Annotated in this window: 51 protein-coding genes (2 of these 51 cut by a window edge); 20 read left to right on the top strand and 31 right to left on the bottom strand. The window is 71.6% G+C overall.

The window, feature by feature from the left end; genetic code table 11:
* On the top strand, positions 1-1,075 hold the 3' portion of the coding sequence (locus tag ABZ459_RS14350) for a crosslink repair DNA glycosylase YcaQ family protein (RefSeq protein WP_357970280.1). Its footprint begins 119 nt before the window's first position; only the last 1,075 of its 1,194 coding nucleotides appear in the window; its start codon lies off the left edge, out of view; it ends in the stop codon at positions 1,073-1,075.
* Between the two features lie 288 nt (positions 1,076-1,363).
* Here ABZ459_RS14350 and ABZ459_RS14345 read toward each other — a convergent pair whose 3' ends face one another.
* From ABZ459_RS14345 to mtrA, 6 genes are all read right to left on the bottom strand, one after another.
* Positions 1,364-2,062, bottom strand: coding sequence for a response regulator transcription factor (locus ABZ459_RS14345; RefSeq protein WP_352326269.1), 699 nt, complete (start codon positions 2,060-2,062; stop codon positions 1,364-1,366).
* Between the two features lie 264 nt (positions 2,063-2,326).
* On the bottom strand, positions 2,327-2,992 hold the full coding sequence (gene raiA, locus ABZ459_RS14340) for a ribosome-associated translation inhibitor RaiA (protein WP_357970277.1): 666 nt from the start codon (positions 2,990-2,992) through the stop codon (positions 2,327-2,329).
* A 626-nt stretch (positions 2,993-3,618) separates the two neighbouring features.
* Positions 3,619-4,359: a ComF family protein gene (locus tag ABZ459_RS14335; RefSeq protein WP_357970274.1), complete on the bottom strand. Its 741-nt coding sequence runs from the start codon at positions 4,357-4,359 to the stop codon at positions 3,619-3,621.
* A gap of 33 nt (positions 4,360-4,392) precedes the next feature.
* Positions 4,393-6,117 carry an LpqB family beta-propeller domain-containing protein gene (locus ABZ459_RS14330; RefSeq protein ID WP_357970272.1) on the bottom strand — a complete coding sequence of 575 codons (1,725 nt, stop codon included), beginning with the start codon at positions 6,115-6,117 and terminating at the stop codon, positions 4,393-4,395.
* Entirely contained in the window at positions 6,104-7,840 is a 1,737-nt protein-coding gene (mtrB, locus tag ABZ459_RS14325) for an MtrAB system histidine kinase MtrB (RefSeq protein ID WP_357970269.1), read from the bottom strand. Before mtrB ends, ABZ459_RS14330 begins: the two co-directional genes overlap by 14 nt.
* A gap of 18 nt (positions 7,841-7,858) precedes the next feature.
* Entirely contained in the window at positions 7,859-8,536 is a 678-nt protein-coding gene (gene mtrA, locus ABZ459_RS14320) for an MtrAB system response regulator MtrA (RefSeq protein WP_043620615.1), read from the bottom strand.
* 268 nt (positions 8,537-8,804) lie between these two features.
* On the opposite strand from mtrA, the gene ABZ459_RS14315 reads away from it, so the two are divergent.
* From ABZ459_RS14315 to ABZ459_RS14295, 5 genes are read left to right on the top strand one after another with little or no spacing between them, the layout of a single operon-like run.
* Positions 8,805-10,142 carry a glycerophosphoryl diester phosphodiesterase membrane domain-containing protein gene (locus ABZ459_RS14315; protein WP_357970266.1) on the top strand — a complete coding sequence of 446 codons (1,338 nt, stop codon included), beginning with the start codon at positions 8,805-8,807 and terminating at the stop codon, positions 10,140-10,142.
* A complete protein-coding gene (locus tag ABZ459_RS14310; protein WP_357970263.1) occupies positions 10,139-10,765 on the top strand; it encodes a DUF4129 domain-containing protein in 627 nt (208 codons plus the stop codon). The genes ABZ459_RS14315 and ABZ459_RS14310 overlap by 4 nt, the downstream gene beginning before the upstream one ends.
* Complete coding sequence (locus tag ABZ459_RS14305; RefSeq protein ID WP_357970261.1) at positions 10,762-12,003, top strand: DUF4350 domain-containing protein; 1,242 nt, start codon at positions 10,762-10,764, stop codon at positions 12,001-12,003. Before ABZ459_RS14310 ends, ABZ459_RS14305 begins: the two co-directional genes overlap by 4 nt.
* A 13-nt stretch (positions 12,004-12,016) precedes the next feature.
* Positions 12,017-12,973, top strand: a complete 957-nt coding sequence (locus ABZ459_RS14300; RefSeq protein WP_357970258.1) for a MoxR family ATPase — start codon at positions 12,017-12,019, stop codon at positions 12,971-12,973.
* Between the two features lie 40 nt (positions 12,974-13,013).
* A complete protein-coding gene (locus ABZ459_RS14295; protein ID WP_357970255.1) occupies positions 13,014-14,387 on the top strand; it encodes a DUF58 domain-containing protein in 1,374 nt (457 codons plus the stop codon).
* Here ABZ459_RS14295 and ABZ459_RS14290 read toward each other — a convergent pair.
* The gene (locus ABZ459_RS14290; RefSeq protein ID WP_357970252.1) at positions 14,384-15,376 is read right to left on the bottom strand and encodes a stage II sporulation protein M; all 993 of its coding nucleotides are present in this window, start codon (positions 15,374-15,376) and stop codon (positions 14,384-14,386) included. The genes ABZ459_RS14295 and ABZ459_RS14290 overlap by 4 nt on opposite strands.
* A gap of 51 nt (positions 15,377-15,427) precedes the next feature.
* Between ABZ459_RS14290 and ABZ459_RS14285 the strand changes: the two genes are divergently transcribed.
* Positions 15,428-16,396: an RDD family protein gene (locus ABZ459_RS14285; protein WP_357970250.1), complete on the top strand. Its 969-nt coding sequence runs from the start codon at positions 15,428-15,430 to the stop codon at positions 16,394-16,396.
* A gap of 25 nt (positions 16,397-16,421) precedes the next feature.
* On the opposite strand, the gene ABZ459_RS14280 is transcribed toward ABZ459_RS14285, so the two are convergent.
* Entirely contained in the window at positions 16,422-17,828 is a 1,407-nt protein-coding gene (locus tag ABZ459_RS14280) for a hypothetical protein (RefSeq protein WP_357970249.1), read from the bottom strand.
* 167 nt (positions 17,829-17,995) lie between these two features.
* On the opposite strand from ABZ459_RS14280, the gene ABZ459_RS14275 reads away from it, so the two are divergent.
* Positions 17,996-18,628 carry a DUF305 domain-containing protein gene (locus tag ABZ459_RS14275; RefSeq protein ID WP_357970246.1) on the top strand — a complete coding sequence of 211 codons (633 nt, stop codon included), beginning with the start codon at positions 17,996-17,998 and terminating at the stop codon, positions 18,626-18,628.
* 5 nt (positions 18,629-18,633) lie between these two features.
* Here the strand turns inward: ABZ459_RS14275 and ABZ459_RS14270 are convergent, their stop codons facing one another.
* On the bottom strand, positions 18,634-19,869 hold the full coding sequence (locus ABZ459_RS14270) for an adenosylhomocysteinase (protein ID WP_357970243.1): 1,236 nt from the start codon (positions 19,867-19,869) through the stop codon (positions 18,634-18,636).
* A 64-nt stretch (positions 19,870-19,933) separates the two neighbouring features.
* Positions 19,934-21,361: an adenosylhomocysteinase gene (gene ahcY / locus ABZ459_RS14265; RefSeq protein WP_357970240.1), complete on the bottom strand. Its 1,428-nt coding sequence runs from the start codon at positions 21,359-21,361 to the stop codon at positions 19,934-19,936.
* 102 nt (positions 21,362-21,463) lie between these two features.
* Here ahcY and ABZ459_RS14260 point away from each other — a divergent pair, with 102 nt between their 5' ends.
* A complete protein-coding gene (locus tag ABZ459_RS14260) occupies positions 21,464-21,799 on the top strand; it encodes a MerR family DNA-binding transcriptional regulator (RefSeq protein ID WP_357970237.1) in 336 nt (111 codons plus the stop codon).
* Positions 21,800-21,921: 122 nt separating this feature from the next.
* Here ABZ459_RS14260 and ABZ459_RS14255 read toward each other — a convergent pair whose 3' ends face one another.
* The 5 genes from ABZ459_RS14255 to ABZ459_RS14235 are packed head-to-tail and all read right to left on the bottom strand — an operon-like array spanning position 21,922 to position 25,925.
* The gene (locus ABZ459_RS14255) at positions 21,922-22,848 is read right to left on the bottom strand and encodes a cation diffusion facilitator family transporter (protein WP_357970234.1); all 927 of its coding nucleotides are present in this window, start codon (positions 22,846-22,848) and stop codon (positions 21,922-21,924) included.
* A 49-nt stretch (positions 22,849-22,897) separates the two neighbouring features.
* A complete protein-coding gene (locus ABZ459_RS14250) occupies positions 22,898-24,004 on the bottom strand; it encodes an SIS domain-containing protein (RefSeq protein WP_357970232.1) in 1,107 nt (368 codons plus the stop codon).
* Positions 24,001-24,168 carry a Trm112 family protein gene (locus ABZ459_RS14245; protein WP_352323388.1) on the bottom strand — a complete coding sequence of 56 codons (168 nt, stop codon included), beginning with the start codon at positions 24,166-24,168 and terminating at the stop codon, positions 24,001-24,003. The genes ABZ459_RS14250 and ABZ459_RS14245 overlap by 4 nt, the downstream gene beginning before the upstream one ends.
* The gene (locus ABZ459_RS14240) at positions 24,165-25,514 is read right to left on the bottom strand and encodes a phosphomannomutase/phosphoglucomutase (protein WP_357970229.1); all 1,350 of its coding nucleotides are present in this window, start codon (positions 25,512-25,514) and stop codon (positions 24,165-24,167) included. The genes ABZ459_RS14245 and ABZ459_RS14240 overlap by 4 nt, the downstream gene beginning before the upstream one ends.
* Before the next feature lie 42 nt (positions 25,515-25,556).
* Positions 25,557-25,925 (bottom strand): DUF3499 domain-containing protein, encoded by a 369-nt coding sequence (locus tag ABZ459_RS14235; protein ID WP_352323386.1) that lies wholly within the window; start codon positions 25,923-25,925, stop codon positions 25,557-25,559.
* A 390-nt stretch (positions 25,926-26,315) separates the two neighbouring features.
* On the opposite strand from ABZ459_RS14235, the gene ABZ459_RS14230 reads away from it, so the two are divergent.
* On the top strand, positions 26,316-26,675 hold the full coding sequence (locus ABZ459_RS14230) for a metallopeptidase family protein (protein ID WP_357970226.1): 360 nt from the start codon (positions 26,316-26,318) through the stop codon (positions 26,673-26,675).
* A gap of 19 nt (positions 26,676-26,694) precedes the next feature.
* On the opposite strand, the gene ABZ459_RS14225 is transcribed toward ABZ459_RS14230, so the two are convergent.
* From ABZ459_RS14225 to ABZ459_RS14215, 3 genes are all read right to left on the bottom strand, one after another.
* On the bottom strand, positions 26,695-27,141 hold the full coding sequence (locus tag ABZ459_RS14225) for a hypothetical protein (protein ID WP_357970223.1): 447 nt from the start codon (positions 27,139-27,141) through the stop codon (positions 26,695-26,697).
* A 102-nt stretch (positions 27,142-27,243) separates the two neighbouring features.
* On the bottom strand, positions 27,244-27,504 hold the full coding sequence (locus tag ABZ459_RS14220; protein WP_020546325.1) for a WhiB family transcriptional regulator: 261 nt from the start codon (positions 27,502-27,504) through the stop codon (positions 27,244-27,246).
* Between the two features lie 321 nt (positions 27,505-27,825).
* The gene (locus tag ABZ459_RS14215) at positions 27,826-30,441 is read right to left on the bottom strand and encodes a hypothetical protein (RefSeq protein WP_357970220.1); all 2,616 of its coding nucleotides are present in this window, start codon (positions 30,439-30,441) and stop codon (positions 27,826-27,828) included.
* Between the two features lie 182 nt (positions 30,442-30,623).
* Here ABZ459_RS14215 and cofD point away from each other — a divergent pair, with 182 nt between their 5' ends.
* The 4 genes from cofD (at position 30,624) to ABZ459_RS14195 (ending at position 34,104) form a co-directional block, all read left to right on the top strand.
* Entirely contained in the window at positions 30,624-31,562 is a 939-nt protein-coding gene (gene cofD, locus ABZ459_RS14210; protein WP_357970217.1) for a 2-phospho-L-lactate transferase, read from the top strand.
* On the top strand, positions 31,559-32,830 hold the full coding sequence (locus tag ABZ459_RS14205) for a coenzyme F420-0:L-glutamate ligase (RefSeq protein WP_357970214.1): 1,272 nt from the start codon (positions 31,559-31,561) through the stop codon (positions 32,828-32,830). Before cofD ends, ABZ459_RS14205 begins: the two co-directional genes overlap by 4 nt.
* Before the next feature lie 100 nt (positions 32,831-32,930).
* Positions 32,931-33,662, top strand: a complete 732-nt coding sequence (locus ABZ459_RS14200) for a lytic polysaccharide monooxygenase (RefSeq protein WP_357970212.1) — start codon at positions 32,931-32,933, stop codon at positions 33,660-33,662.
* Positions 33,663-33,678: 16 nt separating this feature from the next.
* The gene (locus tag ABZ459_RS14195; protein ID WP_357970209.1) at positions 33,679-34,104 is read left to right on the top strand and encodes a DoxX family protein; all 426 of its coding nucleotides are present in this window, start codon (positions 33,679-33,681) and stop codon (positions 34,102-34,104) included.
* Positions 34,105-34,136: 32 nt separating this feature from the next.
* Here the strand turns inward: ABZ459_RS14195 and ABZ459_RS14190 are convergent, their stop codons facing one another.
* The 7 genes from ABZ459_RS14190 to ABZ459_RS14160 form a co-directional block, all read right to left on the bottom strand.
* Positions 34,137-35,849 (bottom strand): substrate-binding and VWA domain-containing protein, encoded by a 1,713-nt coding sequence (locus tag ABZ459_RS14190; RefSeq protein WP_357970207.1) that lies wholly within the window; start codon positions 35,847-35,849, stop codon positions 34,137-34,139.
* A 116-nt stretch (positions 35,850-35,965) separates the two neighbouring features.
* Positions 35,966-38,518, bottom strand: coding sequence for a bifunctional FO biosynthesis protein CofGH (locus tag ABZ459_RS14185; RefSeq protein WP_357970204.1), 2,553 nt, complete (start codon positions 38,516-38,518; stop codon positions 35,966-35,968).
* Between the two features lie 51 nt (positions 38,519-38,569).
* Positions 38,570-39,463 carry a DNA-3-methyladenine glycosylase 2 family protein gene (locus ABZ459_RS14180; protein WP_357970669.1) on the bottom strand — a complete coding sequence of 298 codons (894 nt, stop codon included), beginning with the start codon at positions 39,461-39,463 and terminating at the stop codon, positions 38,570-38,572.
* 63 nt (positions 39,464-39,526) lie between these two features.
* Positions 39,527-40,618 carry an NDP-sugar synthase gene (locus ABZ459_RS14175; RefSeq protein ID WP_357970202.1) on the bottom strand — a complete coding sequence of 364 codons (1,092 nt, stop codon included), beginning with the start codon at positions 40,616-40,618 and terminating at the stop codon, positions 39,527-39,529.
* Between the two features lie 20 nt (positions 40,619-40,638).
* Positions 40,639-41,757 (bottom strand): glycosyltransferase family 1 protein, encoded by a 1,119-nt coding sequence (locus ABZ459_RS14170; protein WP_357970199.1) that lies wholly within the window; start codon positions 41,755-41,757, stop codon positions 40,639-40,641.
* A 97-nt stretch (positions 41,758-41,854) separates the two neighbouring features.
* Positions 41,855-42,763: a lysylphosphatidylglycerol synthase domain-containing protein gene (locus tag ABZ459_RS14165; protein ID WP_357970196.1), complete on the bottom strand. Its 909-nt coding sequence runs from the start codon at positions 42,761-42,763 to the stop codon at positions 41,855-41,857.
* Complete coding sequence (locus tag ABZ459_RS14160; protein ID WP_357970194.1) at positions 42,760-43,587, bottom strand: class I SAM-dependent methyltransferase; 828 nt, start codon at positions 43,585-43,587, stop codon at positions 42,760-42,762. The genes ABZ459_RS14165 and ABZ459_RS14160 overlap by 4 nt, the downstream gene beginning before the upstream one ends.
* Positions 43,588-43,677: 90 nt before the next feature.
* Here ABZ459_RS14160 and ABZ459_RS14155 point away from each other — a divergent pair, with 90 nt between their 5' ends.
* Complete coding sequence (locus ABZ459_RS14155) at positions 43,678-44,637, top strand: lysylphosphatidylglycerol synthase transmembrane domain-containing protein (RefSeq protein ID WP_357970191.1); 960 nt, start codon at positions 43,678-43,680, stop codon at positions 44,635-44,637.
* Here ABZ459_RS14155 and ABZ459_RS14150 read toward each other — a convergent pair.
* Genes ABZ459_RS14150 through ABZ459_RS14135 form a run of 4 tightly spaced genes read right to left on the bottom strand, consistent with a single transcriptional unit; the run spans position 44,538 to position 49,479 of the window.
* Positions 44,538-45,602, bottom strand: coding sequence for a glycosyltransferase family 4 protein (locus tag ABZ459_RS14150; protein ID WP_357970188.1), 1,065 nt, complete (start codon positions 45,600-45,602; stop codon positions 44,538-44,540). The genes ABZ459_RS14155 and ABZ459_RS14150 overlap by 100 nt on opposite strands.
* Before the next feature lie 3 nt (positions 45,603-45,605).
* Positions 45,606-46,535, bottom strand: a complete 930-nt coding sequence (locus ABZ459_RS14145; RefSeq protein WP_357970185.1) for a glycosyltransferase family 2 protein — start codon at positions 46,533-46,535, stop codon at positions 45,606-45,608.
* Positions 46,536-46,587: 52 nt separating this feature from the next.
* The gene (locus tag ABZ459_RS14140; protein WP_357970183.1) at positions 46,588-47,421 is read right to left on the bottom strand and encodes a hypothetical protein; all 834 of its coding nucleotides are present in this window, start codon (positions 47,419-47,421) and stop codon (positions 46,588-46,590) included.
* A gap of 33 nt (positions 47,422-47,454) precedes the next feature.
* A complete protein-coding gene (locus tag ABZ459_RS14135) occupies positions 47,455-49,479 on the bottom strand; it encodes a glycosyltransferase family 39 protein (RefSeq protein ID WP_357970180.1) in 2,025 nt (674 codons plus the stop codon).
* A gap of 65 nt (positions 49,480-49,544) precedes the next feature.
* On the opposite strand from ABZ459_RS14135, the gene ABZ459_RS14130 reads away from it, so the two are divergent.
* From ABZ459_RS14130 to ABZ459_RS14110, 5 genes are all read left to right on the top strand, one after another.
* A complete protein-coding gene (locus ABZ459_RS14130; RefSeq protein WP_357970177.1) occupies positions 49,545-51,050 on the top strand; it encodes a hypothetical protein in 1,506 nt (501 codons plus the stop codon).
* Between the two features lie 143 nt (positions 51,051-51,193).
* A complete protein-coding gene (locus tag ABZ459_RS14125) occupies positions 51,194-52,822 on the top strand; it encodes an LCP family protein (RefSeq protein ID WP_357970174.1) in 1,629 nt (542 codons plus the stop codon).
* 172 nt (positions 52,823-52,994) lie between these two features.
* On the top strand, positions 52,995-54,194 hold the full coding sequence (locus ABZ459_RS14120) for an acyltransferase family protein (RefSeq protein ID WP_357970171.1): 1,200 nt from the start codon (positions 52,995-52,997) through the stop codon (positions 54,192-54,194).
* A gap of 56 nt (positions 54,195-54,250) precedes the next feature.
* Positions 54,251-55,213: a glycosyltransferase gene (locus ABZ459_RS14115; protein WP_357970168.1), complete on the top strand. Its 963-nt coding sequence runs from the start codon at positions 54,251-54,253 to the stop codon at positions 55,211-55,213.
* A gap of 38 nt (positions 55,214-55,251) precedes the next feature.
* Positions 55,252-55,959 carry an acetoacetate decarboxylase family protein gene (locus ABZ459_RS14110; protein WP_357970166.1) on the top strand — a complete coding sequence of 236 codons (708 nt, stop codon included), beginning with the start codon at positions 55,252-55,254 and terminating at the stop codon, positions 55,957-55,959.
* Here the strand turns inward: ABZ459_RS14110 and ABZ459_RS14105 are convergent.
* On the bottom strand, positions 55,956-56,840 hold the full coding sequence (locus ABZ459_RS14105) for a glycosyltransferase (protein WP_357970163.1): 885 nt from the start codon (positions 56,838-56,840) through the stop codon (positions 55,956-55,958). The genes ABZ459_RS14110 and ABZ459_RS14105 overlap by 4 nt on opposite strands.
* Before the next feature lie 186 nt (positions 56,841-57,026).
* On the bottom strand, positions 57,027-57,436 hold the 3' portion of the coding sequence (locus ABZ459_RS14100; RefSeq protein ID WP_357970161.1) for a CDP-alcohol phosphatidyltransferase family protein. It continues 358 nt past the right edge of the window; only the last 410 of its 768 coding nucleotides appear in the window; the start codon falls outside the window, past its right edge; the stop codon is at positions 57,027-57,029.

Here is a 57,436-nt window from a genome sequence, read left to right as displayed (position 1 = left end):
CGCCGTACAGCTCGACACGATCTCCGTCCTGGCCCGCTCCCACGAGCTGGTCGCCTACGCGCGCCTCGGCGCGGTGGGCAGGCCCACGGTCGAGCGCGCCTACTGGCATGATCCCGCCCAGAGCTTCGAATACTGGTGTCACGCCGCCTGCATCCTGCCCATCGAGCACTGGCCGCTCTACGCCTTCCGGCGCCGCGCCTACCGCGACCGGCGCTACCGCTGGCACGAGGTGCCCGACAGCGTCGACAAGCTGCTGCAGCAGGTGCGCGACTCGGGCCCGCTCACGACGTCCGACGTCGGCGGCGCCAAGAACGGCGGCCCGTGGTGGGACTGGTCCGACTCCAAGATCGGGCTGGAGTGGCTGCTCGACATCGGTGAGATCACCTGCGTGCGCCGCGTCGGCTGGCGCCGCGTCTACGACCTGACCGAGCGCGTCGTGCCCGCCGACCTGCTGGCCGACGACCTGTCCGACGAGGAGTGCGTCGTCCTGCTGGCCGCCATCGCGGGCCGGTCGCTCGGGGTGGCCAACCGTACCGACCTGCTCGACTTCCTGCGGCTCAAGGGCAAGTACGCGGCGATGCTCGACCAGGCCCTGCTCAGCGGCGCCGCCGGGCTGGTGCCGGTCAAGGTGGCGGGCTGGCCGGCCAAGAGGGGTTACGCCGACGCGTGGGCCGACCCGCAGGCGCTGGAGTCCGAGCCGCGCGGCCGCCACCGCACGACGCTGCTGTCGCCGTTCGATTCCCTGATCTGGCACCGCGGCCGCACCGAGCGCGTCTTCGGCTTCAAGTACCAGCTTGAGCTCTACGTGCCCAAGGAGAAGCGCGTCCACGGCTACTTCACGATGCCGGTGCTGGCCGGGGGACGTCTGATCGGCCGGGTCGACCCGGCTCGCGAGGGCACCACCCTGGTCGCCCGTCAGGTCCACCTGGAGCCCGGCCTGTCCCCCGCCAAGTGGGCCGACGCCCTGCGCGACGCCCTGTGGTCGGCCGCCGAGTGGGTGGGCTGCGACGCCGTGCGCGTCGAACGCACCGACCCTCCGGAGCTCGCCCATCTCCTGACCGCGCCCCGGCCGTAGACGATCAGCGGGGGTGGGCGGCGGGCCGGCGCCTACGGCCGCGCCCGCCACGGCCGGAGAAGGGGAACAGGTGACGCGGGGTGGCGATCGCGCCGGGTCACCGTCCCCGAAGGGCGGGCTCGGCGGCGCGCCCGGCATGCTCTGCGCGGGCCCGCGCCACAGTCACGTGATCGCGGGGCCTCCGCACGAGCCCGCAATACAGTCACGTGATCGCGCGGCCTCCACGGGCCCGCACCACGTGATCGGGGGCGCGGCCGGCAGCGGCCTCCGCTGGGGCTCGTGCCGGGGTCAGGTGATCTCCAGCATGCGTTCGCGTACCGCGTAGACCACCGCTTCCATCCGCGAGTGCAGCTGGAGCTTGTCGAGGATGTTGCGGACGTGGTTCTTCACCGTGTTCTCGGAGATGAACAGCTGCTTGGCGATCTCACGGTTGTTCATGCCCTTGGCGACCAGGCGCAGGACCTCCATCTCGCGGTCGGTCAGCCGGGGCACGGGCAGCTGCGGCGGGCGTTCGGCCTCCTTGCGGCTCATGTTCGCGAACTCGCTGATGAGCTTGGCAGCCATCGCCGGGTTGATTAAGGACTGGCCCTCGTGCACGCCGCGCACCGCGGCGGGCACGTCGTTGATCTGCACGTCCTTCAGCAGGTAACCGGTGGCGCCGGCCTTGATGGCCTCGAAGAGGTCCTCCTCCTCGTCGCTCACCGTCAGCATGATGATGCGGGTGCTCGGGACGGACGCCCTGATGCTCTTGGTCGCCTCGATCCCGTCCTGCCGGGGCATGCGCACGTCCATCAGCGCGACGTCGGGCATGAGGCGATCGGCCAGTTCGACCGCCTCCTGCCCGTCGCTCGCCTCACCGACCACCTCGATGTCGGGCTCCGCGGCCAGCGTCAACGCCAGGCTTCGCCGGATCAGCTCGTGATCGTCAACGATCAGCACGCGGATCGGCTCGCTGTCTGCCGTGCGGACCTCGCCGGACTCGGTCACGAGCCCTCCTCGGTCCGTCTTGCGCCTGCCTTGCTCACGGGGAACCTGCTCATCGGACGGCCGCTCCACTGTCACGCCCGGTCGGGGCCGTAGCGGCGGTCCGCGTGGCGGTTGTCCCGTCAGTACCCTCGCTTCGCTCGCTCATCTGAACCTGACTGAGCTCGCTCACGTCTCCTCCTCGTCGGGGGGCCAGAGCCGTCGGACCGCCATGATGGCACGTATGGCACGGTCCTCGGGTGGTCGAGAAGATCTTCCGGTGTGCGATCAGGGCTCTATGAGCCGCAACACGCCGTAGTTGTACCCGCGCCGGTTGTAGACCACGCTCGGCAGGCCGCTCTCCTTGTCACGGAACAGGTAGAAGTCGTGCCCGACCAGTTCCATCTCGAGCATGGCCTGGTCGATGGTCATGGGTTCCGCTCTGTGGAACTTCTCCCGCACGACGAGCGGACCGTCGCCGTCCATCTCGATCGGGACGATGTCGTCGTCGAGCTTCTCCTCCTGCACCGGCAGGTCCTCGTAGGACTCGGCCGGCTCGGGGACGGACTTGGTTCCCCGGAGCGGCGGGCCGGCGACGTCAGGGAGCGTCGCGGTGAGCTCCGCCACCGAGGGCGGGCAGTGGTTACCGTGATGGACCTTGCGCCGGTCGGCCAGCCTGCGCAGACGGCCTTCCAGCTTGTCGAGGGCTATGTCGAGGGCTACGAACCGGTCGTCGGCCGAGGCTTCGGCGCGGATGGCCGGGCCTTTCGAATGGATGGTGAGTTCGACGCGCTCGCGCTGGTCGGCGAGGCGAGGGTTGCGTTCTTTGGACACCTCCACATCGACTCGGATGAGTTTGTTGTCCAGACGTTCGATCCTGGCCAGCTTGGTCGTCACCTGGTCTCGGAACCGGTCACTCACTCCTGTGTGCCGACCCTTGACGATGATGTCCATGCAACAGCCCCCCTTCGTCTAACGACTGAGCAAGAGCGCCCGACGATGTGCGTACCGGACGGGGTTTCCTGTCCGCCTCTCTGTCACCGCTACCCTCTTCCGCCACGACGTCACCGGGTTCTCGGGTGGCACCCGTCCGGCCGACCTGGTCTTCGACCCCACATTCGCCTGCTGAGGATTTCGCAGCTCTGTTGCCACTACTGCCCTTCTCTTCTGGCGAGGGACATCTGGACCCTCGGGAAGGCAGGACTTACCCCTAAGCCGCACCGTGATCGGTCGACAAAGAGTCGCCTTACGTGGACCGTTTTGCCTGCGGCTGGCCTCGGCTAGCAGAGCCGGGGACACCGACTCTGCGCAACCACGGACCCGGACGGGTGCCATGTCAGAACGCTATCCGCATCCTGGGCGAATGTCAGCCTGAGCCTCTACCAAAGGATCACTTTCCGTGATTTTCCCGAGGTTCCGGACGCCCGAATGACCCCGGTGCCACCGCACGCCAACCCCTGCGGCCACGCGCCTTCCGGCCGCCTGAGCAGTGCTGCCTCTTCTTCCCGGGAAGAGACATCCCCCCTTCAAGACGTCCCCAAGAATTGGATCTTTCTTTACCGACAGTGATGCCGAGCATTTCAAGATCTTCGGCGTGTCGCGGCGACGGTGGCCGCCATCGGCACCCGGAGGCCGGCGGCGCGCAGTGCTCGCGCGGCTTCGGTGAGCGAGGCGCCGGTGGTCAGGACGTCGTCCAGCAGCAGCGCAGACGGCGCTGGAGGGCCTTTCACGCGCCCGGCCACACGGAGGGACCCGGCGAGGTTCGCGGCGCGCTGCGTGGAGCTCAGGCCCGCCTGGTCGGACACCCGCCGAACCTGCCGCAGCGCCGCCCACGGCTCGGCCCGCACGCCGCACGCGACCAGGTGACGGGCGACGAGCACCGCAACCCGGCCCATGGGATCGTGCCCCCGGGCCCGCAGCGCCCTCTTCGCACTCGGCACCGGCACGACGGCGAACGGCCCCCGCGCCCACCCGGCCCCGGCCCCGGCCGCCGCGCCCAGCGCCGTGAGCACGGTGAACGCCAGCACCTGCGCCAGCACGCCGGCCAGCCCCACCGCACCCCGCTCCTTGTACGCCAGGATCGCCGCGCGGGCCGCGCCCTCGTACGGAGCGGCCGACCAGCACTCGGGCAGGCCGGGTGGGCTCGGTTGCGGCCCGCGCCTGGCGGGGGCGGCCGCCATCCCGGCCGCGCACCCGGCGCAGCACCGCGCCCCGACACCGCCGCAGCCCACACAGGACTGCGGCAGGAACACATCAAGCACCCCCGCCAACACGCCGCCCAGCATGCCCGGCACCACCGACAGTTCCGCGGGTCCCGGCACGCGCCCCAGCTCAGCGGAAGGGAGGAGGTGTTCTCAGCCCAGGGGGAAGAACGGGTTCTTGGCGTTGGGTTCGATCTTGCTGGTCCAGCCCTGCCGGTCCTGGTTGAGCTCGATGATCTTGGGGCCCTTGTCGGTGTTCGCCTCCGCGAGCACCCGCCCGCTCAGCGCCGTCACCCGCGCCAGCCGGTCCTTCAGCGGGATCCCGATGGTCTCGCCGTCGCCGATGTCGATCTCGTTCAGGATCTGCCCGGCCTTGCTCTGGATGAGGACCAGCAGGTGCTCGTCGTCCTCCCAGGCGATGTCCTCGATCTTGTACTCGACCTCCGTCGAGGTCAGCGTCTGGAGGTTGCCGAGCATGGGCCCGTTGAGCCCCTCGCTCAGGGCCCCGAGCTGAACGGTGTTCTTGCCGGTGCGCAGGGCCACCCGCACGCCGTCCCTGGCGATCCGGAACGCGGTGACGTCGAGGCCGTCGAGCCCGGGGGCCGAGACGCGCTCGGGGCCGCGCCCGCCGTTGGGGTCGTACCGCAGGACCACCTTGTTGTGCTGGTCGAAGGTCCACAGGGAGCCGTCGCGGCGCCAGGTGGGGTCGGTGAGGTCGGTGCCCTCGATGACCTGCTGCCAGCGGCCCTCGGGGGTGAGCCCGGCGATGGAGATGCCGGTGGAGGTGCGCGCCGCGACGATCGCGCCGGTCTGCTGCGTGGACAGCGCGAACGCCTTGAAGTCGGTGTTCCCCTGCCCCGCCGGCCCGGACACGGCGACGCCCGGCCCCTCGTTGCTCATGACGTGCACGGAGCCCTTGCTGGTGTAGTACGGCGTGCCGCCGCCGTTGTCCAGCCAGTGGGCCTCCAGGTTGGGCGGCTCGGTCCAGTACTGCTCACCGTCCACCTGCACCTCGATGGTGCGGCTGTTGGCGACCTTGTTGTTGGTCAGGCTGTACTTGAGCTGCGCCACCAGGGCGGCCTTCTCGCCCAGGTCGAGCGGCAGGAGCGGGCCGGAGAAGTTGACCAGGACGCGGTCTTCGCCGGTGCCGACCGACTCGACCCGCGTGCCCTCGGGGAACACGGTGCCCACGGCGCCGCGCAGCGCGCTGCTCGGCCCCTTGAGCAGCCGCTTGACGATGGTCTGGGCGAAGGTCTCGGTCGGCTTGAGCCGCAGGCACACCCGGTCGACGACCAGGCGCTCGCGGGCGCTGTTGAGGTAGTACAGGTTGGTCAGCCGGTACGCCCGCGCCACGTCGGACTTGGTGAGCAGCAGCCCGTCCGGCAGGTCGTCGACCCGATAGACGCCCCGGGCGTCCTTCTTCAGCACGAACAGCCGCTCGGGCGCGTTCCCCGACAGCGGCACGTACGCGTCGTCGGGGTCGATGCGGGCGACCTGCTTGCCCTTGAGCCCGTACGTCTCCGCCTCGTCGCCCTCCCCCGGGTACTCCACCTGGTACGCGTCCTCGATCACCGTCACCGGCCCGGACGCCTTCCACTTGGCCTGGGCCTTGGGCGTCAGGTACCTGGCCAGCACGGTGGGGTCGTCGGGGTAGGCCGCCATGGCCGCCTGGAGCCCCTTGATGAGCAGCTCGGGGTCCCAGTCGTCGCGCGGCGGGATGGCGATCATGCGCTGGAACGGCTTGTTCAGCGGATCGCCGCCCCCGGTGTCGCTCACCGTGTACGGCCCGCTCACCGGGATCACCGTGCACCCCGAGCCCGCGCAGGCCACGGCCGCGGCCAGGGCGACCGCGGCCCCGACCCGTCTAGTCCTCCTCATGGCCGCCTCCGTCCCCCGAGGCCGGGAGCAGCACCGGCGTCATATGGCTGCGCCACGTGCGCCGCATCTCGATCTCGGGCGGCACCAGCGACAGCGGCGAGCCCTTCAGGTCGGCCCCGGCCAGCCTGGGCAGCGTGAGGCGGAACTGCGAGCCCTCGCCCGGCTGCCCCCACGCCTGCAGCCAGCCCCCGTGGAGCGTGGCGTCCTCGCGGGAGATGGCCAGACCGAGCCCGGTGCCGCCGATGGTCCTGGCCCTGGACGGGTCGGCCCGCCAGAACCGGTCGAACACCATCGTCTCCTCGCCCGGCTTGAGCCCGATCCCGTGGTCGCGCACGGCGACGGCGACGGCGTCCCGGTCGGCTCCCACGGTCACCACGATCTCCCTGCCCTCGCCGTGCTCGATGGCGTTGAACAGCAGGTTGCGCAGGATGCGCTCGACGCGGCGGTTGTCGACCTCGACCATGCACGGCTCGTGCGGCAGGCGGATGTCGAAGCGGGTGGAGTGGCGCTCGGCCAGCGCCTCGGAGTCGGCGATGGCCCGGTGGACGACGTCGCGCATGTCCACGGAGTCGACGTCGAGCGTGGCGGCGCCGGCGTCGTAGCGGCTGATCTCCAGCAGGTCGGCCAGCATCGACTCGAACCGTTCGAGCTGGGCCTGCATCAGCTCGGCCGAGCGGGCGGCCATGGGGTCGAAGTCCTCGCGGGCGTCGTACAGCAGGTCGGCCGCCATGCGGACGGTGGTCAGCGGCGTGCGCAGCTCGTGGGAGACGTCGGAGACGAACTGGCGCTGGACCTGCGACAGCTCCTCAAGCTGGTGGATCTTGAGCGCCAGGTTGGCGGCCATCTCGTTGAACGAGTTCGCCAGGCGGGCGAGGTCGTCCTCGCCGCGCACCTTGAGGCGTTCGTCCAGCTTGCCGGCGGCCAGGCGCTCGGCGGCCTGGCGGGCCAGCCGCACGGGCGTGACGACCTGCCGGGCGACCAGGTACGCGATGGCGGCCAGCAGCAGGACGAGCCCGAGCCCCACCACGACGATGGCCAGCCGGACGTTGGACAGCAGCTCCTCTTCCTCGCTGAACGGGAAGAAGTGGTAGACCTGGTAGTCCTCGCCGGTCAGGGGCTCGTGCACGACGCCGCCGACCACGTACGTCAGCGTGGCCTGGCTCTGCCCGGCGAACCTGATCGACTGGATCTGGGCCTCGGTCTTGCCGTACTCGGCCCGGTTCATGTACTTCTGCAGGTGCTGCCGGAGCGAGGCGGGCACGTCGGCCTGCACGACCCGGCCCGAGGCCCGCGACATGCCGGGCGTGGCCTCGTTGAGTATGAGCACGTCGTAGCGCTTCTTGGAGCCGTCCTCGCCCGACCCGGTGACGGTGTCCATGACCTCGTCGAGCGGGTTGACCTTCTGGTCGGTGTCGGGGGCCTTGGCGCCGTCGTCGGAGGGCGGGATCAGCGCGTCGGCGATCTGCAGCCGGTCGGCGTACGCCTCGTTGAGCGACGACTGCTGGCTGCTCTCGACCACGGACCTGTTGATCTCGTCGGACAGGAACGTGCCGAGGACGACCACGACGGTCACGGAGATCACCAGCGTGCTGGTGACCACCTGGAGCTGCAGCGAGCGCCGCCACACGCTGCGCACCCGGCCCGCCGCACGGCGCACCCTCCGGCGGACGCCGCCGAGAATCTGGCGGATCGTCCGGCGGCGGGGCTTCTTGGTCGGGGGCATGGCGGGGCGGGGCGAAGGCTAGGCGGGGCCGGCTTTGTAGCCCACACCGCGGACCGTCACGACGATCTCGGGGTGCTCGGGGTCCTTCTCGATCTTGGCGCGGAGTCGCTGCACGTGCACGTTCACCAGGCGGGTGTCGGCGGCGTGCCGGTAGCCCCAGACCTGCTCCAGCAGGACCTCGCGGGTGAAGACCTGGCGCGGCTTGCGGGCCAGGGCGACGAGCAGGTCGAACTCCAGCGGCGTGAGGTTGATCGTCTCCTCGCCGCGCTTGACCGAGTGGCCGGCCACGTCGATGGTGATGTCGCCGATCTGCAGGATCTCAGGCGTCGGCTCGTCGGTGCGGCGCAGCCGCGCCCGCACCCGCGCCACGAGCTCCTTGGGCTTGAACGGCTTGACGATGTAGTCGTCGGCGCCGGACTCCAGCCCGAGCACCACGTCGATCGTGTCGCTCTTGGCGGTGAGCATCACGATCGGCACCCCCGACTCCGCCCTGATCCTGCGCGCCACGTCGATGCCGTCGGCGCCCGGCAGCATCAGGTCGAGCAGGACAAGGTCCGGGCGTGTATCCCGGAACGCGTCGAGGGCCTTGTCGCCGTCGGAGACGAAGGACGGCTCGAAGCCTTCTCCGCGCAACACGATGCCGAGCATCTCGGCGAGAGCGGCGTCGTCGTCGACGACCAGCACGCGACCTTTCATGGCCCCTCATTCGTTCTACGCATTGTGGGACATACCCGCACGATCGCTGAAGGTTACCCTTGGTCGGCCCATGTGTGGGACATGAGGCCTACGAAAGGCGAATTTTAGGTTCCCCCCGCAACCACAAACCCAGTCTGCGGTAACGGAGCGACTTTCGGCCATCCCCGGCTGCCTTCCTTGCCCCGTTTCGCCGATAAATGAGGGCAAGATGAGCCGGCGAATCACCTCGGTGACACCAGCCACCCGCCCAGCGTGCCAGGATTGGGATATGTCAGACGGTCACGGACGCACGCCCGAGACGCCCCCAGGCTGGTCTGCTGAACAGCCCCCGCCCTACAGCGCCCCGCAGGCTTCACCGTGGACCGCGCCGGGATCGCCCACGCAGACGCCGTACGGCCAACCGTACGAGCCGCAGGGCGAAGCCCCCCAGCCGCCGCCCTACGGCCCGCCGGGGCCTCAGCCACCCTACCCCCAGCCGGGCCACCCGCAGTCCGGTCATCCGCAGTCCGGTCATCCCCAGCCCGGATACCAGCAGGCCGGATACCAGCAGCCCGGCTACCAGCAGCCCGGCTACGGCTACATGCCGCCGCCCGCGCTGCGGCCCGGCATCATCCCGCTGCGGCCGCTGGGGCTCGGCGACATCCTCGACGGCACGATCAAGCTGATCAGGTCCAACCCCAAGGCCGTGCTCGGCCTGTCCGCCGTCGCCGCCCTGCTCGGCGCGGTGCCGCTGGCCGTGGGGCAGGCGGTCATGTTCGGCTCGATGGGCGACATCCTCGACGACCCGCAGGCCGCCTCCGCCGGTCTCGACAGCTTCTACGGCATCGTCGCCCAGTACGGCGGCATGCTGGTCTCGTACGCGATCCAGTTCGTCGTGGTCACGGTGCTGACCGGCGTGCTGACGCGCATCCTCGGCCGGGCCGTCTTCGGCGGCAACATCACCGCCGCCGAGGCCTGGCACCTCAGCAAGGGCCGGCTCCCGGCGCTGTTCGGGGTCGTCGGGCTGATGGCCGTCATGATGGTCGTGCCCCTGATCGTCGTCACGCTGGTCGTGGTGGCGCTGGCGATGAACGTCTCCTCCTCCGAGGGCGTCGGGCTGACCCTCGGCGTGATGGGGCTGTTCGTCCTGCTGTTCATCCCGTACTACCTGTTCATCACCACGCGCTTCGCGTTCGCCGCGCCCGCCGTGGTGCTGGAGGGCAGGGGGCCGATCGACGCGATGCGGCGCTCGTGGCACCTGGTGACCGGTGACTTCTGGCGGGTGCTCGGCATCCTGCTGCTGACGTCGCTGCTGGTCGGCCTGGTGTCGGGGGTGCTGTCGGTGCCGTTCTCGTTCGGCGGGACGCTGATCGGCATGCTCGGCGCCGGCTCGCCGGGCTCGGCCGTGGTCGCGGCGGTGTTCATCGCCGCCGGCGCGACGCTGAGCGCGATGTTCTCCTACCCCTTCCAGGCCGGCGTCTCCGGCCTGCTCTACGCCGACCGGCGCATGCGCGGCGAGGCGTTCGACCTCGTGCTGCAGACGGCGGCGATCGAGCAGCAGCGCCAGGGTTGGGTGCACGCCTCGGCCGACGACCTCTGGCACCCGTCCAACTCAGCCAGGTCGTGAGCCCGGTCGGCCGGGAGGAGGCGGCGCGCAGAGCGGCCGAGGAGCTCCTCAAGCCCGGATACGAGAAGGAATCCCTGTTCGACCGGCTCTACCGGCTTTTCGTCCAGTTCATCGGCGACCTGACCGACGCCGTGACGGGCGGCGGTCCGGCCGGCGGGATCATCGCCGCGGTCGTGATCACGCTGATCCTCCTGGGCGTGATCCTGCTGGTCGCCTGGCGGCTGCGCAGGACCGCCCGCAGGAACGCCATGGCCGCCGGCGGCCTCTACGGCGAGCGCGTGCTCAACGCCGCCGAGCACCGCAGGGCCGCCGAACGCCTGGCCGCCGAGGGCGACTGGACGCAGGCCATCCGCGAACGCCTCCGCGCCATCGCCCGTGACCTGGAGGAACGCGCGCTGGTGGACGGCATGCCGGGCCGCACGGCCGACGAGCTGGCCGCCGAGGCGGGCAGGGCACTGCCCGGCTTCGCCGCCGAGCTGGCCGCCGCCGCGCGCTCGTTCGACGACGTCAGCTACGGCGGCGTGCCCGGCACGCAGGCCGCGTACCAGGCGATGAGCGACCTGGATGAGCGGCTGCGCCAGGCGCGGCCCGTCCCGCTCGCCGTGGGAGGCGGGCCGTCGTGAGCGTCTGGAACTCGGAGCCGGCCGCGGCCGGCAGCGCGCCGAGCGCGAACACCGCCCCGGTCACCGCCTCCGCGCCGGGGGCCGCCGGGCCCTCCGCCTCGACCTCCCCCACCGCCCGCTCCACCTGGCGGGCGAGCCGCGTGATCGTCCTGCTCGGCCTGGTCGTCGTCCTGGTCGCGGTGGCCGCGGTGCTGTTCGGCCCGCAGCGTGGCCCCTCACGCTTCCTCGACCCCGCCGACACCTCGCTCGCCGGGTCGAAGGCGCTGGCGGAGCTGCTGCGGGCGCGCGGCGTCCAGGTCGACCGGGTCGACTCGGTCGAGGCGGCCGCCGCCAAGGCCGCGGGCGGCGGGCGGTTGCTGCTGGTCACCGACCTGACCTATCTCGACGAGCACCGGCTCGCCGAGATCCCCGGCGACCGGCTGATCGTCGGCGACCTGCTGGGCCTCGACGTGCTGGCCCCGGGGACGAGCACCGAGCGCGAGCCGTCGCGCGTGCGCTCCCGCGCCCCCGAGTGCGCGCTGCCCGCCGCCGCGCGGGCCGGCAGCGCGTACGTCGGCGGCCTGGTGCTGAACGGCCCGCCCGGCGCCGCCGCCTGCTACCCGGCGGGCGAGGGTTACTCCCTGGTCAGCTACCGCACCCCCGACGGCGCCACCACCACGGTCGTCGGCGACGGCGAGTTCATGACCAACCTGCGCCTGCCCGAGGACGGCAACGCGGCCCTCGCCCTCAACCTCGTCGGCACCGGCAGGCCCGTCACCTGGCTGGTACGCCCGGAGAATCCGCCCCCGCTCGACCTGCCCGGCTCCGAGGGCAGGTCGATGTACGAGCTGATGCCCCCGAGCGTGCCGTGGGCGATCCTGATGACCTGCCTGACCGTGGCGCTCGTCGCGTTCTGGCGGGGCCGCCGCCTCGGGCCGGTGGTGACCGAGAAGCTGCCCGTCGTCGTGCGGGCCGCCGAGACGGTCGAGGGCCGCGGCAGGCTCTACCGCGCCAGGAGGGCCAGGCAGCGGGCCGCCGACTCGCTGCGCGCCGGCACGGTCGACCGGCTCACGCCCCGCCTGGGCCTGGCCCAGGGCGCCGGGCCGCACGAGCTGGTCGCGGCCCTCGCGGCGCGGATCGCCGACGACCCGCAGGTGGTCGGCGCCGCACTGTACGGCCCGCCGCCGGCCGACGACGCCGGGCTCGTCGCGCTGGCTGGGTACTTGGACTCCATCGAAAGGCAGGTCAGTGAACTCTGAGGAGACTTTCCGCGTGGCCCCCTCGGGCGAGGCGGCCAGGGAGGCGCTCGGCGCGCTGCGGGCCGAGGTGTCCAAGGCCGTGGTCGGCCAGGACGCCGTGGTCACCGGGCTCGTCATCGCCCTGCTGTGCCGGGGGCACGTGCTGCTCGAAGGCGTGCCGGGCGTGGCCAAGACGTTGATGGTGCGCACTCTCTCAGCGGCCCTGTCGCTCGACTTCAAGCGCGTGCAGTTCACGCCCGACCTGATGCCGGGCGACGTGACCGGCTCGCTGATCTACGACGCGAAGACCAGCGAGTTCGAGTTCAGGGAGGGGCCGGTCTTCACGAACCTGCTGCTCGCCGACGAGATCAACCGCACCCCGCCCAAGACGCAGGCGGCGCTGCTGGAGGCCATGGAGGAGCGGCAGGTGAGCGTGGAGGGCACGGCCCGGCCGCTGCCCGACCCGTTCGTGGTCTGCGCGACCCAGAACCCGGTCGAGTACGAGGGCACCTACCAGCTGCCCGAGGCCCAGCTCGACCGGTTCCTGCTCAAGCTGACCGTGCCGCTGCCGCCGCGCGACCACGAGATCTCGGTGCTCGAACGGCACGCCCGCGGCTTCGACCCGCGCGACCTGTCCGACGTCAAGCCCGTGGCCACGGCCGAGGACCTGGCGGCCGGCCGCGAGGCGGTCTCCCAGGTGCACGTGGCCCCCGAGGTGCTCGGCTACATCGTCGACGTGGCCCGTGCGACCAGGAGCTCGGCGTCGCTGCAGCTCGGCGTCTCGCCGCGAGGGGCGACGGCGCTGCTGGCGGCCTCCAGGGCGTGGGCGTGGCTGTCCGGGCGTCCCTACGTGACGCCCGACGACGTGAAGGCGCTGGCCAGGCCCGCGCTGCGGCACCGCGTCCAGCTGCGGCCCGAGGCCGAGCTGGAGGGCGCGACCGCCGACGGCCTGCTCGACGGCATCCTGGCCTCGGTCCCGGTCCCGCGCTGATGGCCCGCTCCGACGCACGCGAGAGGGCCGGGAGGCGTCGATGGCTCTGACGGGACGCGCCGGGCTGCTCGCCGCGGCCGGGATCGTGGTCGTGTTGCTCGCGCCGCAGCCCGGCGCCGCGCTGGCCGGGGTCTGCCTGCTGCTGGCCGCGGCGATCATCGTGGACCTGGTGTTCGCGGGCGCCGTGCGGCCCCTGCGGCTCCACCGTTCGGGCGACACGCTCGTACGGCTGGGGCAGACGGCCACGGTCGAGCTGATCGTGGAGAACCCGGGCCGCCGGCGGGTGCGCGGCCGGATCAGGGACGCCTGGCCGCCCTCGGCCGGGGCCGCTCCCCGGGTCGCCGAGCTCGACGTGCCGGGCGGCGAGCGGCGCAGGATCGTGGTCACGCTCAACCCGACCAGGCGCGGGGACCGGTCGTCGGTGGCGGTGACCGTGCGCTCGGTCGGGCCGCTCGGCCTGGCCGCCCGCCAGGGCAGCCATCGTTCGCCCTGGTCGGTACGGGTGCTGCCGCCGTTCCTGTCGCGCAAGCACCTGCCGTCCAGGCTGGCGCGGCTGCGCGAGCTCGACGGCCGGCATCCGGCGCTGGTGCGCGGGCAGGGCACCGAGTTCGACTCGCTGCGCGAGTACGTGGTGGGCGACGACGTGCGGTCCATCGACTGGCGGGCCACGGCGCGCCGCAACGACGTGGTCGTGCGCACGTGGCGGCCGGAGCGCGACCGGCGCGTGCTGATCGTGCTCGACACCGGCCGCACGTCGGCGGGCCGGGTGGGCGACGCGCCGATGCCCCTGGCCGGGGCCGCCGCGCAGGGCCCGGGGCTGCTGGTACGTCCCGACCCGCGGCCCGCCCCCGGCTGGCCGCGCCTCGACTGGTCGATGGACGCGGCGCTGCTGCTGGCCGCGCTCGCCGCCAGGGCCGGCGACCAGGTCGACTTCCTGGCCTACGACCGGGCGGTGCGCGCGTGGGTGAGCGGCGCGTCCCGTACCGAGCTGCTGTCGTCGCTGGTCAACGTGATGGCGCCGATCGAGGCCGAGCTGGTCGAGGCCGACGGGCAGGGCATGGTGGCCGCCGTCCTGTCCCGGGCCAAGCGGCGTTGCCTGGTCGTGCTGCTCACCGACCTCAACGCGGCGGCGCTCGACGAGGGCCTGATGCCGGTGTTGTCGCAGCTGTCCTCGCGACACCTGGTGCTGGTCGCGGGCGTGTCCGACCCGCGGGTGGCGGCCATGGCGGCCAGGCGCGGCAGCACCGAGGAGGTCTACGACGCGGCGGCGGCCGAGCAGGCCCAGCTCGCGCGCAGGCGCATCACGGCCAGGCTGCGCCGGCACGGCGTCGAGGTCGTGGACGCGCCGCCCGAGGACATCGCGCCCGCGCTGGCGGACGCCTACCTGGCGCTGAAGGCCGCGGGCCGGCTCTAGGCCGTGGGGGCGACGTCGGGGGCGCGTTCGACGTCGCCGGTCTCGTTCTCACGCAGGGCTCTGCGGCCGAAGACGATCACGTACGCCAGGAAGGCCGCCTCGGCTAGCACGCCGATGCCCACCCGCACGGCCGTGGGCAGCCCGGACGGCGTCACGAACCCCTCGATCAGGCCCGACACGAACAGCACCACGACCAGCCCGAGCGCCACGCTCATCACCGCCCGGCCCTGCTCGGCCAGCGCCTCCAGCCGCCTGCGCGGCCCCGGGTCGATCACCGTCCAGCCCAGGCGCAGGCCGACGGCGGCGGCCAGGAAGACGCCGGTCAGCTCCAGCAGGCCGTGCGGTGTGATCAGGCCGAAGAAGATGTCCAGCTTGCCCCTGGAGGCCATCAGCCCGGCCGAGACGCCGACGTTCTCGGCGTTGCTGTAGAGGATGAACGGGATGGGGATGCCGAGCAGGATGGCGTAGATGATGACCTGGGCCGACACCCAGGCGTTGTTGACCCACACGTGGCTGGCGAAGGAGGCGGCGGGGTGCTCGGAGTAGTAGTCGGCGAAGTCGTGGTCGACGAGCTGGGCGATCTCGTCCGGCGAGGCGATCGCCGCCTGCACCTCGGGGTTGGCGGCCACCCACGCCCCCAGCACCCATGCCACCGCGATGCTGGCCAGCGCCGTGGCCAGCCACCACCACCGCGCCCGGTAGGCCACCACGGGGAAGGAGACGGTGAAGAAACGGGCCAGCTCCCGCCAGGCGGGCGTGTGCGCGCCGGTCACCGCCGACCTGGCCCTGGCGACCAGCGCCGACAGCCGTCCGGCCAGCACCGCGTCACGGGAGGAGGAGCGCACGATGGACAGGTGCGTGGACACCCGCTGATAGAGGTCGACCAGTTCGTCCACTTCCGCGCCGGTCAGCGAGGAGCGGTTCTTGACCAGGTGGTCGAGCCGGTCCCAGACGGGGCGGTGTGCTGTGACGAACGCATCGATGTCCACCCGACCATTGTGGCCGCTCGATCAGTGCGGCAATGCCGTTAGGCTCCACATATGTCAGAGGTTGTGACCGGGGACGCCGTCGTCGTCGAGGTGCGGGTCGCCCAGATGCCCTCGCGCGCGATGGCGTTCGTCATCGACATGACGGTGCAGCTCGTCGTGCTGATCGGCGCGTACATGCTCCTGGGCGCGTTCGCGGTCGTCACGGACGACGCCATGCTCGGCGCGGCCATGATCGTACTGCTGGTGCTGGTCATGATCGGCTATCCGGTGCTCTTCGAGACGCTCAGCAGGGGGCGCAGCCTCGGCAAACTGGCGCTCGGCCTGCGGGTGGTCGCCGACGACGGCAGCCCGGAACGCTTCCGGCAGGCGCTGTTCCGCGGGCTGGCCGGGCTGGTGGAGTTCTGGATGTTCTCCGGCGCGCCCGCGCTGATCTCCTCGCTGGTCTCCCAGCGGGGCAAGCGGCTCGGCGACATCTTCGCCGGGACCATCGTGATCTCCGACCGGGGGCCGCGCGAGAGCGGGCAGGCCATCCTCATGCCGCCGCCGCTGGCCGCGTGGGCCGCCACCCTGGAGCTGTCCCAGCTTCCCGAGGAGGTGGCGCAGGCCGCCCGCCAGTACCTGATGCGCTGGCACGACCTGACGCCGCAGGTCCAGCACGACATGGGGGTGCGCATCGCGACGCAGACGGCGGCCTTCGTGTCGCCGGCCGCGCCCGCGGGGGTGCCGCCGCACGCGTACCTGAGCGCGGTGCTGGCCGAGCGCCGGCGGCGGGAGGAGGCCCGCTTCGCGCGCCAGGCCGCCGCCCTGACAGCCGGCGGCGCGCCGCGGCCCACGCCGTACGCGCCCTACCCGCAGCCGGGGCCGTACCCACAGCCGGGGCCGTATGCGCCGCAGGGGCCGTACCAGCAGCAGGGGCCGTACCCGCAGGCGCATCCGCAGAGAGTTCCGGACCGGCCTCAGCCGGGCCCCGCGCCGGAGCCGCCGAAGGCGACTCCGGGCGGGTTCGCGCCGCCGCAGTGAGCCGGTGGCGCGGTCAGCCGTCGGGTCAGTTGCCGCCGGGGACGCCGCGCCCGTGCTCGGGGTACGAGCCCTGCGTCTGCGCGTTCAGCTGGCCCATCTTGACGCTGTTGGCCTGGTTCGTCCGCGGGTCGTTGAGCTTGAGCACGTCCAGGCCCAGGTTGAAGTCCGAGCCGTAGATGTAGCCGTTGTAGTAGTACGCCGACCAGAAGCCGCCGTCGAGCGGCGGAGCGGTCTCGTCCGGCCCGCGCTCGAAGTAGGCGATCTCCTGCGGGTGGGCGGAGTCGGTGAAGTCCACCACCGAGATGCCGCCCTGGTACCACGCCTGCACCATGACGTCGCGGCCCTTGACCGGGATCAGCGAGCCGTTGTGCGCGACGCAGTTCTCGGTGTCGGCCTGGTGACGGGCGATCTTGAAGTAGCCCTTGAACACGAGCTGCCCGCCGACGATGTCGTAGTAGGCGTTGGCGCCCTTGTTCGGGCCGATGGCCGCGTTGCAGGTGGCCCGGCTGCCGCCGCCCAGCTCGTCGGTGAAGACGACCTTCGTGCCCTCGTTGTTGAACGTGGCCGAGTGCCAGAACGCGAAGTTCACGTCATCGCGCACCTTCGCGGTGACCTTGGGCTGCTCGGGGTCGGAGATGTCGAGCAGGACGCCCTCGCCCATGCAGGCGCCCGCGGCGATGCCCTTCTCGGGGTAGGCGGTGATGTCGTGGCAGCCGGTGGTGGCCGACTTGCCGTTCGGGTACGGCAGCGGCAGGCCGGGGTTGCCGCCGTCGGGGAACAGGTTCGGCGTCGCGATGACGGCCGCGGCGGCCGGGTTGTCCAGCGGGACCTTGATGATCGAGATCAGGTCGTGCGGGGGCTTGCAGTCCGGGTAGTTCGCGTTGGGGCCGTAGGAGGAGACGTAGATGTAGACGTTCTTGCCGGCGCGGTCGGGCACCAGCGTGTTCGTGTGCGAGCCGCAGTTGGTCTCGACCGACTTGACGTACCTGGGGTTGGACTTGTCGCTCACGTCGAAGATGCGCATGCCCTCCCACGACTCCTTGACGGAGGCGCTCTGGGAGGTGCTGCTGCACGAGTCGTCGTTACGCGAGGAGTCGACGGACCCGAACAGCAGGTTGCCGTAGACGGACATGTCCATCTGGCCGCCGGGGCACACGACCGAGCTCACGAGCGACGTCTTCTTCGGCTGCTTGATGTCGTAGATCGAGAAGCCGTAGTAGTTGCCGACGAAGGCGTAGTCGCCCTGGAAGGCCATGTCGGTGTGGATGTCGGACAGCGCCTGCGGCTTGGGCACGTTCGTGACGTGCGTGATGTTGGAGCTCATGACGATCTCGCCGGGAGCCGGGATGTCCGCAGCCTGGGCGGGCAGTGTGGCGCCCGTTGCCGCCACGAGGGCGGCGACCAGGATGAGGGCCCTGCGGGGGGTGAACACTCCGTGGTCCTCCTATAAAGGGGGCATAAATCTCCGTCATCCTCGCTCACGGCCCAGGACCTGGCCAGTGTCCAATGTGTCAAATCTTGTTCCGTTTCAACCTCTTTCGCGCGGGCGATACATGGCCTAGAGTCCGCATTCTCGTCCCGAGCCAGTCAGGAGGCCGAGTGCGCGGCGCGCTCATCGTCATCGCGGGCACGCTGATTGCCCTGTCCGGCTGCTCCTCAGGCGCGACCTCGGCGCCGCGGGCCGACTCCACCGCGCCGGTGCTCGCCCCGGGCCGTCCGGGTGAGCAGGCCCGGACACTGGCCCCGGGCGAGGCGGCCACCGCCGTTCCCGGGCCCACGGCCAACGCCGCCGACATCACGTACGTCCAGGACATGATCGTCCATCACCGGCAGGCCCTCGACATGGCGATCCTGGCTCCCACCAGGGCGGACTCGGTCAAGCTCAAGGGCCTGGCCGACCGGATCAAGACGGCCCAGGGCCCGGAGATCCAGTTCATGACCACCTGGCTCAAGGAGCAGGACCAGAAGGTGCCCGACCACCACGCGGCGCACGGCGACATGCCCGGCATGGCCACGCCCGAGCAGATGGCGGCGCTGAAGGCGGCCACGGGCAAGGACTTCGACCGGCGGTTCCTGGAGCTGATGATCAAACACCATCTGGGCGCCCTCGAGATGTCCGACCGGGTCCTGACCGCGGGCTCGCACATCAAGATCGAGGAGCTGGCCACGGACGTCAGCGTCACCCAGACGGCCGAGATCCGCCGCATGCAGGAGATGCAGGCGGCGCTCTAGCCCCCTTAGGAGCCGACCCGCCAGGAGTGGAGGTAGTCCTCCTGCTCGGGGGTCAGCGTGTCGATGCCGATGCCGGCGGCGGCCAGCTTGAGCTTGGCCACCTCGTGGTCGATCTCCTCCGGCACGTCGTACACGCCGGGCAGGAGGCCCGCCCGCTGCCCCGCCAGCCAGGCCACGGCCAGCGCCTGCGCGGAGAACGACATGTCCATGACGGCCGCCGGATGGCCCTCGGCGGCGGTCAGGTTGACCAGGCGGCCCTCGGCCAGCAGCAGCAGGCGGCTGCCGTCGGGCATGACGTACTCGTCGGTGTTCGGGCGCACCCCCCGGTGCACCTCGCGGGCCATCTCGTCGAGGGCCCGCACGTCGATCTCGACGTCGAAGTGCCCGGCGTTGGCCAGGATCGCGCCGTCCTTCATCACGGACAGGTGCTCGGCCCTGATGACGTCCCGGTTGCCCGTCACGGTGACGAACAGGTCGCCGATCATCGCCGCCTGGGCCATGGGACGCACCTCGTAGCCCTGCAGCGTGGCGTCGAGGGCCTTGACGGCGTCGATCTCGGTGACGACGACCCGGGCGCCGAGCCCCTTGGCCCGCTCGGCCACGCCGCGCCCGCAGTATCCGAACCCGGCCACCACGACCGTACGGCCGGCGAGCATGGTGTTGGTGGCCCGCATGATCCCGTCGAGGGTGGACTGCCCGGTGCCGTACCGGTTGTCGAACATGCGCTTCGTACGGGTGTCGTTGACGGCCACGACCGGGAAGCGCAACGCCTGCTCGGCCGCCATCTGGCGCAGCCGGATGATGCCGGTCGTGGTCTCCTCGCACCCTCCGCTCACGCCTTCGAGCAGGTCGGTGCGCTCGGTGTGCAGGATGTTCACCAGGTCGCAGCCGTCGTCGAGCACGAGGTCGGGCCCGAGGTCGAGGGCCTGGTGGATGTGCAGGTAGTAGGTGGCGCGATCGACCCCGGCCCGCGCGTGCACGGCGATCCCGTACGCCCGCAGGGCCTCGGCCACGTCGTCCTGGGTGGACAGCGGGTTGGAGGCGGCCAGCGCGATCTCGGCGCCGCCCGCCTTCAACGCGCCCATGAGCACGGCCGTCTCCGCGGTGACGTGCAGGCAGGCCGCGATCTTGAGCCCGTCGAGCGGGCGTTCGAGCGCGAACCGCTCGCCGATGGCGGTCAGCACCGGCATCGAGCGCGCGGCCCAGGAGATCTGCCGCTCGCCGCTTTCCCAGAGATCCATGCCCAGCCCCTCGCGAAAAAGCACGGCTCCGGGAGGGACCCCCCTCCCGGAGCCGCCCAGCCGATCAGTAGCGGTAGTGGTCGGGCTTGTACGGGCCCTCGACGTGCACGCCGATGTAGGACGCCTGCTCCTTGGTCAGCTCGGTGAGCTTGACGCCGAGCGCGTCGAGGTGGAGGCGGGCGACCTTCTCGTCGAGGTGCTTGGGCAGCGTGTAGACGCCGATCGGGTATTCGGCCGTCTTGGTGAACAGCTCGATCTGCGCGATCACCTGGTTGGTGAAGGAGTTGGACATGACGAAGCTGGGGTGGCCGGTGGCGCAGCCCAGGTTCATCAGGCGGCCCTCGGCCAGCACGATGATCGAGTGGCCGTCGGCGAAGACCCACTCGTCGACCTGCGGCTTGATGTTGTTCTTCACGATGCCGGGCAGCTTGGCCAGGCCGGCCATGTCGATCTCGTTGTCGAAGTGGCCGATGTTGGAGACGATCGCCTGGTGCTTCATCTGCGCCATGTGCGCGGCGGTGATGATGTTGAAGTTGCCGGTGGTGGTCACGAAGATGTCGGCGATGCCGACGACGTCCTCCAGCGTGGTGACCTGGAAGCCGTCCATGGCCGCCTGGAGGGCGCAGATCGGGTCGATCTCGGTGACGATGACTCGGGCGCCCTGGCCGCGCAGCGCGTCGGCGCAGCCCTTGCCGACGTCGCCGTAGCCGCAGACCACGGCCACCTTGCCGCCGATGAGCACGTCGGTGGCCCGGTTGAGGCCGTCGATGACGGAGTGGCGGCAGCCGTACTTGTTGTCGAACTTCGACTTGGTGACCGAGTCGTTGACGTTGATCGCCGGGAAGAGGAGCTGGCCGTTCTTGTGCATCTCGTAGAGACGGTGCACGCCGGTGGTGGTCTCCTCGGTCACGCCCTTGATGCTCTCGGCGATGCGCGTCCAGCGCTTGTCCTCGCCGACCGTGCGGGTGAGCAGGTCGATGATGACGTGCCACTCCTCCGGGTCGTCGGCGCCGGCGGGGGGCACGGCCCCGGCCTTCTCGTACTCGGCGCCCTTGTGCACGAGGAGCGTGGCGTCGCCGCCGTCGTCGAGGATCATGTTGGGCGCGTCACCGCCGGGCCAGGTGAGGGCCTGCTCGGTGCACCACCAGTACTCCTCCAGCGTCTCGCCCTTCCAGGCGAACACGGGGACGCCCTTCGGGTCGTCGACGGTGCCCTCGGGGCCGACGACGACCGCGGCGGCGGCGTGGTCCTGGGTGGAGAAGATGTTGCAGCTGACCCAGCGGACCTCGGCGCCGAGCGCGACCAGCGTCTCGATGAGCACGGCCGTCTGGATGGTCATGTGCAGGGAGCCCATGATCTTCGCGCCGCGGAGGGGCTGGGAGGCCGCGTATTCCTTGCGCATCGCCATGAGGCCGGGCATCTCGTGCTCGGCGAGCCGGATTTCCTTACGGCCGAAGTCGGCAAGTGAAAGGTCGGCGACCTTGAAGTCCATCGGGATTCCCCTCGCGTCACGATTGCTGTCGCGGACGAGTTTAGGCGGCGCTCGGGCAGCCCCGCATCTCCGAGACAGCGAAACTGACGTAAGAATGTAAGGATGCGCATCACGGAAGCAGCCAAGCGGCTCGGCATGTCCCCACGAATGCTCCGATACCGGGAGGCGCTGGGCCTGCTGCCGCCGGTCCGTGAGCGCGGCGCGCACCGCAGATTCGGGCCCGAGGAGCTGGCCGCCGTGGCGCAGGGGGTGGAGCTGGAGAAACAGTTCGACGTCTCGCCCGCCGAGCTGGCCTTCGCGTTGCGCGTGCTGAGCGAGCCGCAGGTGGCCGCGGCCGTGCGCGATCTGGGCGTGCGCATCGGCCGCATCCAGGTGCCGCGCAGGGCCCTGGACTTCGAGAAGGAGAAGGCCCTGAGGCTCCTGCGCCCCCGGGGCTGAGCCTCAGCCGGCCGTGGTGCGTGTCGGCCTCAGGGCCGAGCGGTGGCCGGCCGTCGTACGCGGCCGGCCTCCGGGACAAGCGTCGGTTGACCGTCGTACGCGGCCGGCCTCCGGGACGAGCGTCAGCCGGCCGTCGTGCGCAGCCGGTCGAGGTCGGGCTCCAGGTAGATCACCCGCGCGATCGGCACGGCGTCGCGGATGCGCCGCTCGGCCTCGTCGATGCCGCGGGCCACCTCGCCGGCCGTGTCGTCGTGCTCGACCGCGATCTTGGCGGCCACCAGCAGTTCCTCGGGGCCGAGGTGCAGCGTGCGCATGTGGATGATCCTGGCCACCTCGGGCGCACCCTCCAGCGCGGCCCGGATCTGCTCCTCGACCTCGGGCGAGGCGCCCTCGCCGAGCAGCAGCGACTTGGTCTCGACGGCCAGCACGACCGCGATGATCGCCAGCAGCACGCCGATCATGAGGGTGCCGATGCCGTCCCAGACGCCGTCGCCGGTGATGACGGCCATCGTCACGCCGAACAGCGCGAAGATCAGACCGAGCAGCGCGCCCAGGTCCTCCAGCAGGATGACGGGCAGCTCGGGCGACTTCGAACGGCGGATGAAGGCGAACCACGACTGCTTGCCGCGCAGCGGGTTGGACTCCTTGACCGCCGTGCGGAAGGAGAAGCCCTCGGCGATGATCGCGAAGATCAGCACCGCGAACGCCCATATCGGCGACTCGACGTCGGCCGGTTCGGAGATCTTGTGCCAGCCCTCGTAGAGCGAGAAGACCGCGCCGATCGTGAACAGCACGACGGCGACCACGAACGCGTAGAAGTAACGCTCGCGCCCGTAGCCGAAGGGGTGGGTCTTGTCGCTGGCCCGCTGGGCCCGTTTCCCGCCGAGCAGCAGCAGGAGCTGGTTGCCCGAGTCGGCGACCGAGTGGATGCCCTCGGCCAGCATCGAGGACGACCCGGTGAAGAACGCCGCCACGAACTTCGCCACCGCGATCGCCAGGTTGGCGCTCAGCGCCGCAATGATTGCCTTGGTGCCACCGCTCGCGCTCACCGGACGTCTCCGCTCATAAAGATCACCTACAAAGACCTGACATGGGATCCTATTGGGAAATCCTGGCCTTAAGCTCAGTGATCGTGGCCACAGGCGTCGGATCCACGGCGTGGCCGAGGGCCAGGTAGGTGGCGGCGTAGTCGGCCAGGCCGACGAGCGTGGCCAGCCGTTCGAGCGGATGCACGCCCTCCGCGGTCAGCTCGCTGACCGGTACGTCGCGGTCGTGCGCGAGCCGCAGCGACGCCTCGCGCTGCCGCGTGACCTGCGGATGTTCCTCGACGTCGCGCAGCATGACGAGCCTGAGCGTCGGCCCGGCCTCGTCGGCGAAGATGTCCCGCTCGGCCAGCGGCCCCTCCAGGGCCGCCACCTGGTTGTGGCCGGCCTCGGGCAGCCGGCCGAAGACCGCGGGGTACTTGCCGGTCTCGTTGAGCTGGCAGGCCAGCCGGTACGCCGCCGCGCAGGCCACCGGCGAGGAACCCCAGATCATCGGGATGCTTCCGGCCAGGTCCATGGCGAGGGACTTACCCGGATTGACGAAGGACTCGCTGGAGGGACGGCAGCGGTTGGCGATGTCCTCAAGGATCGCGGCCACCCGTTCGAACACCTCGGGCTCGGCCGTGACCAGCCCGAGCGCGGACGCGGCCGTGATCACCGGAACCGTCAGCAGCCACAACGCGGACCTCGGCTGCCCCTCGACCCGCACCGGGACGTGGATCGCCGACGCCTGCACCGCCACGGCCTCCAGCGGCGAACCCGGCGGGCACACCGCCAGCAGCCCGCACCCCCGCCGGACGGCCTGGACGGCGACGGAGACCGTCTCGTCGTCGTCGCCGGTGGCGGACACGGCGATGACCAGGTCGGTCGCGCCGACCCAGCCCGGCAGCTGGTAGGACCGCAGCGTCACGATCGGCAGCGGCACGCCGTTGCCGCACACCGCCTCGAGGATGTCACCGGTCAGGCCCGCAGTGCCCATGCCCGCGACCACGACGGCCCGCGGGCGGCCCTGGGCGGACAGCCGGTCGACGCCGGCCTCGACCGCGGCACGGCGACCCGTGCGCACCTGGGCGGCCGAGGCCGCGACCGCGAGCAGCATGCCGCCCGGATCGGCCGCGGTGAGGTGTTGCTGGTCATCGAGCCGCCCGGGCTCCCAGGTCACGGCTTCCTTGCCTCATCGACCAGCAGGACGGGGATGTCGTCGCGCACGGGGTAGATCAGACCGCAGTCCGTGCAGACCAGCTCCTCGGTCTCGGCCTCGGCGCGCAGGGGCGCCTTGCAGGCCGGGCAGGCCAGGATCTCCAGCAGCCAGTCGTCGATCTTCACAGTGACACCCTTCCCACGATGGCGAGGACCTCGTCCTTGATCGCCTTCATCTTGCTCTCGTCGGCCGCCTCGGCGTTCAGCCTGAGGAGCGGCTCGGTGTTGGACGCGCGCAGGTTGAACCACCAGCCGGGGCCGGTGATCGTCAGGCCGTCGAGCTCGTCGACCTCGCCGCGGCCCGCGAAGGCCGCGCGGACGAGCGCCAGCGCCTCACCCTGGTCGGCGACCGCGCTGTTGAGCTCGCCGGAGGCGTGGTAGCGCGAGTAGGCAGCCACCACCTGGGACAGCGGGCGCTCCTGCTCGCCGAGCGCGGCCAGCACGTGCATCGCGGCGAGCAGGCCCGAGTCGGCGAACCAGAAGTCGCGGAAGTAGTAGTGGGCGGAGTGCTCGCCGCCGAAGATGGCGCCGGTGCGGGCCATCTCCGCCTTGATGAAGGAGTGGCCGACGCGCGTGCGCACGGGCGTGCCGCCGTGCTCGCGGACGATCTCGGGCACGCCGAGCGAGGTGATCACGTTGTGGATGATCGTGCCGCCGGGGTCTTTGGCCAGCTCGCGGGTGGCGACCAGGGCGGTGACGGCCGACGGCGAGACGGACGCGCCGCGCTCGTCGACCACCCAGCAGCGGTCGGCGTCGCCGTCGAAGGCGAGGCCCAGGTCGGCGCCGCTCTCGACGACGGCCCGCTGCACGTCGAGGAGGTTCTGCGGCTCCAGCGGGTTGGCCTCGTGGTTGGGGAAGCTGCCGTCGAGCTCGAAGTAGAGCGGGACCAGCTCCAGCGGCAGGCCCTCGAACACGGCCGGGACCGTGTGGCCGGCCATGCCGTTGCCGGCGTCGGCGACGACCTTGAGCGGCCGGATCGCCGACAGGTCGACCAACGCGCGCAGGTGGGCGGCGTAGCCGGACAGCAGGTCCTTCTCGATCAGCGACCCGGCCGGGGTGGCGGGGGCGCCCAGCAGCCCGGCCGCGCGGTCGCGGATCTCGGCCAGCCCGGTCTCGCCGCCGATCGGCACCGCGCCGCCGCGGCACATCTTCATCCCGTTGTAGCGGGCCGGGTTGTGGCTGGCGGTGAACATCACGCCGGGCAGGCCCAGGCTGCCGCTGGCGTAGTAGAGCAGGTCGGTGGAGCCGAGCCCGGCGAACACGACGTCGGCGCCGCGCGAGCGGGCGCCCCTGATGAACGCCTCGGCCAGCGGCACGGAGGACTCTCGCATGTCATGGGCGACCACGACGGACGGGGCTCCGGTCACCTCGACGAACGCCGCACCCACGGCCTCGGCGATCGGCTCGTCGAGCTCGTCGGGAACCACCCCGCGAACGTCGTACGCTTTGAAGATCTTGGCGAGGTCGCCCACTCTCCAGCTCCGCCCCTAGGTCGTTTGTCGTGTGAAACGAGCCTACCGGTCGCGGTGCTGCTGGGCCGACCGAAGAACGCGCAGGTGGCCCCGGCGCCCGACCTCGACGCCTTGGCCGACCGGCTCGCCGCTGCCGGACGGAGTGGGCCTGGCGGCTTCCCTGACCGCGTTGGCCAGCGCCTCCAGGTCGTCTGAGCTGGGGGAGTTGCCGTCGGTGGGGAGCCGGACGACCTCCCAACCGCGGGGAGCGGTCAGCCGCTCGGCGTGTTCGGCGCACAGGTCGTAACAGTGTGGCTCGGCGTACGTCGCCAGAGGGCCGAGAACTGCGGTCGAGTCGGCGTATACGTACGTGAGCGTGAAGACGGCAGGCTGGCTGCAAGCGGTGCGGGAACAGCGGCGGACGGGGCTCACGGAGGGACCGTATCTGGTAAGAGTGCGAGGCGCCACTATCTGAGCGCTCTTAACGAGCGTGTCGCCACAATTCGGACACCTGTCGCAGGCTTTCCACCCACATGCGCCGATGCGCGCGCCTGAGGCACAACCTTGCCCCGTCGCCGTTGACGCCACACCGGTCGCGCTGCACTTTCCCGTTTCCTTGATCGACCACCGAGGAGGGCGACGAGCCGGAACGAACAGCTGGACGACGCCCTCCCTCCCTGACGGCGGCGACGCGGGCGGGGGTTCCGGGGGTTCGCGGGCAGGTGCCCTTACACTTGGGCGGTGACTCCAAAGCGCGGTCCCAGACGGCGCGATCGCCACGGTCGTGGTCTGCGCGGCCCCCTCGCCCCGTCCCACGTCCCCATGGCCCGTTCCCGCAGCGAGCGCTTCGACGACCTCGTCCTCGACGCCGTCGACCGGCTGCGGCCCCGATGGGACAAACAGCTGTCCGCCGTGGAGTTCGCGGTCGAGGAGGTGCCGCCGGTCAACGAGCTGGGCGACGGCCCGAGCATGGGCACCGAGCCCATCCCGTTCGGCCGGGCCGACGCGGCCAGCGGCCAGTCACCGGCCGCCGTGGTGATCTACCGCCGCCCGCTGGAGGCCCGCGCCCGCGACCGCGACACCCTGGGCGCGATGGTGCACGACACGGTGGTCGAGCAGGTCGCCACGCTGCTCGGCCTCGCCCCCGAGACCGTCGACCCGGGTTACGACGAGCGCCGCTGAATCGCGGCTCGCCCGTGGCTCAGCCCGGCAGCACCACGCGGGCGCTGTCGGTCGGCGCGGGCAGCACGGGCAGCACGGTCCACACGCGCGCGGGCGCGAGCGGCTGGGCGGTGACGAGCAGGCCGTCCTTCTCCTGCTCCTCGATGACCCGGCCGCCGTAGATCTGGCCCGACACGGGCGTGACGACCACGGCGAACTCGCCCTTGGCGCGCAGCCGTACCTCCCTGGTCCGCCCGGCGGGCACCGCCACGTCGTACGGCCTGCCCGCCGCACCCTTCGCGGGCACCTCCTGCACCCCGACCTCGCCCGGCCCGTCCGGCGCGGTGAACAGCAGCCGCGCGCCCGGACCGCTGCCGGCGACGCGCTCCGGCCTGCGGCTCTGACCGGCCAGCGCGCGCAACGTGTCCCCCAGCCGGCGCCCGCCGTCATGGGCGACGACGATCGCGGTGACGAGGGTGCGTGACATGGGCGGGCGACTCCAGCGTTGATCAGGCGCTCACCCTACAGGCGACATCACACGCGAAAAAGGGCCACGCGGGCTACCGCGTGACCCTTTCGCTCATATCCCCTAAACGGCCTGGCGCTTGATCCGTCTGCGCTCCCGCTCCGACAACCCACCCCAGATGCCGAAGCGCTCATCGTGTTCGAGCGCGTACTCCAAGCACTCGGCACGGACCTCGCACGATCGACAAACCTTCTTGGCTTCTCGGGTGGAGCCGCCTTTTTCCGGGAAGAACGCCTCCGGATCGGTCTGCGCGCACAACGCACGCTCCTGCCATCCGAGTTCTTCAGCGTCAAGCTGATCCTGTGCGATGACCGGATCGGTCACTGCACACCTCCCTGCCGCCCGCCCGCAATGGAGCCCCCCATGGACGCCTTCCTCCTACCCACCCAAGGGAAGGCGTAACAACATGGTTGTAATTACACGCGCGTGCCGTACGTGACGTCAAGCGGCATGACGGTATCCGGGGAAAGACCGACTCTCGCCCCGGTGTGCTCGGCATGTGGTGTTCGCACCAGGCCGAGACCCCCTGCACAGCAAGGCTTCGACCCGGTTCGTTCAACGCTGTCAGCGGTCGGAACCGTACCAGGGCGGGGTAGACGCCCGCCCTTTGGGCCACCTTCTCTCTAGCCGTCGTTTGCCGGTCCGTTACCTGCGTGGCTCGTTGGGCGTGTATATGGCCGTTGGGTCGATTGGGTCGTCACCCGGGCGGTTCTGGGCGCCCAGGGCGTCCCCGAGCTGCGAGGGGTCGAGCCGCATCGTCGACTCGCCCTGCGCCTCGCTCCAGCCGGCCGGGGCCTGGTGGGTGGGGCGGTAGGTCTGGGGCTGCTCGTACTGGCCCTGCTGGGGTTCGTACGCGTTCTGCTGCTGCTGGTACGGCTGGGCCTGCTGCGGGTGGCCGAACGGGTCGTCGTACGGCCTGGCCGGCTGGCCGGCGTAGTCGGGCACCCGCAGGTCGGGCTGGGTGCCGGAGGGGGCCGTCGAGCTCTGGTAGGTCTCGGCCTGCTGGTAGGCGTCCAGGAGCTGCTGGGAGCGCGGGTCCACGGGCGGGTCCGGCTCCTGGAAGGCGGGGGTGGCGTACTCGTGGCCGGAGTAGCCGGTGAACGGCTGGCCGCCCTGCTGGTCGAAGGCGTTCTGGCGGTCCTGGTACGGCTGCTGCGGCTCCGCCTGCGGGTACGGGACGCTCGGGCTGGTCTCCCCGCTCGGGTACGCCTGGTCGGCGAAGGCGCTCGGGGAGCTGTTGCTCGGGGCGTACGGGTTCTCGGGGGTGGGGTAGCCGGACTGGCCGTACGCACTGGGCTGACTGTCGGCCGGGACGTACGGCGCGGGGGTGTACTCGCCGGCCGGCGGCTGGTAGCCGGAGTCGGGGAGCGTCTCGGACGGGGTGTAGGCGGGCGGGGCGTACCCCTGGTCCTGGCCGAAGCCCTGCGGCGGGAAGCCGGGGTCCGGCTGCGCGAACGGCTGACCGGCCGGTCCCTGGGCGTGGCCGAAGGACTGGTCGGTCTGGGCGTAGGGGCGCTCGGGGGCCGGGGGGAACGGCGACTCGGGCTGGCGCGGGGGCTGCTCGGCGGACGCGGCGGGAAGCGCGGCCCTGGCCGGCTGGTAGGGCTGCTGCTGGTACTGCTCGGGCTGCTGACCGTGCGAAGGCTGGCCGAAGGGGGCCTGGTCGGGCTGCTGGCCGTGCGAAGGCTGGCCGAACGGTGCCGGGTCGGGCTGCTGACCGTGAGAGCCCTGGCCGAACGGCGACTGGTCGGGCTGCTGACCGTGCGAAGGCTGGCCGAACGACGGCTGCTCGGGCTGGCCGTAGGCGGGCTGCTGGCCGTGCCCCTGGACCTGGCCCTGGCCGTAGGCGGGCTGGGCGTCGGAGGTCTGGGGGGCGTAGGGGGAGTGCGCCTCGGCCGCGTGCGGGACGGGGGTGTCCTGCTGGTGGCCGTAGCCGGGGGCGTCGGACTGGCCGAAGCCGGGCGCGGAGGGCGCGGGCTGGCCGTAGCCGGCGGGGTCGGGCTGGCCGAAGGCGGGAGCGGGCTGGCCGTAGCCGGGAGTGGACGGCTCGGGCTGGCCGTAACCAGGGGTGGCGGGGTCGGGGTGGCCGCCGTAGCTCGGCGGCTGCTGGCCGTAGCCGGTGCCGGGCTGCGCGCCGGGGCTCGGCGCCTGTCCGCCGCCGTAACCCGGCTGCTGCCCGAAGGCGGCCTGCTGGTCCTGCTGGCCATAGGGAGCCTGCTGGTCCTGCTGCCCGAAGGAAGCCTGAGAGTCCTGCTGGCCGTACGGATTCTGCGGGTCCTGCTGGCCGTACGGGGCCTGCGGGTCCTGCTGGCCGAAGGTGACGGTGGCGTGCTGGCCGGACGGGGGTTGGGGCGCGTACCCGGCGGAGGCGGGCTGAGGCTCGTAGCCGGAAGAGGGCGGCTGGGGCTCGTAGCCGGAGGACGGGGGCTGGGGCGCGTAGGCCGGGGACTGCTGGCCCGAGGGGGGCTGGGGCGCGTAGCCCGAGCCCGCGGGGAACTGGCCCGACGGCGGTTGCGGGGCGTAGCCGGAGGAGGCGGGCTGGGGGTCGGGAGCCGCGGACTGGGCGTCCTGGCCCGGGGGGAGCTGGGCGAGCGCGGGCTGCTGGCCGTAGGGGGTCGGCGCGGCGTGCGGCTGCGCGTACGCGGGCTGGGGGGAGGGGTCGGGCCGGCCGTGCGGCGGCTGGTCGGACTGGCCGTAGGCGGGCTGGTCCTGCTGGCCGAACTGCTGGGGGCGGCCGTACTGGGGCTGGTCCTGCTGGCCGAACTGCTGGGGCTGGCCGTAGTGGGTGGTCGGACGGCCGTACCCGTCGAGGGTGGGGATGGGGGAACGGCCGGGCATGACTTCGGGAAGCAGGTAGACCAGCCCGACGGCGGTGAGCGCGAGCGTGGGGACGCCGGTGAGCACGTACTCCACCACGCCGCGGAAGCCGCCTCCGGCGAACAGCCCGACGATCAGCGCCAGCGCGCCGAACACGGCGGCGAGCAGCAGGCCGGCGGCTGAGCCGTAGGCGATGAGCCGGGCCTTGGACGAGCGCTCGCCCGTCCTGGTGACGAGCAGCACGGCGCCCACGAGCAGCGCGGTCACGACCGGGCTGGTCAGGCCCGGCAGGTTCGCGGCGGCACGGGTGGCGAACCCGCCGCCGAGCGGGCTGCCCGAGCCGATCAGGATGTGGCCGATCGTCAGGACGACGTCCACCAGCCCGGTGACGAGCATGATCCAGGCAGCCGGCTCCCGTAGTCGGGCGGCATTGACTTTGCTCATGAGTAACCCCCATCGGACCCTTTGGCCCGAAGGGAGTTTGCCACATTGCCGACTTTCGCGGCGGGTGTCCCAAGAACCTCTTCCATCCCATTTACCCCTATACCTGGAACTTTGTTGCTCCGAAGTGGGGCAGAACCACTCCCCCCACGGGGATGTCGGACGCCGATGGAAGACTGGGACGCATGCACATCGTGTCACTCGCCGGCGGCATCGGCGGCGCCCGTTTCCTGCGCGGCCTGCGCGCCACCGCACCCGACGCCTCGATCACCGTCATCGGCAACACGGGCGACGACATCACCCTGTTCGGCCTGCGCGTCTGTCCCGACCTCGACACCGTCATGTACACCCTGGGCGGCGGCATCGACGAGGAGCAGGGCTGGGGCCGGGCCAAGGAGTCCCACGTCGTCAAGGAGGAGCTGGCCGCCTACGGGGTCGAGCCGCAGTGGTTCGGGCTCGGCGACCGCGACTTCGCCACCCACATCGTCCGCTCGCAGATGCTGGAGGCGGGTTATCCGCTCTCGCAGATCACCGAGGCCCTGTGCGTGCGCTGGCAGCCGGGCGTGCGGCTGCTGCCGATGACCGACGACCGCTGCGAGACGCACGTGGTGATCTCCGACGAGCGCGGCAAGCGGGCCGTGCACTTCCAGGAGTGGTGGGTGCGCCTGCGCGCCTCGGTCCCGGCCGAGTCGTTCGCGCTGGTGGGGGTCGAGACGGCCAAGCCCGCGCCGGGCGTGCTGGAGGCGATCGAGCAGGCCGACGTGGTGATTCTGCCGCCGTCCAACCCGGTGGTGAGCATCGGCACGATCCTGCAGGTCCCCGGCATCCGCGAGGCGGTCGCGGCCAAGACCGTGGTCGGCGTCTCCCCCATCATCGGCGGCGCGCCCGTGCGCGGCATGGCCGACGCCTGCCTGACGGCCATCGGGGTGGAGACCACGGCCCAGGCCGTGCTCGACCTCTACGGCTCCGGCCTGGTCGACGGCTGGCTGGTGGCCGAGGAGGACTCCGGGGTGGCGCTCGACGGCGTGCGCGTGGTGTCCCGTCCGATCCTCATGCACGACGCCGAGACGACGGCCGACATCGCCCGCACGGCGCTCGACCTGGCGCTGGAGCTGGCCCGATGAGCACGCGACGGGTCGAGGTCATCGCCGTCACCGGCATCGGCGAGGTCCGGCCGGGCGACGACCTGGCCGCCCTGCTCAAGGACGCCGACCTGCGCGACGGCGACATCGTGGTGGTCACCTCGAAGATCGTCAGCAAGGCCGAGGGCCGCGTCCGTCAGGCGCCCGACCGCGCGAGCGCGATCGAGGAGGAGACCGAGCGGGTCGTCGCCAGGCGCGGCGACACGGTGATCGTCCAGACCCGCCACGGCTTCGTCATGGCCGCGGCCGGGGTCGACGCCTCCAACACCGAGCCGGGCACCGTCCTGCTGCTGCCCGAGGACTCCGACGCCTCCGCGGCGCGGATCAGGGCCGGGCTGGGCGCGCGGGTGGGGGTGATCGTCTCCGACACGTTCGGGCGTCCGTGGCGCAACGGGCTGACCGACGTGGCGATCGGCGCCGCAGGGGTGCGCCCGCTCGACGACTTCCGCGGCTCCTCCGACTCCTACGGCAACGCGCTCGGCGCCACCGTCACCGCGCTGGCCGACGAGATCGCGAGCGCGGCCGAGCTGGTCAAGGGCAAGCTCGGCGGCGTACCGGCGGCGATCGTGCGCGGGCTCGGCCATCTGGTGACCGACGACGACGGGCCGGGCGTCAGGCCGCTCGTCCGCCCGGCCGACGAGGACATGTTCCGCTTCGGCTCCCGCGACGTCGTGTTCGCCCGCCGTACGATCAGGGAGTTCTCCGACCGGCCGGTCGACGGCGAGGCGGTGCGCAGGGCGGTGGCCGCGGGCATCGCGGCGCCGGCGCCGCACCACACGACCCCGTGGCGGTTCGTGCTGGTCGAGTCGGCGCAGACCCGCATCGAGCTGCTCGACGCCATGCGCGAGGCGTGGATCGCGGACCTGCGCGGCGACGGGTTCACCGAGCAGTCGATCGCCAAGCGGATCAAGCGCGGCGACGTCCTGCGCAACGCCCCCTACCTGGTCGTGCCGTGCCTGGTGATGGAGGGCTCGCACACCTACCGCGACGATCGGCGCAACGCCTCCGAGCGGGAGATGTTCGTCGTGGCGACGGGCGCCGGCGTGGAGAACTTCCTGATCCAGCTCGCGGTCGAGGGGCTGGGCTCGGCGTGGGTGTCGTCCACGATGTTCTGCCGGCCGGTGGTCAGGCAGGTGCTCGACCTGCCCGAGTCGTGGGATCCGATGGGTTGCGTGGCGATCGGGCACGCCGCCGCGCCGCCGCGCGACCGCGCCCCCCGTGACCCGCGCGATTTCATCGTGACGCGCTGAGCCTCTGACGAGAGTCTGGAAATCTGGTAAGCCAACCGTTTACCGTTAGGAAACTTTCCTTTACATTTGGACTATCCCCCCATGTAAAGGAGCCACTTCAATGCGAAGGACTCTCACGTTAGTCGCCGTGGCGGTGATCACCATCGCCACGGCGGTGTTCAACACCTCTCCCGCGTTCGCCCACGGTTATGTGAACTCGCCGCCCAGCAGGCAGGCGTTCTGCGCCCAGGGCAAGGTGTCGGGCTGCGGCCAGATCGTCTACGAGCCACAGAGCGTGGAGGGCCCGAAGGGCCTGCGCAGCTGCAACGCCAACCTTGGCCAGTTCGCCCAGCTCGCCGACGAGAGCAAGCCGTGGCCGGCCACCTCCGTGGGCAACTCGGTGACCTTCACCTGGACGTTCACCGCCAGGCACGCCACGCTCAACTACGAGTACTACATCGGCGGAAACCGGGTCGCGGTCTTCAACGGCAACGGCCAGCAGCCGCCGTCGACGATCTCCCACACCGTCAACCTCTCCGGCTACTCCGGCCGCCAGAAGGTCCTGGCGATCTGGAACATCTCCGACACCTCCAACGCCTTCTACTCCTGCATCGACCTGCAGATCGGCGGGGGCGGCCAGCCGACCCCCACCCCGACCCCGACCGTGACCCCCACGCCCACCCCGACCCCGACGCCCACCACGACGGCCTCGGGCACCTGGAAGGCCGGCACGGCCTACACCACGGGCAGCACGGTCACCTACAACGGCGTCTCCTACCGGTGCCTGCAGCCCCACACGGCCATCGCGGGCTGGGAGCCGCCGAACGTCCCGGCGCTCTGGCAGCGGGTCTGACGGTCTGGACCGGCCGATGACCAAGCTTCGTGACGCCGCGCTGTCGCTGTTCCGCATCGTGGTGGGCCTGCTGTTCGCCTGCCACGGGGCCGCCACTCTGTTCGGCGTACTCGGCGGCCCGTACGGCGGAACGACCCCGTCCGTAGGCCAATGGCCCGACTGGTGGGCGGGGGTGATCGAGCTCGGCGCGGGCGGCCTCGTCCTCATCGGGCTCGCCACCCGCGTCGCCGCCCTGCTCTGCTCGGGCACGATGGCCTACGCCTACTTCACCGTCCACCTGCCCAAGGGCCTGTTCCCGTTGCAGAACGGGGGCGAGACCGCGGCCATGTTCTCGTGGTCGTTCCTGATGCTGGCGCTGCTCGGCAGCGGCGCGTGGTCGCTGGACAAGCTCGTGTCCCGCTTCCACCACCGTGACGAGAACGCCACCGTGCACCAGATGTAGGCCGGAGGGGGTGCCGGGCGACCGGCATCCCCTCAGGCGGCCGGCTTGCAGGTGGGATGGCAGAGCCTGCGGGCCAGCGCGCCGAGGAAGACATCGATGATCTCCCCAGGCTCCTGCGCCACGTGCAGCGAGCCGTTCGTGGCCGCCGCGATCTGCGACAGGCTGCCGCGGTCCACGTCCTTGCCGAACGCGATGATGACGATCTGAACGGGCTTGTCCGGGTCCCACTCGTTGCGCAGGGCCTCGAGAAGCCGCGGGAGTTTGACGCCCTTGCCGTCGTCCTTGCCGGCGCTGATCACCAGCAGCGTGTTGTTCATGTCGTCGCGGTAGTCACCGCTCATCCTGCGGAACCCGGCCAGTATCGCGTCGTAGAGCGAGCTGTCCAGGTCGGGGTGGGGGGCGATCGTGCTGGTCAGCTCGTCGAGGACGCTGCGCCGCAGCACCTGGCCCGACTCCGGCTCGCTGATCGGGCCGAGGCCGACCCGCTGCCGGTAGCTCCTGACGTTCCCCACCTTGTCGGCGAACTCCCACATGCCCATGTGCGTGGAGTTCGGGAAGAGCTGCAGCCCGATCTTGGCCGCGGCCAGCGCGATGCGCACCTTGGTGCTGCCGTTCAGCGGCTCGGCCATGTGCTTCGAGGTGTCGGCCAGCACGAGGATGTTGGTCGGCGGCGCCAGCCTGCTCCAGGCGCGGAGCGCCTCGTCGATGTCCTGCTGCGACACCGACGGCCTGGTCTTCGGTGCCTCCGACGGGAGCTGCGGCCCCGGCGAGAGCGGCCCCAGCCGGCCGTCGCCCGACCTGAAGCCGGCCCGCCGGACGATCTCCTGGGCCTGGCCGCCCTTCAGCCAGTCGGCGAAGGCGGTGGACGCCTCCGCGACGTCGGGATCGGCCGCCGTGACGACGTAGGGATAGTCGAGGTCGATGGTGCCCTCGCGCGGGTGCAGCGCCACGACCGGGTCGGGCGAGGGCACCCGGTTGTGGTTCCACACCGACTGCTCGGGGACGATGACCACCGGCCGCTGCCAGAACCCGCGGTCGTCCACGGCGTCGAGCATGCTGCGGTAGTCGGGCGCCGACCCGGCCTGCGCCCACCTGACGAACGCGGTCAGCGCCTTGTCGGCGGCCGGCCCGGTGCCCACGACGTCCCTGGCCGCGGCCACGGTCGCGATCCCCGCGCCCACCAGCGACGGGTCGGGCACCCGTACGACATCCGGCTCGCCGGAGTTGGGCGTCAGCCGCCCGCGCACGGTCGGCGGGAAGACCATCCGCCAGTTCATCTCGGTCCCGCCGACCGAGAAGCGCCGGGCCAGCGACGACCGCGTGGCGAACACCAGCGGCGAGGTGGCCACCACGGTCTCCCCCGCGGGCAGCGAGCTCGCGCCCTGACTGCGGGCCAGCCTGATCCAGGCCGAGGAGTCGGCGATCCAGCCGTCGGGGCGTTCGCGCAGCACGCCGGCCCGGTCGCCGATCAGCGTGCGCAGCACGGTGGCCGACGGCTGCTCGGTCACCTGGACCAGCACGCACCGCCCGCCGACCGACGCCTTGGTCTCGTTGAAGCGCCCGGCGGCCTCCATGACCGCCGGCGCCACGTCCACGGCGGCGGCCACGCTGACCAGAACAGGCTCTCGTGACACGCACAGGGCGGGACCGCCGCCGAGCACCACGTACAGGCTGCCGGCGGCGACGGCCACGGCGGCGAGGCCGGCCAGCATGCCACGTTGGAGCGCCTTCCTGCGTCGCTGCACGGGAGGCAGCGCGGCACGGTGTCGACCCAACCGCACGATGAACCTCTCTCCAGTGGAGTGATGATTCTTCCAGTGCCTCCCATACCGGGCGCAACCCTTGTTAGAACTTGTTATAACTACGCCATCGGCAAGATTCTTCTCACGCTCTGGCACACCCCGTCGCTGGCCTGCGCGGCGGCCAGCCGTTCGGCCGTGGGGCTGCCGTACTCGGTGGTGCGCTGGCGTACCGGCCTGCCGGTGACCTCGACCATCTCGCGCAGCTCGCTGATCGTCTTGTACGAGCCGTTCTCCGAGCCCGCCATCCGGCTGATCGTCTCCTCCATGAGGGTGCCGCCGAGGTCGTTCACGCCGCCCCCGAGCACCTGGCGGCACAGGTCGTCCTGGAGCTTGACCCACGAGCACTGGATGTTGGGGATCGCGCCGTGCAGCAGGATCCTGGCCAGGGCGTGCACCGCGCGGTTCTCCTGGGCAGTGGGGCCGGGCCGGGCGATGCCGGCCAGGTAGATCGGGGCGCTGGTGTGCACGAACGGCAGCAGCACGAACTCCGAGAACCCGCCGGTCTGCTCCTGCAGCCGCCTGATCAGCTTGATGTGCCTGACCCAGTGCAGGTGGTGGTCCACGTGGCCGTACATCATCGTGGACGTCGTCGGGATGCCGACCTCGTGGGCCGTGGTGATGACCTCGATCCACTCCTTGGCCGGCAGCTTGCCCTTGGTCAGCACCCAGCGCACGTCGTCGTCGAGGATCTCGGCCGCCGTGCCGGGCAGCGAGTCCACCCCGGCCTCCTTGGCGGCCTCCAGCCAGTCGCGTATAGACAGGTTCGTCCGGGAGGCTCCGTTGATGACCTCCATCGGGGAGAACGCGTGCACGTGCATGCCGGGCGTCCTGGCCTTGACCGCCCTGGCGATGTCGAAGTACGCGGTCCCCGGCAGGTCGGGATGGATGCCGCCCTGCATGCACACCTCGGTCGCGCCCGCCGCCCACGCCTCCTCGGCCCGGTCGGCCACCTGGTCCAGGCTCAGCGTGTACGCGTCGGCATCGGTCCTGCGCTGGGCGAAGGCGCAGAAGCGGCAGCCGGTGTAGCAGACGTTGGTGAAGTTGATGTTCCGGTTGACGACGTAGGTGACCTCGTCGCCGACGGCCTGCGCGCGCAACGCGTCGGCGATGGCCGCCAGCTCGTCCAGCGCTCCGCCCTCCGCGCCCAGCAGCGCGACGGCCTCGGCGTCGGTCAGCCCGGCGGGGTCGGCCTCGGCCCGCCTGAGCGCCTGCCGCACGTCGCTCGGCGTCGAGGCGGCGATCGGGCCGAGGCGGTCGCGCAGGGCCGTCCAGTCGCCGTACACGTGGTCGAAGTCGTCGCGCCGGTCGTTCACCCGGCCGGTGGTGTCCACCTCGACGTGCAGGTCCACCCGGCCGGCGGCGGCGAACCCGCCGTCGGGCTCCTGCCAGGGACGGCCCTGCGGCACGGCGTCCTCGCGGGCGAGCCCGGTGCCGGGGTCGGCCAGGGCCTCGACGTGCGCGAACAGCCGCGGGTCCAGCCACGGCTCGCCGGCCCGCACGTACTCGGGGTAGATCGTCAGGCGTTCCCGCAGGTCGAAGCCGGATTCGGCGGTACGCGCCGCCAGGTCGTCGATCTGCGGCCAGGGGCGTTCCGGGTTCACGTGGTCGGGGGTCAGCGGCGAGACGCCGCCCCAGTCGTCGATGCCGGCCCGGATCATGAGCGCGTACTCGGAGTCGACCAGGTTGGGCGGGGCCTGGAGGCGTACGCGGGGGCCGAGGACCAGCCGCGCGACGGCGATCGTGGCCGCCAACTCGCGCAGGTCGGCGTCCGGCAGGCCGCGCATGGCCGTGTCCGGCTTGGCGCGGAAGTTCTGGACGATGACCTCCTGGATGCCGCCGTACTCGCGGGCGACCTTCCGGATGGCGAAGATCGACTCGGCCCGGTCCTCGACGGTCTCACCGATGCCGATGAGGATCCCGGTCGTGAACGGCACGTTGCTGCGGCCGGCGTCCTCCAGCACGCGCAGCCGTACCGCCGGGTCCTTGTCCGGGGAGCCGTAGTGCGGCTGTCCCTTCTCCTCGAACAGCCGCCGCGAGGTGGTCTCCAGCATCATGCCCATCGACGGCGCGACCGGCTTGAGCCGCTGCAGGTCACGCCAGCTCAGCACACCGGGGTTGAGGTGCGGCAACAGCCCGGTCTCCTCCAACACCAGGATCGCCATGGCTCGTACGTAGGACAACGTGTCGTCATAGCCGTGCGCGTCCAGCCACTCGCGGGCCTGGTGCCAGCGCTCCTCCGGCCGGTCCCCCAGCGTGAACAGCGCCTCCTTGCAGCCCATCGCCGCGCCCTGCCGGGCGATCTCCAGCACCTCGTCCGGGCTCAGGAAGGCCGACTCCAGCTTGTGCGGCGCGGTCGCGAACGTGCAGTAGCCGCAACGGTCCCGGCACAACCTGGTCAGCGGGATGAACACCTTCCTGCTGTAGGTGATCACCCCTTCCCTGCCGGCGGCCTTCAGCCCGGCGTCGCGCACGCGGGAGGCGTGGTCGAGCAGCGCGTCGAGCTGCTCGCCGCGCGCGTGCAGCAGCACGACGGCCTCGGTGAGGTCGAGCGCCTTGCCGTCACGGGCACGGGCGAGGGCACGGCGAAGCGCGGAATCACTGACAAGACTCATAGAGGCACAGTACGCACCCCTGAGTTCGTGACGCGCACTCAGGGCTGGATGTCAGAAGGACCGGTAGTCGCGCGCGGCCATCCGCGGCCCCCGCGCGGGCGGGCGCAGACCGCTGAGCCAGACGAGCACCGCCGCCCGGTGCCGATGCCCCCGGTACGGCTCCAGCAGCCGCATCATCCCCTGGTCGTCGGTCTTCTCCCCGGTCAGCGCGTAGCCGACCAGCTTGGCCAGGTGGAAGTCCCCCACGCTCACCGCGTCGGCGTCGCCGAAGGCCCGCTGGCGCACCTCGGCCGACGTCCACACGCCGATGCCGGGCAGGGCCCGCAACAGCCGGTCGAGCTCCTCCGTGGTGGCCGCGGCCTCCAGCTTGGCGGCGTGCCAGGCGGCGTTGGCGATCGTCCGGGCCCGGACGGCCTCCGCGCCCGCCCGGTGCCAGTGCCAGCTCGGGATCTGCCGCCACACGACCGGTTCGGGCGGCACCCGCATGCCGTCGGGGGCGGGGCCGGGGGCGGGCTCGCCGTAGTGGCGCAGCAGGTAGCGCCAGGCCCGCCACGCCTCCCGGCCGACGACCTTCTGCTCCAGCACGGCGGGCACCAGCGCCTCCATGACCCGCCCGGTACGCCCGATGCGCAGCCCCGCGTGCTTGCGCGCCACGTCCACCAGCACGTCGTGCCGGACGCGGAAGCCGGAGACGTCGTCGAGCGCGCCGAGCAGGGCGGGCAGGGTCTCCAGCGACCAGCCGGCGCCCGGCCCCCACGCCTGGGCCCGCACGGCCGCGGGGGTCACGGTCACCCGCAGCGTGCTCGGGCCGTCGGGGGTGCGGCAGGCGCGCCAGATCGAGCCGTCGGGGGTGCGGCGCCAGGCGGGATCGCCGGTGCCGCGCCGGTGGGGGCCGAGGGCCAGCTCCACGTCGAGCGGCCCGTCGGGCTCCCACCTGCGTTCCATCACCCGTCCAGTCTGCCGCGCGGCGGCGGGTGGTCGCTCACCCGCGCGGCACCGGCGGGCGGGTCACACGTCGCTGGAGTAGCGGACCGCGCGCTCGGGCAGCTCGATGCCCGGCCAGACGCGCACCCCGCCCTGCAGCTCGTTGCCCGGCCCGACCACCGCGCCGTCACCGATCACCGCGTCGCGCACGACCGTGCCGGCGCAGATCCGGGCGCCCTTGCCCACGACCGAGTCGTTCACCGTGGCGCCGGCCTCGATGACGCTGTCGTCGCACAACACCGAGCCCACCACGGACGCGCCCGCCTCGACGACGGCCCGCGCGCCGACGGTGGTGCCGCCCTGGACCTTGGCCTCGGCCGAGATCTTCGCCCCGTCGAGGGCGAGGTGCTCGCCCTGCGGGCCGGGCAGCGCCGGCGAGGCGAGCCGCCCGAGCACCAGGTCGCGCGAGCCCTTCACGAACGCGGCCGGAGTGCCCACGTCGAGCCAGTACGTGCGGTCGGCATAGCCCAGCACCAGCTCACCGGAGTCGATCAGCCCGGGGAACGTCTCGCGCTCCACGGAGACCACCTCGCCGCGCGGGATCGAGTCGATCACCGAGCGGGTGAAGACGTAGCAGCCGGCGTTGATGCGGTTGGTGACCGGGTTGGGGGTCTTCTCCAGGAACGCGGTCACCCGTCCGGACTCGTCGGTCGGCACGCAGCCGAACCGCGTCGGGTCGTCCACCTCCGTCAGGTGGAGCGTTACGGCGGCGCCGCGCTCGCAGTGGGTGCGCACCTGGTCGCCGATGTCGTGGCCGGACAGGATGTCGCCGTTGAGGATGAGCACCGGGTCGGAGGGCCCGCAGGTGAGCGCCTCGGCGGCGTTGCGGATGGCCCCGCCGGTGCCGAGCGGCGTCTCCTCGGTCATGTATTCGAGGGAGAGCCCGAGTGCCGACCCGTCACCGAAGGCGGGCTCGAACATCGCCGCCTTGTACGAGGTCGCGAACACGATCCGGCGTACACCGAAGGACCGGGCACGGGCGAGTTGGTGGGCCAGGAACGGCACTCCGGCGGTCGGCAGCAGCGGCTTGGGCGTGCCCAGTGTCAGCGGACGCAGGCGTGTGCCCTGCCCCCCGACCAGGAGGATCGCCTCGAGGTCTGGCAAAGAGCTCTCCATCACTCCGTGAGAGTAGCGAACTATTCGATTGCGCGTTGATAAGAGTTGAGATGCGCCTCCGCCGAGGCCTCCCAGGTGAATTCGCGAGCCCGCGCCCGCCCGGCCTCCTGCAACTGCCGCCTCCGATCGGAGGAGGCAAGCAGCTCGCCCAGGGCGTCGGCGATGCTGTCCGCGTCCGGCTCAGTGTAGGCGACGGCGTCGCCGCCCACCTCGGGCAGCGAGGTGCGGTGGCTGGTGAGGACCGCCGCGCCGCAGGCCATGGCCTCCAGCACCGGCATGCCGAAGCCCTCGCCCCGCGAGGGGAACGCCACGACGAGCGCCCCGCCCAGGAACCCCGGCAGATCGGGCGCGCGCAGGTATCCCGGCCTGATCACCCGGACGGTGGCCTCGACCTCACGGCAGGCCGCGTCGACGTCGTCCTCGTGCACGCCGCCGCCGAGCACCAGCGCGGGCGGCGTCTCCAGCCGCTTGACGGCGGCGGCGAAGCCGCGGATCAGGTTGGGCACGTTCTTGCGGGGGTCGAGGTTGCCGAGGAAGGCCACGTACGGCTGGCCGCGCAGCCCGCACCTGATGGCCGCCCGGCGGACCTCGTCCTCGCTCGGCGGGTGGAACTGGGCGAGGTCGACACCGTGGTAGGCGACGTCGATGCGGGTGGGGTCGGCCGACAACACGCGGACCAGCTCGTCCCTCGTCGCCTTGGACGGCACGATGACGCGCCGGGCGTGCCGGACGGCGGTACGCGTGGCCGAGCGGAAGAACGCCGCCCTGGCCGGGCTGTGCTGCTCGGGCTCGGTGAACCAGGTCACGTCGTGCACCGTCACGACGGTCGGCAGGCCGGAGCGCAGCGGCATGGAGTAGTAGGGGGCGTGGATGGCCTCGGCCCCCGTCTGGCGGGCGAGCAGCGGCACGCCGGTCTGCTCCCAGGCGAGCCGGGCGGCCCTGTTGGTGATGGCGACGGGGCCGGGGACGACACGGGCCGAAGGCGCCAGCCGCTGGTACCTTTCCGCTTCCGCACGCTGGCAGACCACGACCAGATCGGTCCCTGCCTGGTGGAGCGCGGCCACGAGCCCGTCCACGTACCGGATCAACGCACCACGGTCGGCGGGGACCGCGGCGGCATCGACGAGCACTCGAGGCATTACGTGGATCTTCTCCCCTCAAGATCGACGTGGGACCTGGCAAGTCCCCCCTCTTTGATTCAGCTTATGACCACCCTCCCCCAAATCGTGGGCCAAATCACACCGAGTCGCGACGTGCGGCAATTCCCGCCATACCTGCGCAGATCAGGTCCCCCATGATGATGACGATGCGGGAGCAGAGGGCCACCGCGATGGCCGCGCCGCTGTCGAGCACGGGGGCGAGCACCGCCACCATCGCCAGCTCGCGCACCCCGGCACCGGCCGGCACGACGAAGGTCACGATGCCCAGGCACCACGACAGGGCGAACGCGCCGACGGCGAACAGCAGGCCGCCCTGCGGCGCGACGAAGTAGAAGTGCACGCCGTAGGCCGTCCAGCCGGCCAGCGCCCAGCCGAGCGCGGTGAGCATGCCGCGGCGGGTGAGCGGACGCTCCAGGGGCTCGCGCTTGAGCTTGCGCAGGCCGAAGCCGATCACGCCGTTGACGACCTTGGGCTCCAGCAGCACCAGCAGCAGCGGGATGAACAGCAGCACCCAGCCGAACCGGTGCCAGCCGAGCGTGACCAGCGTGACGAGCAGACCGCTGGCGATCTGGACGGGCATCATCAGGAAGAACGCCGCGGCGCTGCGCGGACGCGGCACGCCGAGGTCGCGGCCCATCTCCATCTGGGCGAGCACCGGCCAGACCGCGCCGGGGATGTACTTGCCGAGCTGACCGACGAAGAACACCTTGGCGGCCGGCCGCAGCGGCAGCGGCGAACCCAGGTCGGCCAGCAGCGTGCGCCAGGTGAGCATGGCCCCGAGCAGCGCGGCGACCACGGCGACGAGCGACCCGGCCAGCGCCGGCCACGACAGCCGGGCGAACCCGGCCACCACGGCGTCCCACTGCCTGGCCACCGCCCACGCGCCGAAGGCGAGCGCGACGGCGAGGAAGCCGAAACGCAGCAGCCGGCGCGGCAGCGACCGCTTGGGGATCGCGCTCGCGCCGGTCTCGTCCACGAGGCTCACAGCGGCAGGACCCGCTCGGGCGGCTGCGGCAGCGCCGGCCCGGTGGGCCTGCGCGGGGTCTTGGTGGCCACCCACAGGTACGTCGGCACGACGGGCAGCAGCAGCCGCAGCACCTCGCGCGGCGCGCGGGCCAGCACCGCCTTGACCAGCCGGCCCGGCAGGCCGGGGAACAGCTCCGACCCGGCGAACGTGGTCGGCGTGGCCAGCACCGGGAACGTGTAGTCCCACACGTGGAAGGCGCGCAACATCCGGCGCAGCCCCCGCCGGGTCCTGAACCGCTCGTAGTAGTGGTCGGCGCGGCCGGACGCGCGCACGTAACGGTCGGCCAGCGCGGGCGGCAGGTACGACAGGAACGGCAGCTTGTAGTGGGGCTCGACGACCCCGAGCCGGTTGCCGAGCCCGAGGTAGAGCACCCCGGTGTCGGACAGCACGCGGTGCATCTCGGCCACCACGGCGTCGGGGTCGACCACGTGCTCGTAGATGTGGTTGAACACCAGCACGTCGATCGACCCGTCGGGGAAGGGCAGCGCCGTGCCGTCGCCGCAGACGAACGCCACCCGCTCGCCGAACCGGTCGGCGGCCTTGCGCAGCCCCGGCACGTCGATGTCGATGCCCAGCGTGTGCTTGGCCCCGGCCTGGGCCAGCTCGTCGGCGATGAACCCGGCCGAGCAGCCGACGTCGCCCACGGTCAGCCCGCCGAGCGGCCCCTGGAAGTGCTCCAGCACGGCGATGATCTTCGCGGCCTTGCGGCGGCGTTTGTCCTCGTCGAGCATGGCCGACTGGAATTCGGAGTACTCGAGCTGCGCGACCCGTTGCTTGCCCACGTCGCCCAACAGTACCCGCGCCGCGGGCCTCGGCAGGCTGACCTGGCCCACATGCTGGCTCTCCCCCGGGCTCCCGCGTAGCCTGGGCTGATGTTGCGCCGCCTGCTGCGCGTCCTGCTCGCGCTGGTCGCCCTCGCCTTCCTCGGCTACGGCCTGGCGCGGAACTGGCACGACACCACGCAGGCCCTGGCCAGACTGTCGCCGTGGGCGGTGCTCGGGTCGTTCGGGGCGGTGCTGGCCGGGCAGGTCTGCATGCTGGTGGCCTGGCGGCAGATCATGGCGGGGCTCGGCACCCGGCTGCCGCTGCGGGTGGCCGGACGGATCATGTTCGTGGGCCAGCTCGGCAAGTACATCCCGGGCGCGGTGTGGGCGTACGCGGCCATGATGGACCTCGGGCGCGATCACGGGAGCCCGCCGCGGCGCACGTTCGCCACGATCTCGCTCGGGCTGGTGGTCAACCTCGGCGTCGGCATCTCGATCGCCGCCGCCACGCTGAGCTCTCACGAGGCGGTCCGCCGGGCCTGGTACGTGGTGCTGCTCGTCCCGGTGATCATCGTGTGCCTGCATCCCAAGGTGCTCACCTGGGGGCTCAACCTGGCGCTGCGCATCGCCCGCAAGGAGCCGCTGGAGAGCGTGCTGCCCGGCCGCACGGTCGTCGTCGCGGTCGCCTGGACCGCGCTCGGCTGGTGCGTCTACGGCCTGCACACCTGGCTGCTGTCCGGCCGCCCCGACCTCTACCTGGTGGCGACCGGCGCGTACGCGTTCGCCTGGTGCACCGGCATCCTGGCCTTCGTGGTGCCCGCCGGGGTGGGCGTGCGGGAGGGCGCGCTCGTGCTGGTGCTCGGGCCGGTCATCGGCACCGCTCCGGCCATCGCGGTGGCGATCGTGTCGCGGCTGGCGTTCACGCTGGCCGACGCCGTCGCCGCGGGGGTGGCGTTCGTGCTCGCCCGTCAGATGCCGAGCAGCGTGCCGGCGTACGCCGCCCAGAACGGCTCGGGATCGACCGCCTTGACCCCCGACCGCAACCTCTCCGGCTCGCCCGAGGCGTAGAAGCGCTCGATCGCCGCGCGCAGCGCCCCGGCGTCGCCCGGCTCGACCAGCAGGCCGTCGACGCCGTCGGTCACGTGGTCGGCCAGCGCGCCCACCCGGGTGGCGATCACCGGCACGCCGTGCTCGTGGCCGAGCCAGACGTTCTGGCTGGCGGTGGCGCTCCGGTACGGCAGCACCAGCGCGTCGGCGGCGGCGAACAGCTTCGGCACGTCGGCGGCGGGGACGTACCCGGGCCGCAGCTCCACCCGGCCGGCCAGGCCCAGCTCGTCGATCAGCGCCTTCGTCCCGTCGAGGCCGCCCCAGAACTCGCCCGCCACGGTCAGCGAGATCCCCTCGGGCAGCGCCCGCAGCAGCAGGTCGAGCCCCTTGTACGGGCGTACCATCCCGAAGAACAACAACCGCCGGCGCACCCCGCCGGACTTCTCGGCCGACGTGGACGGCAGGTGCGGCGGCAGCCCCGCCACCCCGACCGGCTTGCCCGGCGCGAGCCCCCTGGCCAGCTCGGCCTGCTGCTCGGAGTGGGCCAGCACGCCGTCGACCCGCCGCAGCAGCGCCTTCATCAGCGGCTGGTCGTACGGCTTGCGCTCGTGCGGCAGCACGTTGTGGCAGAGCGCGACCGTCCGGGCCTTCCGCCCGATCCCGGACAGGATCCCCAGGTACGGAGGAACCTGCACGGAGCTCAGCACCGCCAGCACCACCAGGTCGGCCGTGCGCAACCGGCGCCCCGCCGCGAACCACCCGTCGGGCCGCCGCCAGTCGAGCCGCCGCGCGGTCCGCGGGTACGGCGTGCCCTCGGGCTCGGAGATCGTCTGCTGCCCGGGGTAGAGGAACGACGGGTACTGGGCCCGCCACGACTCGATCACCACGTCGTGGCCCTGGGCCGCCAGCCGATGCGCCAGCTCGGTGGTGTGCTGCGCCCCGCCACCCTTGTACGGATGGGTCGGGCCGACGATCGCGATCCGCACGCGCTATTCCCCCCGCGACCGCACGATCAGGTCGGCCAGCAGCGCCACCGAGCCGATCAGCAGGCCCGACAGGAAGATCATGACCGTGTTGGCCGGGAAGTAGAACGGCTGCCGGACCATGTCCCAGACGCCCTTCACGAACCCGATCGCCACCAGCCAGAGCGCGGGCGGCATGAGCACCTTGAGCGGGTTGAAGTACATGATCATCCGCAGCACCTGCAGGATGTAGCGGTAGGCGTCGGAGACGAAGCTGAACTTCGACTTGCCGGCCCGCTTGGCGTACTCGATCGGCAGGTAGTAGACGTCGTGCTGGTTGGACAGGAACGACAGCGTGATCGTCGTGACGCAGGAGAACCCGGGCGGCAGCAGCCGCAGATAGGGGCGGGCCACCGACTTGCGGAACGCGCGCAGCCCCGAGTTGAGGTCGGGGATCTTCTGGCCGGCGAGCTTCTCGGCCACCTTGCGGATCACCCACTTGGCAGGCACCCGCAGGATCTTGTGCGACCCCTCCTCGCTGGTGCGCGCGCCGACGACCTGGTCGACCGTCTGGTCCTTCTCCAGGATCTGGACCAGCTCGGGGATGCGCTCGTTGGGGTAGGTCATGTCGGCGTCGGTCCAGACGACGATCTCGCCCCTGGCCTCCTGCGTGCCGATGCGGCGCACGGTGCCCGAGCCGCCGTTGCGGTGGAAGGCGCGGATGCGCAGGTGGGGGTATTCGGGCGCGGCCTCTTCGAGCCGGGCCAGGGTCTGGTCGGTCGAGCAGTCGTCGACGGCGACCAGCTCGTAGGTGTAGCCGCTGGAGTCCATCGCCCGCGTGATGCGCTCGACCTCGTCGATGACGTGGTCCTGCTCGTTGTAGCAGGGCAGGACGATCGTGACGTACGGCGCTTCTTCCACGGCAGGTCCACTCTTGGGGGTCTCAAGCGTGCTCACGGGGGTCGAGGGTACTCTGCCCCGCTGGAAGCCGAGTCCACATCGACGGGCTTTACACTCGCTTGATCAGCTGTGACCATCCTACGCCGGGCATCCTGAGCATCTCCTGACCGACGGCCCTGGCCCTGGCGGGGTCGTCGAACCGCACGTACAGCACCTCGGGGATCTCGGCGAGCGTGAGAGGCCGCGCGTCGCCCCGATAGAGCCGGGCCAGCCGCAGCCCGAACGGCTTGTCCTGGAGGAACACCTCGGCCACGCCGTCCAGCTCGCGCAGCCGGGCCACGACGGCGTCGCGCTGCGCCTCGGAGGCCACCGTCCGGCAAGCGGCGTCCTCCTGCCACTGACCGCACATCACGACGGTCAGGTCGGCCTTGCCCTGCCAGAAGTCGGGCATCCGAGGCAGGAGCAGGACGCCCTTCTCCCCGGCCAGCCCGCGCCGGACGGCGTCGTAGTCGGCCGGGCCGCGCACCCCGCCCTCGATCTGTGGGACCCAGCCCCCGGCGCGGAGCCCCGTCAGGCCCTCGGTGACGACCGCCGTCTGGGCCCAGCGCCGCTCGATCTCGTCGGCGGGCACCAGCGTGGGCGCGACCGCCTCGGGGATCCGCCGGACCAGCGCCAGCACCCGCTCGGCGGTGCCGCGCGGGCAGCCCTGGGTGCCCTCGGTGCACAGCGTGACGGTGAAACCGTCCACGACGGGCAGCGCGCCTTCCGGCGGAGGTGAGGCCTGGAGCGAGCGCAGGTGCAGGGCCCAGCCGCCCCCGCCGAGCGCCGCCACCAGCAGGACGGCCGCCACGATCATCGCCGCCGTCCTCTGGTGGGCTCTGATCCAGGGCCGTAACCAGGGCTCCCGGTCGTCGCCGAACGACAGCTCGTCGGTGTCAGACATGTCCAGAACTATCGCGATCTTCCCGGACCGGGGTCAACCCACCGCCATCCATACGTTCACCCGCAACGACCAGGTGCCATTGGGCGGGTCGACGAGCGAGCGTTCGTCCTGGCGCGTCGCCAGGGCCATGATCTGGCGCGGCGTTCCGTAGGGCGCCACCTGACCGGGGTCGGCGGCCAGCACGACCGGCACCCGGCCGGCCGCCCTGACCCTCTCGACGGCGGCCCGGACCTCCGGCTCCGCCGCCAGGTCACGCCCTGGGGGCCGCGCCACCTGCGCCGCCGGACGTCCGCACATCCCGCGGACGAGCTGGGTGAAACGGTCGCCGGTCACCCGCTCGACGAAGAGCACCGACGCCTCGGCCGGGAGCGCCGCGCACATCGACCGGACCGCCGCCGCCTCCCCCCGCTCGACCGGCGTGAACGCGGTGCCGATCGAGGTCACCACCGGCGGCGCGAGCACCAGCAGCACCCCCGCGACCGTCGCCCACCGCCGGACCGGCTCCCGCGGCCACGACCGCTCGCGCAGCCAGCCGAGGCCCCACACCGCCAGCACGATCAGGCCCGGGATCACGACCGGGACCAGCCGCCGGGAGGCCCACGGCTGGTCGGGGGTGATCTCGGGCCGCAGCAGCGTGGTGACCGTCGTCCAGCCGATCACCGCCAGCGGCAGCAGCCAGACGAACGGCCGGCCGTCGCGCAGCAGCCTGCGCAGCAGCACGGCCGCCGCGAGCGTGGCCAGGACGACGGCCGGGATGCCGATGTACCAGGTCACCCAGTGGAGCGAGAGCTCGAAGTAGAGCCGGTCCGCCTGGACGGGCAGGCCGTTCGCCTGCTGGATCTGGGCGATGAACTCGGCCGTGCGGGCGTCGTCGACGTTCGCGGCCTTCCTGGTCACGGTCTGGAACCAGGGGCGGGCGTACAGACCGGCCATCACCAGCACGACCAGCACGGCCCCCGCCGTCGGCAACCACCGCGGCGGCCGGATCCCGGCCAGCGCGGGCGCGGCGGCCACGCCGACCGGCGTGAGCACCAGCACCACCGCGCAGATGAGCAGCAGCGGCCGAACAGACCCGGACAGATACTCCAGATACGGCCGGGCCAGCACGTACGCCGCCAGCAGCCCGAGCCCCGCCCCCGCCACCAGCCCCGCCAGCAGCGGCACCCCCACAGCGCCCTGCGGCCGGCCCGAGCGCCGCATCGCGACCAGCAGCCCCGCGTACGCCAGCACCGGCAGCACGTCGCGCAGCCCGTCGACCCTGACCAGCACCGCCAGCCCCAGGACCAGCCCGGCCGGCAGCCCCTGCCGCCAGCCGGGCCGCTCGGCCTCGATCGCGTCCTGGGCCAGCGCCAGCCCGCCGAACAGCAGGATCAGCGACGGGATCTCGCTGAACGTCGTGCGCGAGGTGTAGAGGATCGGCAGGCTCACCGCGAACGCCGCCGCCGCGAGCACCGCCCACCGGCCACCGGCCAGCCGCGCCGCCACCCCGGCCACCGTCAGCACGGCCAGCGCCCCCAGCACGGCCGGCACCGCGAACGGCGCCCCCAGCCAGTCGCCGATCGCGAACACCAACGGCGGCCCCGGCATGAACTGCGGCACCACCCCGCCGTCCACCGGGTACGTGCCGACGCTGTCGAAGTACAGGGATGGGTGGTGGCCGCCGAACGCCGCCGCCTGATCCGGGATCGGCAACGAGCCGTGCCCGGCGATCCAGGCGGCGTACTGGGCGTAGGTCGCCGGGTCGCGCCGGACGAGCAGCTGCTCGGAATGCATGACGACGTTGAACACACCCGACCCGGCGGCCACCGCCACGACCCCGGCCACCTGCCAGGGCGTGGCCTGGACGCCCTGGCCCGCGCCCCGCCTCCCGCGCAGGACGCCGCGCGTGCCCGCCCAGCACAGCAGCGCCGCCGCGGGCACTCCGAGCAGCAGCGCGGGCAGCGGCGCGAACCGGCCGGCCAGCAGCAGCGGCAGGCCCACGAGCAGCCAGCCGGCCAGGGCGAGCGCGGGCGACACCGACAACGCGGCCAGGAGGCGGCCCGATCGATCACGTTCCATCGGTGAGCGAGCGTATCCAACACCGCGGTCACGGCGTCCGCGGAAACGCGGGTAGCGTACGCGAGGTGCAGGAGGAGCGGGATGACCAGCGGGTGAATCCGGAGCCGCGCGCGGGGACCCCCGCCCGCGTCCAGAAGCCCAAGTGGTTCGCGCGCGTCCGGGAGCCCGGGTGGTGGCGGCGGCACGGCTGGTTCGCCGGGGTCCTGGCGGTCGGCGCGGCCCTGCGCGCGCTCGCCATGCTCGGCTACCGCCCGGCCCTGTGGTTCCCCGACTCCTACACCTACGTCGTCACCGTCTTCCGGCCGCGCCCCGACCTGGTGCGCCCGGCGGGCTACTCGATGTTCATGAAGCTCCTGGAGCCCTTCCACGGCTTCTGGGCGGTCACCGCCGCGCAACACCTGCTCGGCCTGGCCACCGGCGTTCTCGTCTACGTGGCCGCGCGCCGGGCCCCGCGCTGGGCGCGCACGCTCGCGGCCGTGCCGGTGCTGCTCGACGCGTACCAGATCGAGCTGGAGCACCTGCTGGTCTCCGACACGCTGTTCCTGTTCCTGGTCGTGGCCGCCGTGACGCTGAGCCTGACCGAGAAGCGCGCCACCGTCGCCGCCGTCGGCCTGCTGCTGGCCGCCGCCACCCTGACCAGGACCGTCGGCCAGCCGCTGATCGTCGTCCTGGCCGCGTGGTTCGTGCTGCGCAGGCGCGTGGGCCTGGCCGGGGTGCTGCTCGCCGCCGCGCTGGTCCCGGTCATCGCCTACGGCGGCTGGTTCTACGCCACCTACCACCGCGTCGGCCTGGTGGGCGCGAACGGCGTCTTCCTCTACGCCCGCACGATGTCCTTCGCCGACTGCGCCAGGATGAACCCGCCGGCCGACCTGCGGGTGCTGTGCGACCCCCGTCCGCCGGAGCTGCGTCCGCCGTCGCAGGAGTACATCTGGAGCAAGGACTCCCCGCTGGTGAAGCTGCCGGGGATCACGTTCTCGACGGCGAACGACGACCTGGCCTCCAGGTTCGCGACCCTCGCCGTCACCAGCCAGCCGCTCGACTACGCGGGCTCGGTGCTGGCCGAGCTGGCCCGCACGTTCGCGTGGGGGCGGCCGGTCTACCCCGACGCGGAGATCTACGCCTACTACGAGTTCCCGGTGACCCCGCCCGGACCACCTGGCCGCTATCCCGCGCAGGTCGGCGCCGACTATGCCAAGCTCTACGAGCAGGGTGCGATCGGTACGGAGATCGTCGAGCCCTACGCCGGATGGCTGCGGGGCTACCAGAGCGTGGTGCGCCTGCCCGGCCCGGTGCTGCTGGCGCTCCTGCTCGCGCCGCCCGTCGCGGCCGCCGTGCGCCGGGCGCGGGGCCTGCGGCACGCCGGTCCGCCGGCGTGGCTGGTGCCCTGGGCGGCAGCCGTTGTGTTGCTCGTCACACCGCCCGCCGTGGCCGAGTTCGACTACCGGTACGTGCTCCCGGCCGTGCCTCTGGCCTGCCTCGCGGGGGCCCTGAGTGTCCGGCCTGACCTGCGGAGACGGTCAGAAAGCGGGAAAGACTTTGGCAATGATATTCCACGAAATGTCCGGCTCTGAGTATGCTGTGCCGCGGAAACATCACGCCCGGGTCACGGTCGTTTCCGGCGGTCATGGCACCGGGCACGCCGTACGTGACCTAATCTCGTGGCGCGGAGCGACCAAGCCGGCGCGTTGGCGCAAGGAACGAGGCTAGGGGGCGTATGAGTGACTACAGGAGCGCGTCCGTCCAGGACGCCAGGGTCGCCCCCAGCGCTCCGGGCAGCCGGATGGCGCGAAGGGCCGCGGGCTCCCCGCCTCCCCCGCCCGACGACCGGCCCACGCGCGGCCACCGCGGCGACGGCGGCGGCGGTCAGGGCAAGATGCGGGTGCTGGCCTGGGTCAGCATCGCCGCCACCACGGTCATGGTGGCCGGCGCGCTGACCGGTTACACCGTCTACCGCGACGCCTTCGGCAACATCACCCAGAAGAGCGTCAAAGAGGACATCATCAACCCGCGTCCGCGCGACACGGGCGCGCTCAACGTGCTGCTCGTCGGCTCCGACACCCGCGCGGGCAAGGGCAACTCCAAATACGGCCAGCAGCTCGCCAGGACGGCCGACGCCGGCGGCAAGCGCACCGACACGATCATCGTCATGCACATCTCCCCCAACCGGGACAAGGCGCGCCTGATCAGCTTCCCGCGCGACTCGATGGTGCAGATCCCGAAGTGCAAGAACGAGACCACCAAGGCCGAGATGCCGCCCCGCCGGGACATGATCAACTCGGCGTACAACTCCGGCGGCATCGCCTGCACGATCTCCACGATCGAGACGCTCACCCAGATCCGCATCAACCACTTCGTCGAGGTCGACTTCAGCGGCTTCAAGAACATCGTCGACGCCCTCGGCGGCATCGAGATCTGCCTCAAGTCCGGCGTCAACGACAGGGCGTCCCATCTCGTCCTGCCTCCCGGCAAGAGCCTGCTCAACGGCGAGAAGGCGCTCGGTTACGTACGCCTGCGCCACTACGGCGACGGCAGCGACATCCAGCGCATCAAGCGCCAGCAGATCTTCCTGAGCAAGGTCATCGCCAAGGCCACGAGCAGCGAGCTGCTCACCGACATCGGCAAACTGACCGGCTTCATCAAAGCGGCGGCGGGCTCGGTCACCATGGACCCCGAGCTGGCCAACGACACCCAGCAGCTCATCGACATCGCCACCAGCGCCAAGGAGCTGACCGCGGGCGGCGTGCAGCTCACCACGATCCCGTGGCTGCCCGACCCTCAAGACACCAACCGGGTGATCTGGAAGGAGCCCGACGCCTCGGCGCTGTGGGCCTCGATCATCAGCGACACCGAGGTCGCGAGCCCCTCGCCGAGCGCCAGCGCGACCACCAAGCCCAAGGTCACGCCGAAGCCCGAGCAGGTGAAGGTCCAGGTGCTCAACGGCACCACCACGCCGGGCAAGGCCCGCCTGGTGGCCGACGAGCTGGCCAAGCAGGGCTTCAACGTGGTCGGCGTGGGCAACTACCAGGCCGCCGACGGCGCGAGCCTGCCCTCCAGCGAGATCCACTACGCCAAGGGCGCCGCCACCGGCGCCGACTACGCGGCCGTGCTGTCCGGCGCGGTGCTGCCCAAGCCGGCTCCCGCGGCGGGCAAGGTCACCGCGACCAACCCCCAGCCCTACACCTCCGGCACGACCGGCACGGCCGCCGGCGCGGGCGGCAAGGGCGCCCCGGTGATCCAGCTCGTCGTCGGCTCCGACTTCAAGTCGGTCAAGGTGACCAAGCTTCCTGACAGCGTGAACAACAGCACCATCACCGCCGCCGACCAGAAGAACGTGTGCACCTGAGGCTCCAAGTTCCCTGTGGAACCGGACCTCTCGTGAGACAGGGACCACTAGATCGGGATAATGTTTGCGGGTCGGCGACGCAGCGCGACATGGCCGCTGTTAAGGCGGTTGTAAGTATGAAATGTCAGAGTTGCGTCGTGCACCCCGGCCCCTAGCGAAGCTGAGCTCCCCAGTGTCTGACACAAAGTTCTCCCCACCGGTCACGACCCCGCGGAGCCCTGACGGCCCCGTCGAGGAAGGCGGGCCGGCGAACACTGGAGCTCGCTGGCCCCTGCCCCAGGAGTCCGTCTGGGGCAACCAGACCGACCCCCACGGCATCGCGACGGCCGAGCGCCCCGAGGAGCAGCAGGAGCCCGCCGAGGAGCCCGAGCCGCCCAAGCGCAGGCGCGACCCCTACCTCGACAACGTCAAGTTCATCCTGATCGCGCTCGTGCCGCTGGGCCACTCGCTGGTGCCCACGCTCTCGGCCCATTCCTCCAGAGCGCTCTACATCTACATCTACATGTTCCACATGCCGCTGTTCGTGCTGATCAGTGGCTATCTGTCCAGGAACTTCTGGAACTCCAACGCGAAGACGAACAAGCTCGTCGACACGTTCGTCGTGCCGTACGTGATCGTGGAGATCGGCTACGCCGCCGTCCGCTCCGGGCTCGGCCAGAAGTGGAGCCTCACGATCATCGATCCGGCGTGGCTCAACTGGTACCTGCTGGCGCTGCTGTTCTGGCGGTTGTCCACACCGGTGTGGAAGCGGATGAAGCATCCGGTCCCGGTGGCCATCGCGATCTACATGTTCGCCGGGTTCTCGCAGATCGCGGGCGACTTCAGCATGGACCGCTTCTTCGGCCTGCTGCCGTTCTTCGTGATCGGCCTGGTGATGCAGCCCGAGCACTTCGAGATGCTCGACAAGCTGTGGATCAAGATCGTCTCGGGGGTCACGCTGCTCTGCGCGGCGGCCGTGGCCATCGTCATCGCGCCCAAGGCGCCGCTCGCGCCGTTCTACTTCAAGAACAGCTTCCAGGACATGGACCTGTCCTGGTGGATGGGCCTGCTGCTCAAGGTCGGGCTGCTGGTGTGCGCCCTGGCGATGTCCTTCGCGGTGCTGGCGCTGGTGCCGCGCGGCGAGACCTGGTACTCCGACCTCGGCACCCGCACGCTCTACTGCTACCTGCTCCACGGCATCCCCGTCCTGATCGCCAAAGACCAGGGCTGGCTGGCGCTGCCGTGGCTGCACGGGCCGCTCGGCGTGCTCGCCATCGCGTGCAGCTCGTTCGCCCTGGCGATCGTGTTGTGCCTGCCGGAGACGCGCACGGTCTTCAAGTGGGTGCTCGAACCACGCCTGACCTGGCTCTATCGCCGCCCCTCTGGAAGTTAAGCGGCCCTTCCACCTGAGTTAACGCCCTTGACCTGGTAGGCGCGGAGCATCGACGCATGCGCGCATGTGTCGCCACCACCGTCCATCATCCCGAGGACGCCCGGATCATGCACCGGCAGATCAGGGCGCTGCTCGACGCGGGCCACGAGGTGACCTACGTCGCGCCGTTCACCTATTACAACGTCACCCCGGCCGTCGGGCTCACCGCCGTCGACGTCGCCCGGCAGGCCCCGTACGGGAAGGCCCGCGCGGCGCTCAGGCGCGGCGTGCGGGGCGCCGACCTGCTGATCGTGCACGACCACCGGCTGCTGCGCGCGCTGCCCCACCGGCGCCCTCCGGTCGTCTGGGACGTCCGCGAGGACGTCTCGCCCAGGCGGCGGGCCCGCGCGGATAGACGGCACCATGTGATCACCTCCGCGGAGGTGCCCGAAGCGACCCTGGTGTCGCCCAGCCCGCCCCCTCCCGGCGACACCAGGGTCGTGCACATCGGCCGCCTGTCGGCCGAGCGCGGCGTGGCCGAGCTGATCGCCCTGGCCGAGCGCCTGGCGCCGCACGGCATCCGGATGGACCTCATCGGCGCCGCCGACCGCGACGTGCGCCCGCTGCTGCGCGACGCCCAGCGTGTCGGCCTGCTCGACTGGTTCGGGTACGTGCCGAACCGGCACGCCCTGCGCATGTCCGAGGGCGCGCTGGCCGGGCTGTCCCTGGCCGCCGACACCGTGACCGGGCCGCCCACGAAGATCCTCGACTACATGGGCCGCGGCCTGCCGGTGATCGCCACCCCGCAGGCCGCCCCGCTGGTGCGGGCCGTCGGCTGCGGCCTGGTGGTGCCCCGGGACGTGGACGCGCTGCTGGACGCCGTCCTGGACCTCAAGGAGGACCCCGTGCGGCGGGCCGACCTGGGAGCGGTCGGGCACGCCGAGGCCCGGCTGCGCCACCACTGGCCCGACCGGGCGGCGGACTTCGTCAAGCTGGCCGAGTCGTGGGCGGGCCTGCCCGAACACGCGCTGGCGGTGTAGGAATGGCCAGCGGGCTTCCGGGTTGATGTACTGGACCCATGGCATCGCATCTGATCCAGGGCCGGACGGTGGGCATGCCTGTGCGAGTGGAGGACGCGGAGGTCTGCAGCGCCTTCTACGCGGTGCGGGCCGACGCGGCGCGGGCGGTGATCGCCTATTCCGGCCTCGACGTGGCCGAGGTGTTCCCCGGCAAGGCCGTGTGCGTGCTGCTGTTCGTCGACTACCGCGAGGGCGACCTCGACACCTACCACGAGTTCGGGATGGCCTTCCTGATCCGGCGGCCGGGGACGGCCGGCTCGGTCGGGCTCGGTGACCTGCGCGGCGCGGGCGTCTTCGTCCACTGGCTGCCCGTCGACCAGCGGTTCACGCTGGAGGCGGGGCGGACGATCTGGGGCTTCCCCAAGGAACTGGCCGACATCGAGCTGCGGCTCGGGTCGCCGTACAAGCGGTGTGTGCTGCGCAAGGACGGCAGGCTCGTGCTCGACCTGCTGATCAGGCCCGGCGTGCCGGCGCCGGCCGCCATGGCGCCGCTCGACGCCTTCACCCATCTGGAGGGCGTCACGCGGCGCATCCCCTGGTCCGTACGGGCCAGGGGCACGCGCGTGCGGCCGGGCGGCGCGCTGATCCGCCTGGGCAACCACCCCATCGCCAAGGAGCTCAGCGAGCTGGGGCTGCCCAAGCGGGCGCTGTTCGCCTCGACCGTCTCCCATGCCTCGATGACCTTCGGCGAGGCGGAGGCGGTCTAGACGATCGGCGGGCGGCCGAGCTTGACCATGCGCCAGGCGGTGCGCCAGGCCATGGGACGGCGCTCGCCCGCCGGCGTGCGCAGCCCCTCGAAGAAGCCGGAGAACCACGCCTTGATCGCGACCCCCGAACGGCGCTCGCGGATCAGGGTGAGCACCACCCAGTTGGTCAGGTAGAGGAACGCCAGCGGCCAGGGCAGGTTGCGCCGCGCCAGCCACACCCGGTTACGGGCGTTGAGCTGGTAGAACTGCGCGTGGCGGGTCGGCGGGACCTGCGGGTGGTACATGACGGTCTCGGCGTCGTACTCGATCCGGTAGCCCTCGCCCAGCAGGCGCCAGGCCAGGTCGGTCTCCTCGTGTGCGTAGAAGAACCGCTCCGGCAGGCCGCCGACCTGGAGGAAGGCCGAACGCCGCACGGCCGAGGCGCCGCCGAGGAACGTGGTGACCGGCGAGGAGCGCTGCGGGTCGCCCGCGCGCAGCCGGGGCACGTGCCGCCGCTGGCCGACGCCGCCCTCGGGGTCCATCACCCGGAAGGAGATCACCGCGAGGTCGGGCTCGGTGGCGAACCGGTCGCGCACGTGGGCGACGACCTTCTGGTTGGCGTACCAGCCGTCGTCGTCGAGGAACAGCACGACGTCGCCGGAGCACTCCTCGACGCCGCGGTTACGGCCGGCGGGAATGCCGGTGTTGTTGTCGAGCCGGATCGTCTTCACGACCGCGGCCGAGCCCTCGGGTGGCGTGGCCGACACCTGGGGCACGTCGGCGCCGTTGCCCACGATCACCACTTCGACGTCGCCGTCGACCTGGTTGAGCGCGGACTCGACGGCCCGGTTCAGCTCCGCGACCCGGTTGCCCATGGTGAGGATGACGCACGAAATCTTCAACGGGTCATCGTCCTGACGCGTTGAGGACACGAGCGGAGCATTCTTTCATGATCACCGAGTCTGCTGGTCTGCATCTTGTTGACAATGGTGGAGCTAAGCGTATCGGAACCGATGGTGAACCCCCACCGAACGGCGAACGTCCGATCAATACGACGGACGGGAAGCTCCTCCGGTTCCGACATGAGATCACCCAAGCCGCCTCGACGCCATAATGCTGATCAGATGGAGCACGGTCTGCAGCGCGGCGGCGATCGCGCAGGCCACGATGAGCACGCGGGAGGCCCCGAGCGTGCCGGTCGCCAGGTCGATCACCGCGGCCGCCACCGCGAGCAGTGACAGCTCGATCGGCTGCATGATCCGATGGAACTTCGTCGCCGCCAGCACCCTCCTGCCCAGACCGAGCAGCCCCGAACGGAACTGCACCGCCGACGCCTCGGAGGACGCGCCCAGCCCGCCCTTGGCCCGCGCCACCTCCACCAGGTCGGTCTCGGCCTTGATGAGGATGGCGCCGAGCGCGGCGGCGAAGCCGAGCACGGTGTACCAGTCGGGCAGGACGGCCGAGGCCCGCCAGCCGAGCCCGGCCAGCACGGCGGCCT

The organism is Nonomuraea sp. NPDC005692 (assembly GCF_040631115.1).
GTDB lineage: Bacteria > Actinomycetota > Actinomycetes > Streptosporangiales > Streptosporangiaceae > Nonomuraea.
This window is presented reverse-complemented; position numbering and strand designations above follow the sequence as displayed.

Bases quoted from the DNA above. Each gene is read 5' to 3' on its own strand.
- raiA (WP_357970277.1), bottom strand. From the start codon at position 2,992: ATGGACATCATCGTCAAGGGTCGGCACACAGGAGTGAGTGACCGGTTC.
- ABZ459_RS14330 (WP_357970272.1), bottom strand. From the start codon at position 6,117: ATGAGGAGGACTAGACGGGTCGGGGCCGCGGTCGCCCTGGCCGCGGCC.
- mtrB (WP_357970269.1), bottom strand. From the start codon at position 7,840: ATGCCCCCGACCAAGAAGCCCCGCCGCCGGACGATCCGCCAGATTCTC.
- mtrA (WP_043620615.1), bottom strand. From the start codon at position 8,536: ATGAAAGGTCGCGTGCTGGTCGTCGACGACGACGCCGCTCTCGCCGAG.
- ABZ459_RS14315 (WP_357970266.1), top strand. From the start codon at position 8,805: ATGTCAGACGGTCACGGACGCACGCCCGAGACGCCCCCAGGCTGGTCT.
- ABZ459_RS14295 (WP_357970255.1), top strand. From the start codon at position 13,014: ATGGCTCTGACGGGACGCGCCGGGCTGCTCGCCGCGGCCGGGATCGTG.
- ABZ459_RS14285 (WP_357970250.1), top strand. From the start codon at position 15,428: ATGTCAGAGGTTGTGACCGGGGACGCCGTCGTCGTCGAGGTGCGGGTC.
- ABZ459_RS14270 (WP_357970243.1), bottom strand. From the start codon at position 19,869: ATGGATCTCTGGGAAAGCGGCGAGCGGCAGATCTCCTGGGCCGCGCGC.
- ahcY (WP_357970240.1), bottom strand. From the start codon at position 21,361: ATGGACTTCAAGGTCGCCGACCTTTCACTTGCCGACTTCGGCCGTAAG.
- ABZ459_RS14260 (WP_357970237.1), top strand. From the start codon at position 21,464: ATGCGCATCACGGAAGCAGCCAAGCGGCTCGGCATGTCCCCACGAATG.
- ABZ459_RS14230 (WP_357970226.1), top strand. From the start codon at position 26,316: ATGGCCCGTTCCCGCAGCGAGCGCTTCGACGACCTCGTCCTCGACGCC.
- ABZ459_RS14225 (WP_357970223.1), bottom strand. From the start codon at position 27,141: ATGTCACGCACCCTCGTCACCGCGATCGTCGTCGCCCATGACGGCGGG.
- ABZ459_RS14215 (WP_357970220.1), bottom strand. From the start codon at position 30,441: ATGAGCAAAGTCAATGCCGCCCGACTACGGGAGCCGGCTGCCTGGATC.
- cofD (WP_357970217.1), top strand. From the start codon at position 30,624: ATGCACATCGTGTCACTCGCCGGCGGCATCGGCGGCGCCCGTTTCCTG.
- ABZ459_RS14205 (WP_357970214.1), top strand. From the start codon at position 31,559: ATGAGCACGCGACGGGTCGAGGTCATCGCCGTCACCGGCATCGGCGAG.
- ABZ459_RS14200 (WP_357970212.1), top strand. From the start codon at position 32,931: ATGCGAAGGACTCTCACGTTAGTCGCCGTGGCGGTGATCACCATCGCC.
- ABZ459_RS14195 (WP_357970209.1), top strand. From the start codon at position 33,679: ATGACCAAGCTTCGTGACGCCGCGCTGTCGCTGTTCCGCATCGTGGTG.
- ABZ459_RS14185 (WP_357970204.1), bottom strand. From the start codon at position 38,518: ATGAGTCTTGTCAGTGATTCCGCGCTTCGCCGTGCCCTCGCCCGTGCC.
- ABZ459_RS14180 (WP_357970669.1), bottom strand. From the start codon at position 39,463: ATGGAACGCAGGTGGGAGCCCGACGGGCCGCTCGACGTGGAGCTGGCC.
- ABZ459_RS14175 (WP_357970202.1), bottom strand. From the start codon at position 40,618: ATGGAGAGCTCTTTGCCAGACCTCGAGGCGATCCTCCTGGTCGGGGGG.
- ABZ459_RS14170 (WP_357970199.1), bottom strand. From the start codon at position 41,757: ATGCCTCGAGTGCTCGTCGATGCCGCCGCGGTCCCCGCCGACCGTGGT.
- ABZ459_RS14155 (WP_357970191.1), top strand. From the start codon at position 43,678: ATGTTGCGCCGCCTGCTGCGCGTCCTGCTCGCGCTGGTCGCCCTCGCC.
- ABZ459_RS14140 (WP_357970183.1), bottom strand. From the start codon at position 47,421: ATGTCTGACACCGACGAGCTGTCGTTCGGCGACGACCGGGAGCCCTGG.
- ABZ459_RS14135 (WP_357970180.1), bottom strand. From the start codon at position 49,479: ATGGAACGTGATCGATCGGGCCGCCTCCTGGCCGCGTTGTCGGTGTCG.
- ABZ459_RS14125 (WP_357970174.1), top strand. From the start codon at position 51,194: ATGAGTGACTACAGGAGCGCGTCCGTCCAGGACGCCAGGGTCGCCCCC.
- ABZ459_RS14115 (WP_357970168.1), top strand. From the start codon at position 54,251: ATGCGCGCATGTGTCGCCACCACCGTCCATCATCCCGAGGACGCCCGG.
- ABZ459_RS14110 (WP_357970166.1), top strand. From the start codon at position 55,252: ATGGCATCGCATCTGATCCAGGGCCGGACGGTGGGCATGCCTGTGCGA.